Raw genomic sequence first — 57,671 nt, forward strand, 5'->3', positions numbered from 1 at the left:
AAATGGGGTTGGGTGGGCTGAGTCCGGTAGCGTACAGGACTCAGCATTACGCAGCGCTTTAACTAAACGGTCCAGGTTATGGGGTTCAGTTCATTGATGGCGACCTGCTATCACTTCTCGATCGGTAAATCGTCGCGGCTGCCCCATTCGCCCCACGAACCGTCGTACAGCGTCACATCCCGCACACCCAGCGAGGTGAGCGCCAGAATCACCACCACCGCCGTGACACCCGAACCGCAGCTGGCAATCACCGGCTGATCCAGTTTTACCCCCGCCTGAGCAAACAGATCGCGCAGTTCCGCTGCGGGTTTCAATTCACCATTGACCACTAAACTGTTCCACGGCACGTTCAGGCTGTTGGGAATATGCCCGCGCAGCAAGCCCGGACGCGGTTCATCCACTTCGGCGTTAAAACGGTTCGCCGCACGGGCATCGACAATCTGCGCGCCGCCTTCGTGGCTGATCAGCAGCACGTCGGTCAGACGTTTCACCTGTGCGCCATCATAAGTCGCTTCGAATTCACCTTCCGGCAAACTAACCGGGCCGGTTGCGACATCGAAACCGGCTGCCTTCCAGCCCTGTAATCCTCCGGCCAGAATCGACACGTTTTCGCAGCCAAAGGCGCGCAGCATCCACCACGCACGCGGAGCCGAAAACAGGTTGCCTTCGTCATACACCACCAGATGTTTGTCCTGGCTGACGCCCAATTCGCGCATTGCCACCGCAAAGGATTCGGCGCGGGGCATCATGTGTGGATAAGCACTGGTGTGATCGGACAAGGCTTCAATATTGAAGAACGGCGCATTCGGCAGATGACCAGCCAGATATTCAGCCTGCACATCACGTACGGCTTCCTGGCCAGGCGGTAACATGCGGGCATCAAGCACCTGCAATGTTTCCTCGGTGTAATGTTCTTTCAACCAATCAGCGGACACAAACATGGCTGTCATAGCAACCTCTTCTCAGCAAACGGGAAACGACCAGTCTCCGGGAATGTGAACGCTATCTCAAGGGTGTGATTGCTAAAGTTGGCGGGTTGATGTGAAATTGCGCGGAATGACGTTTTCTTAACTTCTGGGACTGGTGAGGGAATTACCATGGCAAAACGTTTTAACCGGCTGCTGCTCAGCGCGCTGTTCGGTGCTGGATTACTGGGCGGCGGGACCTTGACGATACACGCGGAGGAAGCGGCAACCGCAACAGCAACGCAGAAATCGCTGTCGGTTATCGATCTCTCCGAGCTGCAACTCGACGGCGCCGCCGCGCTGGTGTTGAGCTTCAACACGCCGCTTGAAGCGAAGCAGGATTTCGCTGCGCGCGTGCAGATTATCGATGAGAAAAGCGGCAAGGTTGATGGCGGCTGGGAGCTGGCGCCAAACGGTAAAGCGTTGCGTTTTCGTCATCCTGAACCGTCGCGCAAGTTGACGGTTAACGTCGATGCCGGTCTCAAAGCGGCCGATGGCAGCACCTTATCGAAATCGTTTAGCCAATCGCTCACCACGCGCGATATCCAGCCGATGGTGGGTTTTGCCAGTCGCGGATCGCTGCTGCCGCTGCGTCTGACGCAGGGATTGCCGGTGCTGGCGCTGAATGTGAATAACGTCGACGTCGATTTCTTCCGCGTGAAAAACGCCTCGCTGGCCGATTTTCTGGCGCAGTGGAATTACGGCAACAATATGTCGTACTGGGAATCACGCGAGCTGCTGAAAAACGCCGATCTGGTTTACGGCGCCCGCTTCGATCTTAATCCGGCACGCAACACGCGCGAGAAAATGCAGCTGCCGCTGGGCGATGTCGATGCGCTGAAGCAGCCGGGCGTTTATCTGGCGGTGATGAAACAGGCCGGAACCTACAACTACACGCAACCGGCGACACTGTTTACGTTGAGCGACATCGGTTTGTCGCTGCACCAATTCCCTGAACAGCTGGAACTGTTTGCCCAAAGCCTGACCAATGGCGCGCCACTTGATGACGTTAGCGTGCAGCTGCTGGATGAGAAAGGCAAACAACTCGCCAGTGGCACCAGCGACAGCTACGGTCATTTGCGCTTACCGGCGAATGCTAAAGGCAAGCTGCTGCTGGCGACACAAAAGGAGCAAACCTCGCTGATCGATCTTAATCGTCCGGCGCTGGATCTGGCGGAGTTCCCGATTGATGGTCCGCAAGGCTACGATAAACAGTTGTTCGTATTTGGTCCGCGCGATCTCTATCGTCCAGGTGAAACGGTGATCGTCAACGCGCTGCTGCGTGATGCTGATGGCAAACCGTTGCCGCCGCAGCCGGTGAAAGCCGACGTGGTGCAGCCGAATGGCGAAGTGTCGCAGACCTTTGTCTGGCAGCCGGAGAACGGCGTCTATCAACATCGCTTCGCGATACCGGCTGCGGCGATGACCGGCGAATGGACGCTGCGCATCAACAGTGGCGACAACCAGCCGCGCAGCTGGCCGTTCCACGTCGAAGACTTCCTGCCGGAGCGCATGGCGCTGGATTTGACCAACAGCGCGCAGCCGGTGGCGCCGGATGACGATATTACCTTTGCCGTTGAAGGCCGCTATCTGTACGGCGCGCCGGCAGCGGGAAACGAGCTGCAAGGGCAGCTGTTCCTGCGTCCCGCGCGTGATGCGGTTGCCGCGCTGCCTGGCTATCAATTTGGTGACATCACTGAAGAGCTGAAACGTTCGCTCGATGATGTGGATGAGAAGCTGGATGAGAGCGGCAAGCTGCAGCTTAACGTTGAGAGCAGCTGGAAAGAGAGCCATTCGCCGCTCAATCTGATTCTGCAAGCCAGCCTGCTGGAAACCGGCGGCCGTCCGGTGACGCGCCGCGCGACTCAGGCGATTTGGCCGGCAGCGGCGCTGCCCGGCATCCGTCCGCTGTTTAGCAGTGAATCGATATATGACTATCGCAGCGATCGTTATCACGATGAGCCGACCGTGGCAGAAAACAGCCTCGCGGAATTCGACGTGGTCTACGCCAATCCGCAGGGCGAAAAACTGGCGGCGTCAGATCTTGATGTGCGCCTGATCCACGAACGCCGCGACTATTACTGGAGCTTCTCTGACAGCGAAGGCTGGCAATCGCGCTTCGATCAAAAGGATCTGCAGGAGGAGCAGCAGCGCATCTCTATTGCGGCGGGCGGCAGCCAGAAAGTGAGTTTCCCGGTGGAGTGGGGCACCTATCGCCTGGAAGTGCATGCCGGCGACAACATCATTAGCAGCGTACGCTTCCAGGCCGGATATGGGTGGCAGGACAACACCAACGGCACCGGCGCGCTGCGTCCGGATCAGGTCAAACTGAAAATTGATAAAACCGCTTATCAGGCGGGCGACACCGCGCATGTGCAGGTGGAATCGCCTGCTGCCGGCAAAGGCTATCTGATGGTGGAATCCAGCAGCGGCACGCTGTGGTGGCAACCGCTGGAGGTTCCGGCGGGCGGCGCAACCATTGATGTACCGATTAGCGACAGCTGGAAGCGACACGATCTTTATCTCAGCGCCATCGTGGTGCGCGACGGCGACAAGGCCAGCGGCGTCACGCCGAAACGCGCGGTGGGGTTACTGCATCTGCCGATGGCGACCGAAGCGCGCCGCCTTAGCTTAGCGCTCGACGCGCCGGATAAGATCCGTCCTGAGCAGACGCTAAAAGTGCAGGTCAAAGCCAGCCGTGAAGGTGGCGCATTGCCTAAGCAGGTTCAGGTATTACTCTCGGCGGTGGACAGCGGCGTGCTTAACATCACTGACTACAAAACCCCGAATCCGTGGGAAGCGTTCTTTGGCCGCAAGCGTTATAACGCCGATCAATATGATGTGTTTGGTCAACTGATTGAAGGCGGTGGCAAACTGGCCGCGCTGCGCTTTGGTGGTGACGCCGACGATGCGGATGCGCTGTCGCGCGGCGGCAAAAAACCGGTCACAGACGTGCAGATCGTGGCGCAGCAGTTGCAGCCCGTAACGCTGGATGCCAATGGCGAAGGTACGCTGGAACTGCCGATTCCGGCGTTTAATGGCGAATTGCGTTTGATGGCGCAGGTGTGGAGTGACGACAGCTTCGGGTCGGCCGATCGTAAGCTGGTGGTTGCCGCGCCATTGATCAGTGAACTGGCGACGCCGCGCTTCCTGGCCAGCGGCGATCAATCTACGCTGGCGCTGGATCTCACTAACCTCACCGATCAACCGCAAACGCTGAAAATCAACATCAGCGCCAGCGGCCAGATCGCCCTGAACGGCAACATCCCTGCCAGCGTGCAGCTGGCGCAAGGCGCGCGCACCACCTTGCAAATTCCGGTCAGAGCGCTGGGCGGCTTCGGTGAAGGTGAGGTACAGGTCAGGGTTTCCGGCATGAGTTTGCCGGGTGAAACGCTGGCAGCGAGCGAGCGTAAATGGAAAATTGGTGTGCGACCGGCGTATCCGGCACAAACGCTGAGTTTCGATAACGTGATGCAAACCGGCCAGAACTGGCAGGTGATGGCCAGCGCCTTCAATGGCTTGCAGCAGGATACCTTGAGCGGACAGCTGTCGCTCAGTAACCGTCCGCCGCTGAATATCGCCAGCTATATCCGTTCGCTGTATGCCTATCCTTATGGTTGCCTTGAACAGACCGCCAGCGGTATTTGGCCGTCGGTGTTCACCAATCATGCGCAGCTGACGGCGATGGGCATCAAAACCAGTAACGATGAAGCACGTCGCGCCTCAATTGATACCGGCATCGCGCGTCTTGCCGGCATGCAGCGCGGCAACGGCAGCTTTGGTTTGTGGAACAAAGAGAGTCAGGAAGAGTTCTGGCTGACGGCTTACGTCACCGATTTTCTGCTGCGCGCCAGCGAAGCCGGTTACAGCGTGCCGGATGGCGTGATTACCCGTGCCGACGAACGTCTGCTGCGCTACCTGCAGGATCCCGCGCAGATCGAAACCAGCTGGAGCAGCGATGCCGATGGCTTGCGTTTCAGCGTGCAGGCTTATGCCGGATTGGTGCTGGCGCGTCAGCAGCAGGCGCCGCTCGGTGCGTTGCGTGCGCTGTATGATAAGCGCGATCGGGCTAAATCGGGCCTGGCGATGGTGCAACTTGGCGTGGCGTTGAAGCTGATGGGCGATCAACAGCGCGCGCAACTGGCGCTGGCGCAGGGCCTTGGCCTGGAACGTAAACCCAACAGCTGGCTCGGCGATTACGGCAGCCCGGTGCGCGATCGCGCGCTGATTCTGTCGCTGCTGACAGAAAACCAGCTGCTGCCGGAAATGCAAGGTCCGTTGTTGATCGAGCTGGCAAAAGCCGTGCACGGACAGCGCTGGTTCTCGACCCAGGAAAACAACGCGTTGTTCCTCGCCGCTCGCACCTTACAGCAGCACAAAGGCGAAAGCTTGCAGGCGACCCTGCAGGGTAAAGCGGAACCGCTCAGCAGTGATCAGCCGCTCAATATTGGCATGACGGAAGATCAGCTGCGTCAGGGCGTGTCGGTGAAAAGCGACAACGTGTCGCCGCTTTACGGCACGCTGAATGTGGTGGGGTATCCGCGCACCGCACCGTCGCCGATGAGCAACGTGCTGCAGATCAGTCGTGAGTACTTCACGCTGGAGGGTAAGCCGGCGGATCTCACCAACCTGAAAAGTGGCGAGCTGCTGGTGGTGCGGCTTAAAGTCGCGGCCAGCGAGCGCGTCAGTGATGCGCTGGTGGTGGATCTGCTGCCTGCCGGACTGGAGCTGGAAAACCAGAATCTGAGCGACAGCAGCGCCAGTTTAGGCGACAGTGCCGACGCGCTGAAAGAGAGCATGATGGATATGCAGCAAGCCAACATCAAGCACATCGAATTCCGTGACGACCGCTTTGTCGCTGCGCTGGCGCTCGATGGCTACACGCCGGGCACGCTGCTGTATTTGGCGCGAGCGGTGACGCCGGGCAGCTATCGCCTGCCGCCGCCGCAGGTGGAATCGATGTATGTGCCGGAATGGCGCGCGATTGGCAGCACGCCGGAAAAACTCAATGTGCGCTAAGCATTGATGTCTGGAAGTAAGCGACTAAAGCGGTGGCGCTGGCTGCCGCTTTTTTTACTGCTGCTGGCCGCGCTGTGGCTGCTGGATCGCCTTACACCGCTACCGCTGCATGAGTTGCAGCCGGCGCGCGTGGTGGTGGCTGAGGACGGTACGCCGCTGTGGCGCTTTGCTGACCCGCAAGGCATTTGGCGCTATCCGGTGACGCTGGAGGATGTCTCGCCTGCCTATATCGAGGCGCTGCTGACCTACGAAGATCGCTGGTTCTGGCATCATCCCGGCATCAATCCGATGGCGATTGTGCGTGCAGTCGGGCAGAACGTGCTGCATCACGGCGTGGTCTCCGGCGGTAGCACGCTCACCATGCAGGTGGCGCGACTTATCGATCCGCAACCGCGCACTCTGCGCGGCAAAGTGGTGCAGGCGTGGCGCGCGCTGCAGCTCGAATATCATCTCTCAAAACGCGACATCCTCACGCTGTATCTCAATCGCGCCCCTTTTGGCGGCACGGTGGAGGGCGTTGGCGCGGCGAGCTGGATGTGGCTGGGGAAACCGCCTTCGCAACTTACCCAAGGTGAAGCGGCGCTGCTGGCGGTGTTGCCACAGGCACCAAGCCGCCTGCGTCCGGACCGCTGGCCTCAGCGCGCCGAAGCAGCACGCAATAAAGTGCTGGATCGCCTCGCGCAATATCACGTCTGGTCAGCGCAGGTTGTCGCCGATATCAAACAAGAAGCGGTGTGGCTGCCGCCGCGCCAAATGCCGCAACGTGCGCCGCTGCTGGCCCGACGCCTATTGTCGCTGTCACCCGATACCAAAATCACCTCAACCATTGATGTGTCGCTGCAGCGCGAACTGGAGAATCTGGCGACGTCGCTGAAAAACAACTTACCGCCGCGCACCTCGCTGGCGCTGCTGGTGGTGGATCACCAAAACATGAAAGTGCGCGGCTATGTCGGATCGGTGGATTTCAATGACGACAGCCGTTTTGGTCATGTCGATATGATCTCGAGCGTGCGATCGCCAGGATCGGTGCTGAAGCCTTTTGTCTATGGCATGGCGCTGGATGATGGGCTGATTCATGGCGAATCACTGCTGCAGGATGTGCCGCGCCGCTTCGGTGACTATCGTCCCGGCAACTTTGACTCGGGCTTTCACGGGCCGGTGAGCGCCAGCGCTGCGCTGGAGCGGTCGCTCAATCTCCCGGCGGTGCAGTTGCTGGATGCGCTGGGGCCAAAAAGCGTCGCCGCGCGCTTGCGTAACGTGGGATTGAATCTGCGCTTTCCCGCTGGCGCAGAACCCAATCTGTCGCTGGTGCTGGGCGGCACCGGCGCGCGCATGGATGAGATTGTGGCGGCCTATAGCGCCTTTGCCCGTCACGGCAATGCGGCGCAGTTGCGCTGGCTGACGACACAGCCGCTGCAGGAGAGGACGCTGTTGTCGCCGGGCGCAGCATGGATTGTGCGGCGCATTCTGGCTGGTGCGGCGCAACCTCCGGCCAGCGGCGCGGTGGCGGAGATTGCACCTTTGGCGTGGAAAACCGGTACCAGCTACGGCTACCGTGATGCATGGACGATTGGCATCACGTCGCGCTATCTGATTGGCGTGTGGGTTGGGCGGCCGGATGCCACGCCGGTCGCCGGGCAATTTGGTTTTGCCTCGGCGGTGCCGGTGATGAATCAGGTCAATAATGTGCTGGCGGGACACATGCCGGTGAGCGGTGCGCCGCGCGATCCGCGTCCGCTTGCGGTCAGCGCCATGAGCATTTGCTGGCCTGGCGGTCAGCCATTGCCTCCCGGCGACGAAAACTGTCGCCAGCGTCGTCAGAGTTGGGTGTTGAATCAAACTGTGCCACCGACGCTGCTGGCGCCGGGGCAGGAAGGCGTCAATGGCTTGCGTCAGCGCTACTGGCAGAACAGCCGGGGATGGCGTGTGGCGGCAGATTGCCCGGATGCACAAAGTCGGGAGCGCCTGATGTGGCCGCTGCCGCTTGAACCCTGGCTGCCGGTTGCTGAACGCCGTGCGCAGCGCTTGCCGCCGATCGATCCCGCTTGTCCGCCGCGCAATCAGGGCAATGCGCCACCGATGGTGATTACTGGTGTGATCAACGGCCAGCGCGTACAGCCGCTGCCGGGTAAAGTAGTGCTGGTGATGCCGGTTGCGGTGCAGGGCGGGCAAGGTGAGCAGCGCTGGTGGTTTTTAAACGGGCAGCCGCTGGAGCGGGACGCGAGTAATAAGAGTGCGGCGCTGGTGCTGGATGAGCCGGGCAGTTATCAATTGGTGGTGATGGATGAAGCGGGGCAACTCTCATCGGTGTCATTTATCCGCGGTTAAGTGCATGGATATGGCATACTTTTTGCCTGCGCGCCCCGACAAAAATCAATTATTTTCAATAATTCCGCAAATCGCTAATAGGCAACGCGCTGCGATATCCCTATAATCGGCGCGTTTTCTTACCGGGAGGAGCTCCCGGATTCTTCAGGATGCTAACTAGAGGTCAACATGGCAATCGAACGTACTTTCTCAATCGTGAAACCAAACGCCGTCGCTAAGAACGTGATTGGTGCAATTTATAACCGTTTTGAAAGCGCGGGCTTCAAAATCGTTGGCGCAAAAATGCTGCACCTGACCAAAGAGCAGGCTGAAGGCTTCTACGCTGAGCACAAAGGCCGTCCATTCTTTGATGGTCTGGTTGAATTCATGACTTCTGGTCCGGTTGTGGTTTCTGTACTGGAAGGCGAAAACGCCGTTCAGCGTCACCGCGATTTGATGGGTGCAACTAACCCAGACAACGCGCTGGCAGGGACTCTGCGTGCAGATTACGCGGACAGCTTCACCGAGAACGCGACCCACGGTTCTGACTCTGCTGAATCTGCAGCACGCGAAATCGCGTACTTCTTCGCAGAAAACGAAGTCTGCCCACGCACTCGCTAAGTGCGTTGGTGGCCTGAGCGGACACCCGTCTTTACAGCTGTTCAACCTCTGTGAAACGGTTCCCCTGGCATCATGCAGCAGATGTAGTACAATTATGCGCCCTTGTTGAGCCAGCCTCAGCGAGGGCGCTGTTTTTTTCCTACTATTAACCAGAGCCGTAACGTGTAACAACGAGGCCAGAGAACATTATGTCCGAACAGATTGTGACGCCGTCGTCCGCTTCCCCCATGGTTGTTTCCCCAAAAAACGAAAAAATTAACCTGCTGGATCTTAACCGTCAGCAGATGCGCGAATTCTTTCTTGAGATGGGCGAAAAGCCGTTCCGTGCCGATCAGGTCATGAAGTGGATGTACCACTACTGCTGCGATGATTTCGAGCAGATGACCGACATCAACAAAGTGCTGCGCGGTAAGCTGATGCAGCGCGCTGAAATCCGTGCGCCGGAAGTGGCGGAAGAGATGCGTTCCACCGATGGCACCATTAAATGGGCGATTCGCGTGGGCGACCAGCTGGTTGAAACCGTCTACATCCCGGAAGCGGATCGCGCAACCCTGTGCGTTTCTTCACAGGTAGGCTGTGCGCTGGAGTGCAAATTCTGTTCGACGGCGCAGCAGGGCTTTAACCGCAACCTGCGCGTATCAGAAATTATCGGCCAGGTATGGCGCGCCGCGAAAATCATCGGTGCCGCGAAAATTACCGGTCAGCGCCCGATCACCAACGTGGTGATGATGGGCATGGGCGAACCGCTGCTGAATCTGAACAACGTGGTGCCGGCGATGGATATCATGCTGGACGACTTCGGTTTCGGCCTGTCAAAACGTCGCGTTACGCTGTCAACCTCAGGCGTGGTGCCGGCGCTGGATAAGCTGGGCGACATGATCGACGTAGCGCTGGCGATTTCACTGCACGCGCCGAACGATGCGATTCGTGATGAGATCGTGCCGATCAACAAAAAGTACAACATCGAGACTTTCCTTGCGGCGGTCAAACGCTACATCGGCAAGTCCAACGCCAATCAGGGCCGTGTGACCATTGAGTATGTGATGTTGGATCACGTCAATGACAGCACCGACAACGCGCATGAACTGGCGGCACTGCTGAAAGATACGCCGTGCAAAATCAACCTGATTCCGTGGAACCCCTTCCCGGGCGCGCCGTATGGTCGTAGCTCCAATAGCCGTATTGACCGCTTCTCCAAAGTGCTGATGGATTATGGTTTCACCACCATCGTGCGTAAGACCCGTGGTGATGATATCGACGCCGCTTGTGGTCAGCTGGCGGGCGATGTGATTGACCGTACCAAGCGTACGCTGCGTAAGAAAATGGCAGGCGAAGCCATCTCTGTGAAGGCGCTCTGAAAGCCAGCGCCTGCTGATATTCAGCGGGCGTAACTCATGTCAGTCTCTCCGCATATTTTTCATGGAGAGACTGAAATGCGTAAAGGATTACCCGCCGCGATTCTGGCTGGCTTTGTTGTAACCGGTTGTGTCAATCATCCTGCAAAGCAGAGTGCAGCGGATATCCGTCTGCAGCTCGGATTGCATTATCTAGCGGTGAAGGATTATGCCGCTGCACAGCGCAATTTATTGCGTGCTCAGCAGGCAGCGCCGAAAGATTATCGCGTGCCGTTGGCCCTGGCCCGTGTGGCGCAGGCGCAGCAGAACAGCGCACAAACCCGCTGGCACTATCAGCGGGCGCAGCAGTTAGCGCCACTGAATGGTTATGTGGCTAACAATTACGGTGCGTTTCTCTGCGGTTTAAGGCAGTATGACGAAGCGCATCAACAGTTTAAGCTGGCAATTGAGGCGCAGGAAATCGATGCTCGTCAGGATGCATTCCTGTTTTCGGGCTATTGTTACCTGCAGGCTGATGAGAGTGCCGCAGCGCGCGAGCAGTTAGGTTACGCGCTGGATGCCGCACCGGAGCAGGGCAGTCAACTGCTGAGGGAAGTGGAAAGGCGGCTTGAACAGCAGGAACAGCAGTCGGTTCCGCTGCTTTTAGAAGTGTACCACCAGCGTTTGCCCGCAACGGCAGAGAGCCTGTGGTTACAGATACGTTTCGCCGCGCAACAGGGAAACGCTGCTGACGTTACACGTTATGGCGACCGGTTGGCGCGAAGTTTTCCACAATCGATACAGTACCAGCGTTATTTAGCTAATGAATACTGAAGCCACTCAAGAGAATTCTGCAGTACATTCCACAGGTGAACGCCTGCGTCTGGCCCGTGAGCAGATGGGGCTGACCCAGCAAAACGTCGCTGAACGCCTGTGCCTGAAACTTACTACCGTGCGTGATATTGAAGAGGATAAGTCACCTGCTGATTTGGCTTCGACATTCCTGCGCGGTTACATTCGCTCCTATGCCCGTCTGGTGCATGTGCCGGAAGATGACCTGCTGCCGATGATGGCAAAACAGGCTCCGGTGCGCGCTGCCAGGATCGAGCCGATGCAGAGCTTCTCATTGGGTAAGCGTCGTAAAAAGCGCGATGGCTGGCTGATGATCTTCACCTGGTTGGTGGTTTTCGTCGTAGTCGGTTTGACCGGTGCGTGGTGGTGGCAGAACCATAAAGCGTCACAGGCTGATTTGGTGTCGATGGCCGATCAAAACGGCAGCGGCGACAATAGCCAGTCCATTCCATTGGGCGACAACAGCACCGACAGCAATACCGATGCGGACACTAACGCTGCCGGTACGCCAGTCGATAACGGTGCTGGCGCAGCGGCCACGCCTGAAAGCAACGCCGGCGCACCTGCGTCGAGCATGAGCAACAATGCGCAAACCACCGGCAGCGACAACGCCGTGGTTTCGCCAAGCCAGGCTCCGATTGATACAGCGCCGCCAGCGGCGACCTCTCCGGCGCCAGCAAACAGTGTTCCTGCTGGTCAAATGCCTACCGCGAATGCGGCAGTTAGCCAACCGGCAGGCGATCCGAATGCCATCGTAATGAACTTCAAAGCCGACTGCTGGCTGGAAGTCAGCGATGCGACCGGCAAGAAGTTGTTCAGCGGTTTGCAACGTAGCGGCGGTAAGCTGAGTTTGTCCGGAACGGCTCCGTATCGTCTGAAAATTGGCGCACCGGGTGCGGTTGACGTGCAATATCAGAATCAGCCCGTTGATTTAAGTCGTTTTATCCGTAATAACCAGGTTGCCCGTCTGACGCTGGGTGCGCAATAACGCGCAGCGCGCTTTCCGGGTAATTGTGGAGAGAGAATATGCATAACGAAGCACCCATCATCCGTCGCAAATCAACACGGATTTACGTCGGCAAGGTGCCAGTTGGCGATGGTGCGCCCATCGCCGTTCAGTCAATGACCAACACCCGCACCACTGACGTGGACGCCACCGTTAACCAGATTCGCCAGCTTGAGCGCGTCGGGGTTGATATCGTGCGCGTCTCCGTCCCCACTATGGATGCGGCTGAAGCCTTCAAACTGATTAAGCAACAGGTCAACGTGCCGCTGGTCGCGGACATTCACTTTGACTATCGCATCGCACTGAAAGTCGCTGAATATGGCGTGGATTGTTTACGTATCAATCCAGGCAACATCGGTAACAATGAGCGTATTCGCCAGGTGGTGGATTGTGCGCGTCATTACAATATTCCGATCCGTATCGGCGTTAATGCCGGTTCGCTGGAAAAAGATCTGCAGGAAAAATATGGCGAGCCAACGCCGCAGGCGCTGCTCGAATCCGCGATGCGCCATGTGGATCACCTCGATCGCCTCAACTTTGATCAGTTCAAAGTGAGCGTCAAAGCCTCTGACGTCTTCCTTGCCGTTGAATCTTATCGTTTGCTGGCGAAAGCCATCGATCAGCCGCTGCACCTCGGTATCACCGAAGCGGGCGGCGCGCGTGCGGGTTCCGTGAAATCGGCGATCGGTTTAGGTTTATTGCTGGCCGAAGGCATCGGCGATACGCTGCGTATTTCGCTGGCGGCCGATCCGGTTGAAGAAGTGAAAGTCGGCTACGATATCCTCAAATCTCTGCGCATCCGCTCCCGCGGCATCAACTTTATTGCCTGCCCGACCTGTTCGCGTCAGGAGTTTGATGTCATCGGTACGGTCAATGCGCTGGAAGAGCGGCTGGAAGACATCATTACGCCGATGGATATTTCCATTATCGGTTGCGTGGTGAACGGTCCGGGTGAAGCGACAGTTTCTACCCTCGGCGTGACCGGCGGAGCCAAGAAAAGCGGCTTCTACGAAGATGGTGTGCGCCAGCGCGATCGTCTCGATAACAACGACATGATCGACCAGCTGGAAGCGCGTATTCGCGCTAAAGCCAGCATGCTGGATGAAAGCCGCCGTATCAACGTGCAGCAGCTGGAAAAATAATCGTGGTGCGCGCCTGTCGCGTGCCAGTTTGTGATTGAACCTGTGCGGTTTCATCCTCATAAGGTATGATGCCGCTCAGGTTTTTTTGTCTTAAGAGATTCTAACGTGGCGAAGAATATTCAAGCGATTCGCGGGATGAACGATTACCTGCCGGCGGATACCGCGATTTGGCAGCGTATTGAAGGCACCCTTAAGCAGGTGCTGGCCAGTTATGGTTACAGTGAAATCCGTCTGCCAATCGTTGAGCACACCCCGTTGTTCAGCCGCGCGATCGGTGAAGTCACCGACGTGGTTGAGAAAGAGATGTACACCTTTGAAGACCGCAACGGCGAAAGCCTGACGCTGCGTCCGGAAGGCACAGCAGGTTGCGTGCGCGCCGGTATCGAGCACGGTCTGCTGTACAATCAGGAACAGCGTCTTTGGTACACCGGCCCGATGTTCCGCTACGAGCGCCCGCAGAAAGGCCGTTATCGCCAGTTCCACCAGATGGGTGTCGAAGTCTTCGGCCTGCAAGGCCCGGACGTAGATGCTGAGCTGATCATGATGACCGCGCGCTGGTGGAAAGCGTTAGGTATTGCCGAGCACGTTGAGCTGGAGCTGAACTCTATCGGTTCGCTGGACGCGCGTGCCAACTATCGCAGCGCGCTGGTGGCATTCCTAGAGCAACATCAGGACGTACTCGACGAAGATTGCAAACGCCGCATGTACACCAATCCACTGCGCGTGCTCGACAGCAAAAATCCTGACATCCAGAAACTGTTAAACGATGCGCCAACGCTGGGTGAATTCCTCGATGAGGAGTCACGCGATCACTTCAGCGGACTGTGCGGCTTGCTGGACGATGCGGGCATTAACTATCGCATTAACCAGCGTCTGGTGCGCGGCCTCGATTACTATAACCGTACCGTGTTTGAATGGGTGACCAGCAGCCTCGGTTCGCAGGGCACCGTGTGCGGCGGCGGACGTTACGATGGTTTAGTTGAACAGCTGGGTGGACGTGCCACGCCAGCGGTTGGTTTTGCCATGGGTATGGAGCGTCTGGTGTTGCTGGTGCAAGCAGTTAATCCAGAATTTGAACCGACGCGCATTGTTGATGTCTATGTTATCGCTTCGGGGCAGGGCGTTCAGTCCGCCGCGATGCAACTGGCGGAAAAACTGCGTGATGCTGATCCGGCACTGAAGATGATGACCAACTTTGGTGGCGGTAACTTCAAGAAGCAGTTTGCCCGTGCAGACAAGTGGGGCGCACGCATTGCGCTGGTGCTGGGTGAAGATGAAGTGAAAGCGGGCCAGGTTGTGGTGAAAGACCTGCGTACCGGCGATCAACAGACGCTGGCTCAGAGCGACGCCGCAGCGACGTTGCGCACGCTGCTGCAGTAAGCGCAGCACTGCAACAGCCATTTTAAAGAGAGGGATTGCGTGGAAGTTTACAGCAACGAAAACGAACAAGTTGACGCGCTGCGTCAGTTCTTTGCCAACAATGGCAAATTTCTGGCCGTTGGCGTAATCATCGGTATCGCTGCGCTGGGTGGCTGGCGTTTCTGGGCCAGTCATCAGGAAGGCACCGATAAAGCGGCATCAGCCGAATATCAACAGCTGACCAGTGCGATGCAGGCGGACAAGCCTGATTCGCTGGAAGCGGTCGCCACTTTCGCCAGCGAAAACAACAACACCTATGGTGCGTTGGCTTCGTTGGATCTGGCTAAGCAGTATGTTGAAACCAATCAGCTCGATAAAGCTATCACTCTGTTACAGAGTGGGCTGAAAGATACCAAAGATGCCAACCTGCAGGCGGTGATTAACCTGCGTCTGGCTCGCATTCAGTTGCAGCAAAGTCAGGCCGATGCCGCACTTTCTACCCTTAACAATGTTAAAGGTGATGGCTGGACAGCCATTGTGGCGGACATTCGTGGCGAAGCACTGCTGAGCAAAGGCGATAAGCAGGGCGCGCGTGATGCCTGGAGCAAAGGTGCTGAATCGCAGGCCTCTCCTGCGCTGAAGCAAATGCTGCAGATGAAGATGAATAACTTAAGTTAAGCCAGTCAAGAGAGCGCACATGGAATTACGTAAATACCTGCTGCCAGGGCTGATTTCAGTCACTCTGCTCAGCGGTTGCTCGCTGTTCAGCGGCGAAGAAGATGTAGTGAAAATGGCCCCGCTGCCTAAAGTGGAAAACCAGTTTACGCCGCAGACCGCGTGGAGCACCTCGGTTGGCGATGGCGTTGGTGATTTCTATTCCAATCTGCATCCAGCCTGGCTGGACGGTACCGTGTATGCTGCGGATCGTTTTGGTGTGGTTAAAGCGCTTGATGCCAGCAATGGTAAAGAGAAATGGAAAGTCGATCTCTCTGAGAAAACCGGCTTCTTCTCGAAAAACATCTCGGCACTGCTCTCTGGCGGCGTCACCGCCAGCGGCGATCGCATCTACATCGGTAGCGAACGTGGTCAGGTATTTGCGTTGAATACCAGCGATGGTGGCATTGCCTGGCAGACCAAGGTCGCCGGTGAAGCGCTGTCGCGTCCGGTGGTGAGCGACGGTTTAGTGCTGGTTCACACCAGCAACGGTATGTTGCAAGGCCTTGATCAGAGCACTGGCGTGATCAAATGGACCGTTAATCTTGATATGCCTGCGCTGTCACTGCGCGGTGAATCAGCCCCGACCGTGGCCTTTGGTGGCGCAATTGTGGGTGGCGATAATGGCCGCGTGAGCGCAGTCATCGTCAATCAAGGTCAGCTGATTTGGCAGCAGCGTATTTCGCAGCCAAGCGGCGCCACGGAAATCGATCGCCTGAGCGACGTCGATACTACGCCAGTCGTGGTAAACGGTGTGGTTTATGCGCTGGCGTATAACGGTAACCTCACCGCGCTGGAACTGCGTTCTGGTCAGGTGCTGTGGAAACGTGAGATTGGCGGCGTGAAAGACATGGTGGTGGATGCGGGTCGTATCTATCTGGTCGATCAGGATGACCGCGTAATTGCCCTGAATGCTGACGGTGGCGTAGCCATCTGGCGTCAAAGCGATCTGCTGCATCGTAATCTGACCTCGCCGGTGCTGTTCAACGGTTATCTGGTTGTCGGTGATAGCGAAGGTTATCTGCACTGGATTAACACCCTTGACGGCCGCTTCGTGGCGCAGCAGAAACTGGACAGCGATGGCTTCCAGACTGAACCGGTGGTTGCCGGTGACAAGCTGCTGATCCAGGCGAAAGGCGGAGAAGTTTACGCCATCACCCGTTAAGGATTTGGCTCTGCGGGAACCCGTTTCCCGCTCGCTTACACGGCTCCTGATTCGTCAGGGGCCGTTTCGTTTTTAGTCAGGCATGGTATTCTTTGCGCCTTCAGCCTGACGCCTGGCGTCAAATGTCGTTATAATCACGCCATTCGGGCGAATTATTTTAAAAACTGAGGCAAGTGTTATGGTACCTGTGGTCGCGCTGGTTGGGCGTCCCAATGTGGGAAAATCTACGCTATTTAACCGTTTAACACGCACACGTGATGCGCTGGTGGCGGATTTTCCTGGACTGACTCGCGATCGCAAATATGGTCGCGCCGAAGTGGAAGGGCGCGAATTCATTGTTATTGATACCGGCGGTATTGATGGCACCGAAGAGGGCGTAGAAAACCGCATGGCGGAGCAGTCGCTGCTGGCGATTGAAGAAGCCGATGTGGTGCTGTTTATGGTGGATGCGCGCGCGGGCGTGATGCCGGCGGATCAGCAAATCGCCAATCATCTGCGTGCCCGTGAGAAAGCCACCTTTGTTGTCGCCAACAAAACTGACGGTATCGACCCGGAAGCGGCGGTGCTCGATTTCTATGCGCTGGGCTTAGGCGAGATTCACGCCATTGCAGCTTCGCATGGCCGCGGCGTTAACAGCCTGTTGGAAACCGCACTGTTGCCGTGGATGGAAGAAATCGTTCCAGAAGTCGAGCTCACTGAAGAAGAAGAGAACGCCGCCTATTGGGCCGATTTAGAAGAAGAGAGTGAGAAGGCGCTGGAGGAAGAGGAAGAAGAAGATTTCGACCCAACCACACTGCCAATCAAACTCGCTATCGTTGGCCGCCCGAACGTGGGTAAGTCAACGCTAACTAACCGCATTCTTGGCGAAGACCGTGTCGTGGTCTTCGACATGCCGGGCACCACGCGCGACAGCATCTATATTCCGATGGAACGTGACGGACGTGAGTATGTCCTGATTGATACCGCTGGCGTACGTAAGCGCGGTAAAATCACCGAAACCGTCGAAAAATTCTCAGTTATCAAAACGTTGCAAGCTATCGAAGATGCTAACGTGGTGATGCTGGTGATTGATGCGCGTGCCGGAATCTCCGATCAGGATCTCTCGCTGCTCGGCTTTATCCTGAACAGTGGGCGCTCACTGGTGATCGTGGTCAACAAGTGGGATGGCATGACGCAGGAAGCCAGAGATGAAGTCAAAGAGATGTTGGACTTCCGCCTGGGCTTTATCGATTTCGCGCGCATCCACTTTATTTCCGCCCTGCACGGTAGCGGCGTCGGCAACCTGTTCGAATCGGTGACCGAAGCGTACGACTGCTCCACCAAGCGTGTGGGCACCGCAATGCTGACGCGCATCATGACCATGGCCGCCGACGATCACCAACCGCCGTTGGTGCGGGGTCGCCGCGTGAAGCTGAAGTATGCGCACGCCGGTGGTTATAACCCGCCAATTGTGGTGATTCACGGCAACCAGGTGAAAGATCTGGCTGATTCCTATAAGCGTTACCTGATGAACTACTTCCGTCGTTCACTCAACGTTATGGGTACGCCGATTCGCATTCAGTTCAAAGAAGGCGATAACCCGTACGCGGGCAAACGCAACCTGTTGACGCCAACGCAGCAGCGTAAACGTCAGCGTCTGATGTCGCATCTGAAGAAGAACAAGCGTTAAGATGAGAAGGGCCCAGCAGGGCCCTTTTTTTTCACCTGTAACTTGTAGTGGCGCCATTTATGGCGACCGCCATCCAAAGCGCAGAGGATAATGGATGAACTTTTCCTGCCCAACCTGTCAGCAACCACTCACTCTCAGTGAAACCGGTTTTGACTGCCCCAATTGTGAACGTCATTTCGATCGTATCGCCTTATGCCCGGATTGCCATCGGCCGTTACAAGTGCTGAAAGCCTGTGGCGCTGTCGACTACTTTTGTCAGCACGGCGACGGTCTCATCTCGAAAAAGCGCGTCGAATTTACGCCTGCCTTCATCGCAGATTAAAAACTCCGGATTCCACGCCTAGAGTTATTAACCAGTTACGCCTGGATTTGTAGCAAAAATGCTATTAACCAGTGACTGCCGCGTTATGGATATTCACTTTTTATTGTACCAGGTGGTACAATCCTGCCGCCTTGTCGCGAGAATCACTCTCACCTACGTTGTGTCCTCGCTCACAAGCGCCGAATCACGGGCATTGCACCCGTATCAATAGATATAAAATAAAGCGTAACGGAATAGTTCCTGTCTCCCGCTGCGGCTGGGGCCTTGTCATCGGCTGCCACAGATTTATCGGCGCCAGCGCTTTATTTTTTCAGGAGAGTTTTTGTTATGGCAGAAAATTCCGCTCGTCCCGGCAAAGGGCTGAGCATCTGGTCCGTACTGTTTGGCCTGGTCTTGCTGGCAATCGGCTTGTTCTTCGCAATCGGCGGCGGCAAGCTGGTCGCGCTGGGCGGCAGCTGGTACTTCCTCATCGCCGGTATCGTTATGTTGCTGTCGGCCATTCAGTTCTTCCGTCGCAAATCATCCGCCGTCACCCTGTTTATTCTGGTGTTTGCTGGCACGCTGATTTGGTCACTGTTTGATGCAGGCCTGCATTTCTGGCCGCTGGTCTCGCGCTTGATGGTGCCGGCCGGCTTGATGCTGTTTGCATTCCTCACCTGGCCAGCCCTGCGTAAAAGCGAAGGCAAAAGCTCCCTGGCGAAAGCCTCTTATGTGCTGTCTGCGGTGATCGTGGTGGGCATGGTGGCGACTTTCGTGCAGATGTTCCAGCCGCATCCTACCGTGGCATTTGACGGTAAACAGCTGCCGCTGATTCCGGTCGATAAATCAAAACCTCAGCAAGACTGGAGCAGCTACGGCCGTACGCCGGGTGGCGACCGCTTCGCTGCCATCGATCAGATTACCCGCGACAACGTGAAAGATCTGCAGGTTGCCTGGACTTTCCACACTGGCGATACGCCAATCAGCCCAACCGGTAACGGTGCGGAAGATCAGCAAACCCCGCTGCAGGTAGGCAACACGCTGTTCCTGTGCACCCCGCATAACAATGTGATTGCGGTTGCCGCAGACAGCGGTAAGGAAATCTGGAAACGCGAAATCAACGCGCAGGCAGAAGTGTGGAACCGCTGCCGTGGCTTAGCCTATTTCGATGCGACTAAACCGCTGCAGCAGCCAACCGAGCCGGGTTCAACGCCGGTTACTGCCGCTGTGCTGCCTGCTGGCGACACCTGTCAGCGTCGTATTCTGATGAACACCATTGATGCGCGTCTGATTGCTATCAACGCCGACAACGGTGAGCTGTGCGACACCTTCGGTACGCACGGTGTGGTTGACCTGAAAACCGGTCTGGGCAGTGCGCCAGATCCGCAATATCAGCTGACGTCACCGCCAGCGATGGCCGGTACCACTGTTGTTGTGGGTGGTCGTGTCGCCGATAACGTACAGACCGACATGCCTGGCGGCGTGCTGCGTGGTTTTGACGTCATCACCGGTCAGATGCGTTGGGCGTTTGACCCAGGCAATGACGACCCAAATGCGGTGCTGATGCCGGGTAAAAATTACACCCGCAGTACGCCAAACTCGTGGGCGCCAATGTCTTACGATCCGGCAATGAACACCGTGTTCCTGCCGATGGGTAGCTCGTCAGTGGATCTGTGGGGTGCGAACCGTACCAAACTGGATCACACTTACGGCGCATCAATTCTGGCGTTGGATGCCACCACCGGTAAGCAGAAGTGGGTTTATCAGACCGTGCATAACGATCTGTGGGACTTCGACCTGCCAATGCAGCCGAGCCTGGTCGACTTCCCGATGAAGGATGGCACCAACAAGCCAGCCGTCGTTATCGGCGCGAAAACCGGCATGATCTGGGTGCTGGACCGCCTGACTGGCAAGCCTTTGACCAAAGTTGAAGAGCTGCCGATGCCGCAGGGTCACATCCCGAACGAGCAGTACACCAAAACTCAGCCGCACTCTGTGGAAATGCCAAATATCGGCAACCAGAAAATGACTGAGTCGGATATGTGGGGTGCAACACCGTTTGATCAGCTGGCGTGTCGTATTGCCTTTAAAGGTATGCGTTACGATGGTCTGTTCACCGTGCCGGATACCGATAAATCCCTCAGCTTCCCAGGTTCACTGGGCGGTATGAACTGGGGCGGTATCTCGTTTGACCCGAACAACCAGTACATGTTCGTTAACGACATGCGTCTGGGTCTGTGGGTACAGATGATCCCACAAGACACCAGCAAAACGGCGGCCAGCAACGGCGGTGAAGCCATCAACACCGGTATGGGTGCGGTTCCGCTGAAAGGCACACCGTACGCGGTGAACAAAAACCGCTTCATGTCGCCGCTGGGCATTCCGTGCCAGGCTCCGCCGTTCGGTACGCTGTCAGCGATTGACATGAAAACCCGTCAGATCGTGTGGCAGGTGCCAGTGGGTACGGTAGAAGATACCGGTCCGTTTGGTATCAAAATGCGCGCGAAAATGCCAATTGGTATGCCGACCTTAGGCGGCACGCTGGCAACGCAGGGTGGCCTGGTGTTCATCGCGGGTACGCAGGATTACTATCTGCGCGCTTTCGATAGCTCAACCGGTAAAGAAGTGTGGAAAGCACGTCTGCCAGTCGGCAGCCAGGGCGGTCCAATCAGCTACGTTTCGCCGAAAACCGGCAAACAGTACATCCTGATCTCCGCAGGCGGTGCACGTCAGTCGCCAGACCGTGGTGATTACGTGATTGCTTACGCGCTGCCAGACAGCAAGTAAGTTAAAAAAGGAGAAAGGCCGACATCATGATGTCGGCCTTTTTTTTATCACCCTCCGTGGCACATCTCTTCCTTTAAGGCACCTTAATTACTGCTGCTTAGAAGGGCGACGGCTTTTTTGACCTCCTTTTCTTCCAGCTTCCCTGGCTCTTTCAGGATCGTTTCTGAAATTACCCCCACTGACTTTGCCGCCAGCGCTACCGGCTTCCCTGGCGCGCTCCGGGTCCTCTGCAAAGTTCCCGGCACCACCTCGTTGCTTTTTTTGTGTCATAGCAGAGACCTCATCTAAGGGTGTTTTCTTCGACGTGGACTAGCTAGCCACATAATGAGTATAGTCAATCAGTTACGCTCTGCCTTGAGAGATCTCCGATAACCTATTCACCGTCTCGCCACAGCGATTGCAGCTCGGGGGGCGCCAGTTGTTCGGGAATTAAAATCACGAAACTTCCCGCTTCGCGATGGGTGGCGTAGGTGATTTGAATGCGGAAGTAGCGCTGATCGCCACGCCCGACATTTGCCGCCTGATCTTCCGTTTCCCCCAAGGGCATTGCCTGTTCCAGCACCTCGCAGACGCGCTGCTTTTGCGGTTCCGGCAGTTCCGCCAGCGTAAAGCGCCGCTCTCCGCGCAGTTTAGGGATAAAAGCGATTCCGCCTTCCCGCGCCAGTTCGATGATTGCGTCATCGGTCAGTTGGATGTCCATGTTACGCCTACCTGCTGCCAGGCGGATTGGATCTTTTCCGCCACTGAGCTGTTGAATCGTTGATTGGCGTGCTGCACGGTAAAGCGCGCAAAGGTGCTGAAATCGGCATCCTGCGGCAGCGTTTTGTCGCACAGCGTGTCGTACCACGCTTGACCGGCCTGTTCCCACGCAAAGCCGCCCAGCGCTTTAGCGGCGAGGTAAAAGGCGCGATTGGGAATGCCGGAATTGAGGTGCACGCCGCCGTTGTCGTCACGCGTTTCGATGTAGTGCGCCATATCGGCCGGTTGCGGATCTTTACCCAGCACCGGATCATCGTAAGCCGTTCCCGGTGACGACATCGAGCGCAATCCGCGCCCGTTGATGCCCTGCGCCAGTAAACCTTCGCCGATAATCCAGTCGGCCTGATCGGCGCTCTGCTTGAGGTGAAATTGCTTCACCAGCGAACCAAACACGTCAGACATCGATTCATTCAGCGCGCCTGCCTGTTGGAAATAGATTAATCCCGCTTCGGTTTCTGTCACGCCGTGCGTCAGCTCGTGCGCCACCACATCCAGCGCGATAGTGAAGCGATTGAAAATCTCGCCGTCACCGTCACCAAACACCATCTGCTGCCCGTTCCAGAAGGCGTTCTGATACTCCTTGCCGTAATGCACGGTGCCATCGAGCTTGAGGCCTTTATTGTCCAGCGAGTTGCGTTGGTAGATTTGCCAGAAGAAATCGTAGGTAATGCCGAGATAGTTCCAGGCTTCTTCGGCTGCAACATCACCATTTCCCGGCTGGCCTTCTTCGCGCACCAACGTGCCGGGCAGATTTTGCGTCCCTTCGGCGTCATAGATAGCACGCAGCACTGTGCCTGACTGAGCGGTGGTGGTGCTTGCTGGTTTAGCGTTATGTTCGCCCATCAAGTGCTGGACGTGGGTGAGGGTGCGGCGCGCGTAGTCTTGCTGCGCGCCGGAGCAGTTATCAATGATATTGCGCAGAATGTAGGGAGGAATAACGCTGTAAGACATAAAAAACTCCTGGCCATTGAGGTACATGCCAGAAGTATAGTTTTCCCGCTATGAACGCGCTTTGCGGCTCCGGGATTTCTGCGGTTCGAGTGCGGTAACCTGGCTTTCCACCCAACCATCGTCCAGCCGGGTGCGCAGCAAGTCGCCTTTGCTCAGCTGTTGAGTTTTCTTCACCACCTGACCTTGGGTGTCGGTGGTTACGCTGAAGCCACGCGCCAGCGTTGCCAGCGGGCTCACGCCTTCCAGCTGTGCCGCCAGCGTGCCAAAGCGCTGACGATTGTGATTGAGCTGCTTCTCCATGCCCTGCTGTAAGCGATAGTGCCATTGCTGGAGCTGCTGCTGAGCGCGCAGAATACGTCCCTGCGGCTGCTGGGCGTTAAGGCGTTGCAGCAGGCGATCCTGCTGACGATTGGCCACACGCATGCGCTGGTCCATCGCTTCACCGAGACGGCGCTGCAGCTGGAAGAGCGCGGTTTGCTGGCGTGCCAGACGCAGCTGCGGATGCTGCTGCTGCAAGCGGTGCTGAATGCGCGTGAAGCGACGCTGCTGCTGAGCCAGATAGAAATCCATCGCCATCTCCATGCGCTGCTGCTGCGACTGCAAACGGCGCAACAGTTCAAGCTGATTACGGCTCACCAATTCTGCCGCAGCAGACGGCGTCGGCGCACGTAAATCCGCTACGAAGTCAGCGATAGTGACATCGGTTTCATGCCCAACGGCGCTGACAATCGGCAGGCGGCTGGCAAAAATCGCCCGCGCCACGCGCTCGTCATTGAAGCTCCACAAATCTTCCAGCGAACCGCCGCCACGACCGACAATCAGCACGTCACACTCATCGCGCTGGTTAGCCAGCTCAATGGCACGCACAATGCCAGCCGGCGCATCCACGCCTTGCACCGCGGTGGGATAGATAATCACCGGCAGTGAAGGATCGCGTCGATGCAGCACGCGCAGCACGTCGTGCAGCGCCGCGCCGGTGGCGGAGGTAATCACGCCCACCTGACGCGCCGGATCCGGCAGCGGCTGTTTGAACTGTTGATCGAATAAGCCTTCCGCGGCTAAACGCGCTTTCAGCTGCTCGAATTGCTGCTGCAGCAAGCCTTCACCGGCCGGATGCATGCTTTCGATAATCAGCTGATAATCGCCGCGCGGCTCATACAGCGTGATGCTGGCGCGCACTAACACTTGCTGGCCATGTTGAGGACGGAAGGTGACGCGACGGTTGCTGTTGCGAAACATCGCGCAGCGCACTTGTGCGCCATCATCCTTCAACGTGAAGTACCAATGACCGGAAGAGGGCTGAGTGAAATTTGAAATTTCAGCGCTGAGCCACACCAGGCCCATCTCATTTTCCAGCAGTTGGCGCACCGTAGTGTTCAGGCGGCTGACGGTAAAAATATTGGCGGTTGGCGGTAGCGACATGTGATGTAGATCAAATTTCAAATCAGAGGGTTAATCAACTGATACTACATTGCTTGCCCCGAGGATCAAGACATTTTCTGAAAAAACACTGGAGGCAATCGGTTTCGGCCTGTATAATGCCGCGGCAATATTTTATCTGTTTTAATCGCCCCCAGGTGGAGATATTGCAATGTTAAGAATCGCTAAAGAAGCCCTCACATTTGACGACGTTCTGCTCGTTCCCGCTCATTCCACTGTCTTACCGAACACCGCTGATCTCAGCACTCAACTGACGAAAAACATCCGTCTGAACATCCCCATGCTCTCCGCTGCAATGGACACCGTGACCGAAGCCGGTCTGGCGATTGCGCTGGCGCAGGAAGGTGGTTTGGGCTTTATTCACAAAAACATGTCAATTGAGCGCCAGGCGGATGAAGTTCGTAAGGTGAAAAAACACGAAAGCGGCGTCGTTACCGATCCGCAAACCGTGCTGCCAACCACCGCGCTGGCGGCGGTGAAAGAGCTGACCGAACGTAACGGCTTCGCCGGCTACCCGGTCGTGAACACCGACAACGAGCTAGTGGGCATCATCACGGGGCGTGACGTGCGTTTTGTTACCGACCTGACCTTGCCGGTTTCCGCGGTGATGACCCCGAAAGAGCGCCTGGTAACGGTGAAAGAGGGTGAAGCACGTGAAGTTGTGCTGCACAAAATGCATGAAAAACGTGTTGAGAAAGCGCTGGTTGTTGATGACAGCTTCCACCTGCTGGGCATGATCACCGTTAAAGACTTCCAAAAAGCCGAACGTAAACCTAACGCGTGTAAAGATGCGGAAGGCCGTCTGCGCGTAGGCGCTGCGGTTGGTGCCGGTGCGGGCAATGAAGAGCGCGTTGATGCGCTGGTTGCTGCCGGTGTTGACGTGCTGCTGATTGACTCATCACACGGTCACTCTGAAGGCGTGCTGCAGCGTATTCGTGAAACCCGTGCAAAATACCCGAACCTGGAAATCATCGGCGGCAACGTTGCCACCGGCGCAGGCGCATTGGCGCTGGCGCAGGCCGGCGTGAGCGCGGTGAAAGTGGGGATCGGTCCTGGCTCAATCTGTACCACGCGTATCGTCACTGGTGTTGGCGTGCCACAGATCACCGCGGTTTCTGATGCGGTTGCCGCGCTGGAAGGCACCGGCATTCCGGTTATCGCTGATGGCGGCATCCGCTTCTCTGGCGACATCGCTAAAGCGATTGCAGCAGGCGCAGCGGCCGTCATGGTCGGTTCTATGCTAGCTGGTACCGAAGAGTCTCCGGGCGAAATCGAGCTGTATCAAGGCCGTTCGTTCAAGTCTTATCGCGGTATGGGTTCACTGGGCGCGATGTCCAAAGGCTCTTCAGATCGTTACTTCCAGAGCGATAACGCCGCTGACAAACTGGTACCGGAAGGTATCGAAGGCCGCGTGGCCTATAAAGGCCGCCTGAAAGAGATCGTGCACCAGCAGATGGGCGGCTTACGCTCTTGCATGGGCCTGACGGGTTGCCAGACCATTGACGATCTGCGCACCAAAGCGGAGTTCGTGCGTAACAGCGGCGCGGGCATCAATGAAAGCCACGTGCATGACGTGACCATCACCAAAGAGTCACCAAACTACCGCATGGGTTCATAATCCCGTAAAATTTAGCGCCCGGCACCCGCCGGGCGCTTTTATTATTAAGTCCATCCCAATGGAAACGCCTCAATGACGACTGAAAATATTCATAAACATCGCATTTTGATCCTCGATTTTGGTTCTCAGTATACGCAGCTGGTTGCGCGCCGCGTGCGCGAGCTGGGTGTCTACTGCGAACTCTGGGCGTGGGATGTCACCGAAGAGCAAATTCGCCAGTTTAACCCGAACGGCATCATTCTCTCTGGCGGTCCGGAGAGCACCACCGAGCTGAACAGCCCGCGTGCGCCGGAATACGTGTTTAACGCGGGTGTGCCAGTGTTGGGCGTCTGCTACGGCATGCAGACCATGGCGATGCAGTTGGGCGGCAAGGTTGAAGGCTCTAACGAGCGCGAATTTGGTTATGCGCAGGTTGAAGTGCTGACTCAGAGCGCGCTGGTGCGTGACATCGAAGATGCGATTAGCGCAGCAGGTAAACCGCTGCTGGACGTTTGGATGAGCCACGGCGACAAAGTCACCGCCATCCCAGCCGGTTTCGAAACCGTTGCCAGCACCGAAACCTGTCCGTTTGCCATCATGGCTAACGAAGAGAAGAAATTCTACGGCGTGCAGTTCCACCCGGAAGTGACGCACACGCGTCAGGGCCTGCGCATGCTTGAGCGTTTCATTCGTGACATCTGCGGCTGTGAAGCGCTGTGGACGCCAGCCAAAATCATCGAAGATGCGGTTGAGCGTATTCGTCAGCAGGTTGGCGATGACAAAGTGATTCTCGGTCTGTCTGGCGGCGTGGACTCTTCTGTGACCGCGATGCTGCTGCATCGCGCCATCGGCGAGCGTCTGACCTGCGTGTTCGTGGATAACGGCCTGCTGCGTCTGAATGAAGCTGAGCAGGTGCTGGAAATGTTCGGTGACCACTTCGGTCTGAACATCGTGCACGTTGCGGCAGAAGCGCGCTTCCTTGATGCGCTGGCGGGCGAGAACGATCCCGAAGCCAAACGTAAAATCATCGGCCGCGTATTCGTAGAGGTGTTTGACGAGCAGGCGCTGCGTCTGGAAGACGTGAAGTGGCTGGCACAAGGCACCATCTATCCTGACGTGATCGAATCGGCGGCTTCTGCCACCGGTAAAGCGCACGTGATCAAATCGCACCACAACGTGGGCGGTTTGCCGAAAGAGATGAAGATGGGCCTGGTTGAGCCGCTGAAAGAGCTGTTCAAAGACGAAGTGCGTAAAATCGGTCTGGAACTCGGCCTGCCGTACGACATGCTGTATCGTCATCCGTTCCCAGGTCCAGGTTTGGGCGTGCGCGTGCTGGGCGAAGTGAAGAAAGAGTACTGCGACCTGCTGCGCCGTGCAGACGCTATCTTCATCGAAGAGCTGCATAAAGCTGACCTGTACAACAAAGTCAGCCAGGCGTTCACCGTGTTCCTGCCAGTACGTTCTGTTGGCGTGATGGGCGATGGTCGTAAATATGATTGGGTTGTTTCACTGCGTGCGGTGGAAACCATCGACTTTATGACAGCGCACTGGGCGCACCTGCCGTACGATTTCCTCGGCCGCGTCTCTAACCGCATCATCAACGAAGTCAACGGCATTTCCCGCGTGGTTTATGATATTTCAGGTAAACCACCTGCGACGATCGAGTGGGAATAAATCCTGCTTTGAATGCATAAAAAAACTAAGCTCGCTTGATTGCGGGCTTAGTTTTTAGTATAAGATAAAAATGATTTTTTCTTATAGTTAGATATTAATGATGTAATTATAATCGTAGATTTATACTCTATATCTTTCTAATATTGAATGTATAGTATACTTGTCACCTCTTCTATGTAGATTAAATGAATTTCTCTTAAATAAATATATTGTAGGCAAAAATGGAATTGATACCAAGTTTCGCGAAGTTAAAAGATATAATTATAGATCCCTATAATCCGCGATTTATTAATCAAGGTGCTAAGGATCAAAATCTATTGCTGCAAGATTTACTTGGGAAGAAATATGTCAAAGATCTTCTTAGATCTATGCAGGTAGATATTAAATGGGTCAATAGGATAGTCGTCCAAAGAATAACTACACATGAACATTCCGATTCATTAATAGGAATGGGAGAGTATGTTGTTGTTGAGGGAAATACAAGGACGGTGTGTCTAAAGTCAGGTAAAATTGAAGGTATAAATGAAGACTCTGAAATCCCGATATTATTAGCCGAAAAAGAAAGCGATGAAACTGACGACGATTTTCATAAAGAAATCAGGGTTACACAAGGAATAGCAAATGTAACCGTTGTTAAGGAGTGGGAGCCTATTTCTAAAGCTAGACATCTTAGGAAAATGTATGATGGATTTAGGGATGCAAACCCAGAATCAAAGCCAAGTCATATTCATAAGTTAATTGCAGATGAGTTAGGCAAGACAGTTAATGAGGTAAGACAGGCTGTAATAAGGTTTACAATTTATAAAAAAATTAGTGATTTGTCAGATACTATACCGGAAGATAAATTTGGCTATATTGAAGCAATTGATAAAAATAAAGAAACTCGAGAAATATTTGGAATGGATCCAGTAACTAATGAGATCGTTTTTGAGGAAGGAAACGAAACACATGAGATTAAGCAAGAGTTGCTTGAAAAAATACCTGATCTAATCAAGATGGCATCTAATCAGGGAATAAACACCAAGCAGTTCAGAGATGTAATTACAAATAATTTAACAGCTGATTTAGATAAAAATAATAGTTTGTTAAATGATATTGTAGATATTGAAAGCCCAATTACTTTCCATTCCTTGATTGATGGTGATAGAGCGATAGATTTAGAAGAGCAGTGGCAACTTATCCTTGATCGCATATTTGAAGATGTTTCCAGCTACCCATTAATGGAGGATTGGGCTATTGAAGATTTGGACAAACTTAAGAGTATAAAAGCTAAAATTGATAAAATTGTTACAGTATTAAATGAAATATAAAGATATAAGATTTTTGATCAACATTCTTTTTTCCTATCACTGGGAGGGGAGAGTTCGTTCTGATTATCTATTTATGGAATTAATAGATAGTATGGATGACATTTCCCTCTCGAACAAAGAAGAATATATTGATGCCCTTACTGATCCCAACTCATCGCATCATGAGAGATTTTTAAAAGATATATTAAAAAAAATAAAACAAAATGAAGACTGCCCTATAATTTCTCTTCATGACGAAGCAGATGGTATCTATCTGTCAAAAAAAATAAATGATAGAGATAGTTTGTTTATATCTGTAATTAAAAAAATAGAATCTTTTGAATTGCATGGGAAACGAAAAGGATTTTGGTTTGAGCTTTTTTGTATAGCTTTTTTAAGGGATTTTGGTATCGAGTGCAAATCCACTCAGAATAGTAATGATAAAGGTATAGATATTTTTGGTAGTTATAAGACCAATTTAAATAACTTTATTGGTAAGCTTATTGTTAACGAGGATATTTATATTCTGGGTCAGGCTAAATATTTTTTAGAAAAGGTTGACACTCCAGTTATTAGGAAATTGGTTGGTGATACTATATTTATTAGGTTTGATGAGGTTGAATATATTGAAATAAAACATAATGCTGTTCATTTAATGGTTTTTAGTCGAAATGGTTTTACTGACCCAGCCATTGAGTTTGCAAAAAAGAACAAAATTGAATTGTTTGACCAGTCAAGAATTGCCCATCTAATAGCCAATAATCCTGATGCTACATGGAGTTGCCTAAGTGTGGGAAACTAAAAATTCGCCTTATCAATATTGTTTTTTAGAGTCATATCAGGTTTGATGTATAATTAAGCTCACAAAGATATCAGGTAGGCTATTCGATTATTCATTTTATTCTTCTTGGGACGAGTTTATCAAAAAGCTATTGCAAGCGCGATTTTAAAGGGGGTTGTGGAATGTTTGGCGATAATTAAAGATGTGAGTTTGATTTAAGTTTATATTTAATGGTTTTATTTTTTAAACATAATAATATGGTCGATAAAATTAAGCGACCAATATCAAATCGATTATGCGGAAGAGTGACTGCTTGTAGATTATGTAAATCACTATTAGATAGGTATTACAAACTCACCCATTTCGATGCAAGATAGCGAGTGATTTTTACTCATCAGGATGCCGTCGATGTTGCCTTTCAAAGCCGTACTGATCTCTTTTCTTTGCATCATCTTGCTTTCATTAGGCGCGAGCTTGGCGCAGGCAACGCGAAGCGGTGAGCTCACCTCTGAACGCGGTGGCTGGGCATCCGCAAGGCGCGATTCGGCCGGTATCGCACCGGATCCGCAGCGTTATGCGGCAGAAGCTATCGTGCAGGTTTATGCTGCGCCGACTTATGGCTGGAAGGGCGCGGTGGCGGTACATCCGTGGATTATCTTCAAGCGCGCCGGTGAAACCCGCTATAACCGTTACGAAGTGATTAGCTGGGGCAGCGGCGATAAAGTGCGTCGTAACAGCAATCTTCCCGATGGTTATTGGTACGGTGCGAAGCCGCGTCTGCTGGTTGACCATCGCGGCAGTAGCGCAGAAGCGATGATTCCGCAGATCGAAGCGGCCATTAAATCCTATCCCTGGCCGACCACGTATCACGCCTGGCCGGGACCCAACAGCAATACTTTTATGGCGCATATCGGCCGCGAGGTTCCGGCATTGAAGCTCGACCTGCCGGCTAACGCGCTCGGCAAAGATTATCGCTCGCTGCTTAATCCGGTAGGTTTACCGCCGTCAGGTCGCGGCGTGCAGCTTTCCCTGCTGGGCGTGTTGGGTGTGACGGTTGGCGCGGAAGAGGGGCTGGAAGTGAACTTGCTGGGATTAAACATGGGGCTGGATTTCACACCATTTAGGCTGCGTCTGCCGTTTATCGGCGGCATCGGTCAGAATAATGTGCAGCGAGACAATCCCTAAAAATGGCCCCGATTTGGGGCCATTTTTTTAACAGACGCCGAAATCGCCGTCTTCGTGATACAGATTCACGCTATCGGCTCTGACTTCAATTTCACGCTTGATGTGATCGTCAACGCGAGCGCACCACAGCATATCGCCTTCCACGCGCAGCACCTGCATCTTTGGGCCACCGGTCTTAGACTGCACAAAATCATCCACGTTAAACATGCTTCTTCTCCGTCAGGTCAGTGATAACAACAGAGTCTATATGCACTTCAGGCGCTGTGCGCTTGATTTTGTGCGCTGTCTTCCAGCACAAAACTGAATCAAAGCGCGTTGAGACCGTTCTGGTTATTTTCTGCAGCATTCGCCGCTGAAATAGTATCGAAACACTTCGCGGTTGTCAGTTGACAACTTATTGCGGTGAGCATAAGGTAGCCAGCGATGTCAGAGAGGAAGCGGCATCCGCATAAAGCGGTCGAAGGAGCTTTGCGATATGCAGAAGCGAGAGGTTGGAAGATTGCAGTTGGCGGTCACCATGCGTGGGGCAAGATGTACTGCCCAGATAATTCGACAGAGTGTCGATGTGGGGATTACTGCATTACCTGCATCTGGAGTACGCCAAAAAATCCTGAAACGCATGCCAAACTGTTACGGCGCGTGGTGGATAACTGCAGTGAAAACCCTATGCGGGTTAAGTGACGAGGAGTGAAACATGGAATTTGAGTTTACGCTGCGTTTTCAGCTCAATGATGAGATCGACATCGATGAAGTGATCGAACGGCTCGGTTCGCAAGGCTGCACTGATGCGTTAATTGGCGCGGGGGTGGCGGGAAAATTAAGCATGACGTTCTGCCGCGAAGCCAGCACTGCACAGGACGCGGTGCGCAGCGCGTTGGAGGATGTTTTTCAGGCATTGCCAGATGCGGAACTGATTGAAGCCGCGCCAGATTTAGTCGGGCTGACGGATATCGCAGAGTTGATAGGAGTTTCGCGGCAGAACATGCGCAAGCTGATGCTCAGCCATAGCCCGCAGTTTCCGCGTCCGATTCATGATGGAAAAACAGCCATATGGCATTTAATCGATGTGCTGGAGTGGTTAAATCAGCGTGGTTCAACGCGGGTCAATCCAGCAATGAGTGAACTGGCGCGCGCAACGTTGCAACTCAATTTACAGCAGATGCTGCAACGTTACGCACACTGTTTAAAGCCTTAATGATGCAGCAAAAATATCGTCGCCAGACCAAGGAAGATAAAGAATCCGCCGGTATCGGTGATCGCGGTGATCAGCACGCTAGAGCCAACGGCGGGATCGCGTTTCATTTTGGTCATGATTAACGGAATCAGCACGCCCATCAGCGCGGCCAGCAGCAGGTTCAGCACCATCGCCAGCATCATCACGCCGCCGAGTTGCAGGTTGTCGTACATCAGCCAGGTGACGCCGCCCATAATGCCGCCCCAGAACAGGCCGTTAATCAATGCCACGCCGAGTTCACGCATGATCAGGAACGAGAAGTTACCCGGTTCAACCTGATGCAGCGCCAGCGCACGCACAATCATGGTAATGGTTTGATTGCCGGTGTTGCCGCCGATGCCGGCGACGATTGGCATCAGCGCCGCCAGCGCAACCAGCTGCGATATGGTGGCTTCAAACAGGCCAATCACGCGCGAAGCGACAAATGCGGTACACAGGTTAACCGCCAGCCAGGCCCAGCGTTTACCCACCGCTTTGCGCACCGGCGCAAACACGTCTTCGCCCTGGCTGATACCCCCCATTTTACGGATGTTGCTTTCGTTCTCTTCGTTCACCAAATCGACCACGTCTTCAATGGTGATACGGCCAATCAGTTTGCCTTGAGCATCGGTGACCGCAGCGGAGATCAGGTTATAACGTTCAAACGCGCTGGCGGCGTCTTCCGCTTTATCGTTGAGCTGAAACGTGGTGGGATGCGAATTCATCACTTCTGCGACCAGCATCTTCGGTTTGTTGAGCAGAATATCAGTGAGCGTTAACTCACCTACCAGTTGATTCTGTTCGTCGGTGATAAAGATCTTATCGGTGCCGTCAGGCATTTTTTTGCCTTTACGCAGATAGCGCTGCACCGTGGCTAAGGTCACGTCAGAGCGCACCGTCAGGATATTGAAATCCATGATCTGCCCGACGCGATCGCGATCCAGCTCGATCACGCTCATCAGTCGCGCGCGCAGGCTAGGTTCAAGGGTGGTGAGCAGACGTCCGGTTAAATCGCGCGGCAGGTAGCGCGCCAGATATACCTGATCGTCGATATCCAGCGGCTCGATGGCGTGCAGAATATCGCGATCAGACATTTCTTCCGTCAGGCTGGCCCAAACGGTTTCTGAAGCCTCAACCAGAACGTGACCGCGCTGTGCCGTCGGCACTAAACGCCACAGCGCCTGACGCTCTTCTTCCGGCAAGGCTTCGAGGATGTCGGCTAAATCCGCGGCGTGCAATTGCTGCAGCTCAAGCTCTAATTCATGACGCCAGTCGGTGATATCACGCAGTTCGGCGGCATTCAGATCGACGGATTTATCCAGCAGAACATCAACCAGATCATGCTCGTTGAGCAGCAGGTTGAGAATGTGATGACGGGTTTCAGCTAATTTTTGTGAATGCGAAGCAGACATAACGCGTTCCTTGTGTCTGTAAAGTCAGCTCACAGTGTAGCGCGTTGCGGGTAACAGGACGTAAAAAGCAGCATTGTCTCAAAGGACAATGTTTAGCAGCGACAGCCGACCCGCAGATTATTTAGCGCGAATCACTGGTGCTCAGCGTGACCGGTTCAGGGATGGCTTTCTTTTGCTGATGATGCTCGATGGCACCGGGAATGATGAAAAGCAGGCGGCCGAACAAAATTAAGAAGCTGACCAGTAAAACAATGCGGGTCATGGTGCCAGTTTTGGGACGTCTTCGTGCAGAGATAGCGCTGTTCACGCGGGGTGGTTCCTGTAAATGCCCGATGGGCGGAGGCAATATTTAGTCACACTTAGATCGCTAAAGCAATCACTGTGTGAAAAATGAGCGAAAAAGGTTCAGCGCACTGATCGACATCAGACAATCGAATGGCCGCACAAAGCGGCCGTTAATTCAGTAACTGGCTTTCTGCGCCAGCAGCGTGGCGAAACGGGTTTTAATGCGGTTACCGTTTTCATCACGACGATGCAGTTCACCGACCTCTTCGTTGTACTTCACAATATGCCAGTTGCGGTAATAGTGGCTGAGTTCACCGGATTTAAACGCAAACGGGAAGTTTTGCGTATTGGGATAATCATCGGTATCCATCGCCGCCACAATCAGGTTGTAGCCATATTTACGCGTGCTGGCCTGCATATCGGCAATCAGCTGCGGAATGGTTGCCGGCTGCAGGAACATCATCACCACGGTCGACAGCACAAACTGATAACTGCCGTTGAAGCGCACGCTATTCAGATCGCACAGCTCGGTGTGAATGTTCTGTAGATTCTCTTCCGCAATGATGCTGTTCAGGCGCTCCAGACTGGCGGGATTGCTGTCCCAGGCCGTCACGTCAAAGCCATGCTGATTGAGAAACAGACTATTGCGGCCCTGGCCGCAGCCCAAATCCAGTGCTTTCCCTACTTCAAGATGAGGCAGGGCCGCCAGCACTTCAGAATGGGTCGGCGTGAGGCCGTATTGTTCAGCGTAATAATTATCGGGGCGTGTCGTCATAACCAGATTGCGGGCCAGTTGCCCGCATTACTCCTCTTCTTCCAGCATCAGTTTCCAGCCGGTGACATCATTCCAGTAAGCTTGCTCGCGCTCCAGATCCAGCTGCACCAGCGTATTCTGGCTCAGGAAGCCGGCAGGGAAGGTCAGCGTCCAGTGGCCGTCGTCGGTGCTGAGCTTGAGAGAATCCGGTTTGGTGGTCGCCTGGCGCTGATTATTCAGCAGCGTGCCAAGACGCAGCAGGAATACCATCGGCAGAAACTGTTTCTTTTTAAACAAGGTGAAACGCGGCATCTCATCCTGCTTCACCGCTTTGCGGTGATAACGTACCAGCGTGGCCAACAGCATCTGTTGATCCTGATTAAAGCCCGGCATGTTGGAGTTCTGCAGGATGTAAGCCGAATGGCGCTGCATGCCGCTGTGATTGATTGTCAATCCCACTTCATGCAGCAGCGCGGCCCATTTCAGCAGCGCCGACAGTTGCGGATTGGCTTGCTTGGGATTCTGCTCCTGCCACTGCAAATAGAGCTTCTCGGTGGTTTCCAGCACACGGCGCGCCTGATCGCTATCAATCGCATAGTGATTTGCCAGACTTTGCGCGGTGCGGCTGCGAATGTCCTGATGACGGAAACGGCCTTCCATCTCATACAGCACGCCTTCACGCAGTGCGCCGTCAGAGAGACGCAGCTCGCGAATCGCTAACGCATCAAACACGCCACACAAAATTGCTAAGCCCGGTACAAATACCGCCTTACGCTCTTCCGACAAGCCCGGCAGGCTCAGCGCATTAAACGACTTATGCTTCAGCACTTCGCTGGTCAGCAATTCCAGCGTTTCTGGCGTAATCAGCTTCTCTTTTTCGCCCATCGCCAGCAGCACTTCGCAGGCCGCTTTAATGGAACCCGACGCGCCTAGCGCATATTGCCAGCCGTGCAGACGATATTGCCACGCCATGGTTTCCAGCTTTTGCGCAGCGGAGAGGCGCGCGCGGCGGAAGTTTTCTGACGTGATTTCGCCTTTGGGGAAGAAGAGATTGGCGAAGCTGACGCAGCCCATGCGGCGGCTCTCTACCAGCTGCGGCTCAAAGTCTTCCCCAATCACCAGTTCGGTGGAGCCGCCGCCGATATCGATCACCAGCTTGCGGCCTTTTTCCGGCTGCGTGTGCTCCACGCCCATAAAAATCAGACGCGCTTCTTCGTTGCCGGAGATCACCTCGATCGGATAGGGAATCACCTCGGCCGCGCGCTGCAGAAACTCTTCCGCATTGCTGGCGATACGCAGCGTGTGCGTGCCGACGATCGTCACGTTGGCGGAACTGAAGCCCTGCAAACGTTCGGCGAACAACGCCAGACAGCTCAGCCCGCGCTCAATCGCTTCTTCGCTCAGGCGATTGTGCGCATCCAGCCCATCGGCCAGATGCACGCGCTGTTTCAGGCGTCCCAGCACTTGCAAAGCGCCATCCACCACGCGGGCAATGACCATATGGAAGCTGTTCGAGCCGAGGTCGATTGCCGCGAATTCCTGAGGTTTCGGCGTACTTTTATGTGAGATTGGCATAGGCGTTATTCGGGTTGTTCCAGTTTCTTGATGTAGTCATAAATGGCCAGTTGCGAACGCACCTTTTTACGGTTGCCGCGCGGCACATAACGATTACTCAGCTCTTTATCGACGATGCGGGCTTTCACCGTATCACTAAACAGAATGGCGATGATGTCCAATATGCGCTGCTTCACGCGGGGATCAAGAATCGCCACGGCTACTTCAATGCGGTGGTCTATGTTACGCGTCATCCAGTCCGCGGAAGAGAGGAACACCTTTTTCTCGCCGCCGTTCTCAAAAATATAGACGCGGTCGTGTTCGAGATAGCGGTCAACGATGCTGGTAATGCGAATATTTTCACTGATGCCCGGTAAATCAGGAATCAGCGAACACATGCCGCGCACCAGCAGATTCACTTTCACGCCTGCCGACGAGGCGGCGTAAAGTCGATCAACTAAACCATTATCCACCAGGTTGTTGATCTTCAACGTAATGCCAGCAGGATTGCCTTGCTGCGCGTTGGCGATCTCGGCATCAATGAACTTATACAGCACGTCACGCGAGTTCTGCGGTGACACCAGCAAATGCTCGAAAGTGACCGGACGATACGGATTCTCAATGAAGTTGAACACGCGACGCACTTCATTGGTGATGCGCGCATCGGCGGTCAGCAATGAATAGTCAGTATAAATGCGCGCGGTTTTTTCGTTGAAGTTCCCGGTACCGATATGCGCATAACGCACCACTTCTTCGCCTTCACGGCGCGAAATCAGGAACAGCTTGGCGTGAATTTTCAGACCCGGCGCGGAGAAGATCACATGCACGCCCGCTTCGGTCAGGCGTTTCGCCCAGCGGATGTTGGCCTCTTCATCGAAGCGCGCCTGCAGTTCCACCACCACCGTGACTTTCTTACCGTTATAGGCGGCGTGAATCATCGCATCCATGATGCGCGAGTTTTTCGCTACGCGGTAAATATTGATCTTAATCGCCAGCACGTTCGGGTCGAACGAGGCCTGACGCAGCAGCTCCAGCACATGCTCAAAGGTGTGATACGGATAGTAGAGCAGCACATCGCGATTGCGGATGGCGTCGAAGCCGTTGCGGAAGCCGTCAAAGCCGATGTGGCGAATCTGCGGCAGCGGACGGTTTTCCAGATTGCTTTTACCAACGTTCGGGAAGCCGATGAAATCTTTAAAGTTATGGTAGCGGCCGCCGGGCACAATCGAATCGTAGTTCGAAATCGACAGCTTATGGCGCAGCATTTCCACCATCGCATCCGGCATATCGCGCTGATAAACAAAACGAACCGGCTCGGCATTGAGACGCTGCTTCAGGCTCGACGACATCAGCTCCAGCAGGCTCGATTCCATCTCTGTAACCAGATCGTATTCGGCGTCGCGCGTCATCTTCATCGAATAGGCGTTCAGCGTATCGTAATCGAAGAAGCCTTTGAAAATTTCATCGAGGCAATAGCGCAGGATGTTATCCAGCAGAATCATTGGCTTGCGCCGGCGTGGCGACTCAGCCGGCAAGTTTATAAAGCGCGGCACTTTATCCGACGGGATCTCCAGCAGCGCATAACGAATATCGTCGCCGCGAATGATCTCCACCGCCAGATAGGTGTAATCGTCTTTCAGGAATTCGATCAGATCGGTGTCATGGTTAATCAGAATCGGCGTAACGTGCTGGCGTAATTGATGTTTGAAGTAGTAGCGCAGCCACTCTTGCTGATTCGGTGACAGTTGACGTTCGTTAATCAGGAAGATCTGATTACGCGCCATTTCCAGCAGCAGATCGTTGTAGAGCGCATCAAACTCCTGATCCGATTTCTGCACCCGCAGCTGAATTTTCTTTAACAGATGCCGCAAAGAGGTCGGTTTGCCTTGCTCTTCGCTGATCAGAATTCGCCGCTTGAGATCGGCAAAGCGCACTTTATAGAACTCTTCGAGGTTATTGGAGTAAATCCCGAGGAAGCGCATGCGTTCAATCAGCGGATTACTTTTATCCGAGGCTTCCTGTAACACACGTTCATTGAAGCTTAACCAGCTTAATTCTTTTTCTATATACAGCTTATCCTGACCCATTCTGACTCCGAGATGCTGATGCTGGACGGAATGTCCGGCGGAAAAGACGCAAAAATGCGTTACCGCTCAGTGTCCGTCACCATTATGGCGAGAGTATGGCAGGCTTGTCCAACGTCAAAGGTTGTCTTATCAATCAGCTACGGGCAACATAGCGACTTGTTTCCACCGGTAACCTGGCCTGCATGAGCATAAATCGTATTCCCGTCCACTTTAGCGACCGTCGTCGACGCGCCACTGATAATTTAGTGCGCCGCGTCGTCACAGCTTGCGGCGTGGGAATTTTGCTGCTGATGTTACTGCTGTTCTTCTGGTTGATCTGGGTGGTGTTGCCGCTGTTTAGCGCGCCGGGAATGCATGCCACCACCAATATTCAGCTGTGGGACAAAGCCCCAATGCTGGCGATGGGCAGCGACGGCCATTTAGGCTGGCGCATCAGCCGCAACGAAGCGCGCTTTATTCCGCTTGATGGTCAACCTGCCGCTCCCGCACTGGCGCTGAATGGCAAACCCGATGCGGCGATCGCAAGCTTTGATAACCGCAGCGTGCTGCTCAATATGCAGGGCGAACTGCTGTTAATGCAACCGGTTATCCGCAACGGCAGCGGCGAATGGGGCTTCCCGCTCGGCGATCGTCCGCTGCGCTTACCGCAAGGCCCGGTCAGTAACATGGCGCTGACCGCTCTCAACGACCATCAATGGTTGATCGCGGCGCAAACCGCAGCCGGCATCAGCCTGCTGACGCTGGAAAATCAGCAAAAAGTGAATCAGATCCTGTTGCCCCAGCAGCAGGCCGATCATCTGCTGCTGTCGCCGGATGGCACCTTGCTCTACGCCAGCAGCGGGCGCTTACTGCGCGTGTGGCAAATCACATCTGATGGCGCACAGTTACGTGAAACGCAAACCCTCAATCTACCGCCGCAAAGCCTGCATATGCTGGCCGGTGGACGCACCTTGCTGATTCAGGATGCGCAAGGCGTACAGCAATGGTTCGCTATCGCCAGTAATAATGGGCCGCGCTTACAACAGATTCACACCTTCAACGGTAGCCAGCAGGTACGCGGAATAACGCCGGAGCCGCAGCGCCGCGTGTTTGCCACTTACGATGCGCAGGGCAAGGTACAGCTGTTCGCCAGCAAGCAGCAGGGCGCGATTTTAACGCGTCAGCTGGCACCGGGCATTCAGGCACTGGCCTTCGCGCCGCACGGTGATGCCTTGATCATTGAACGCGCCGGGGAGTGGCAACAGTTTGCGCTGGATAACCCGTGGCCGGACTTCACCTGGCGCAACCTGTGGCAAAAAATCTGGTACGAAAACTATCCGCAGGCCGATTGGGTATGGCAATCCACCGCGGCGGGCGACAGCTATCAAGCCAAGTTCAGCCTGATGCCGCTGGTACTGGGCACGCTAAAAGCCGCCAGTCTGGCGCTGCTGTTTGCCACGCCGCTGGCGCTGGCCGCCGCGATGTATACCGCCTGGTTTATGTCGCCGGGTTTACGTCGCTGGGTGAAACCGGCGATCGAAATGATGGGCGCGCTGCCCAGCGTGGTAATTGGTTTAATCGCTGGCGTGTGGCTGGCACCGCACATCAGCACCGCGCTGGTTGGTGTGCTGCTACTGCCGCCGGTGTTGGCCGCGACCTTATTATTGTGCGGCGTGCTGAGTCCGCGTTTGCCGGCCAGCTGGCGACGTCCCGGTTTTGAAGTGATTCTGCTGCTGCCGCTAATGTTAGTGGTGACGTTGCTGACGCTGTGGCTGCCAACGCTGTTCTGGCCGGAGATTGGCGAGCGTTTAGCGCATTACGAACAGCGCAACTTATTAGTTGCTGCGCTGGCGATGGGTTTTGCACTGGTGCCGCTGATTTTCACCCTATCGGAAGATGCGCTGTTCAGCGTGCCGGGCGCGCTCGGGCAGGGCTCGCTGGCGCTGGGCGCCACGCCGTGGCAAACCCTGACGCGTGTAGTGCTGCCGGGTGCCTCCGCGGGCATCTTCGCCGCCTTAATGATTGGCTTTGGCCGCGCCGTCGGCGAGACGATGATTGTGCTGATGGCCACCGGCAACACGCCGGTTAGCGAAGGCGGCTTATTTGCTGGCCTGCGTGCGCTCTCCGCCAACATTGCCATTGAGATGCCCGAAGCCGCAGCGGGCAGCGCGCATTATCGCATTCTGTTCCTCAGTGCGTTGTTGCTGTTGATCTTCACCTTGGTGATCAACACCATCGCCGAGTTGATTCGTCAGCGCTTGCGCCAACGCTACAGCCAGCATGAGGGCCACGGATGACGGCGATGAAACAAAACGATCGCTGGCGCTGGCTCACCGCTGGCGCCGTCGCGGTTTGCCTGCTGGCGTTTACCTTGCTGATTGGTTTGCTCGGCTGGCAGGGCGTGCGTGCCTTCTGGCCGCAGCCGGTCGATCAATATCAGTTCCAGCCGCCGCAAGGCAGCCCGGTGATGGTGCTGGGTGAAACCTTGCAAAAGCAGCAGCAGGGCGAACAGTGGCGCTATGTGGTGAAAACCGGCAACCGTGACTTTGCCGCGCCGGATTTCCGCGTGCTCTACAGTCAGGGCGAGGCGAAAACCCGTCGTCCTGCTGATGTGTTGGTGCTGCAGCGCCGCAACGGCGGTAACGCCTATGGCTGGCTGGTGGAGCTGCGCCAGGATAACGAAGTCATGACCGCTCAAAGCCGCGATGCCTTGCTGCATCAGCGTTTGCAGCAGGTACATGAGCAGCTGCGCCAGGCGAGTAACATCCGCCGCATTGAGATGGCGCGCCTTAATGCACAGCTGGAAAGCCTACAGCAGCAGGCCGATGAGCAGCAGCGTAACGGCCGCTTCAGCCTGGAAGTGCAGTCTGAGTTTGATGCCAATCGCACGGCGTTACAGCGCCGCTTTAACGCGCTGGCGCAGCAGTTAACCCATCTGCAGCACGAAAGTCAGCGCGATACGCTGGTGCTGCGCGATGTGAACGGCGTGGATCACACCATCCCATTGGCGCAGGTGGTGGATGCGTGGTATCCGAATGCCATGACCTTAACCAACAAAACGCTGCACTTCTTCGGTCAGATTTGGCAATTCGTCAGCGATTCACCGACTTCCGGTGGCGGCGAGAGCGGGGCGTTTCCGGCGATTTTTGGCACCGTGCTGATGGTGCTGTTGATGTCGATTATCGTCATGCCGCTCGGCGTCATCGCGGCGGTATGGCTACACGAATACGCCGGACGCAATGCACTGACGCGGCTGGTGCGCATCGCGGTGGTTAATCTTGCGGGCGTGCCGTCAATTGTCTACGGCGTGTTTGGCCTCGGTTTCTTTGTCTGGCTGATTGGCGGCACCCTCGACCAGCTGTTTTTCTCCAGCGCCTTACCCAATCCGACTTTTGGTACGCCGGGCTTGCTGTGGGCCGCGCTGACGCTGGCGCTGCTGACGCTGCCGGTGGTGATCGTTGCCACCGAAGAGGGATTGTCGCGCATTCCGGATAATCTGCGTCAGGGATCGCTTGCGCTGGGCGCAACGCAGGCGGAAACGCTGTGGCGCGTGGTGCTGCCGCTGGCGGTACCGGCCATGCTTACCGGCTTGATTCTGGCGGTGGCGCGTGCGGCTGGAGAAACCGCGCCGCTGATGCTGGTGGGCGTGGTGAAGATGGTGCCGGAGCTGCCGGTTGATGCGGTGTTCCCTTATCTGCACCTCGATCGCAAATTCATGCACCTCGGTTTTCAGATCTACGATTTGGCGTTCCAGAGCCCTAACATCGATGCTGATCGACCGCTGGTTTACGCCACCGCTTTGCTGCTGGTGGTGATCATCCTGTCGCTCAATCTGCTGGCGATGGCGTTGCGCCATCGGCTGCGTGAGCGTTACCGGATTATGACGCACTAAAAAGGTTTCTGATGACGCCCGATTACGATATTGCCCTTAGCGTTAATCAGCTGTCGCTGTGGTATGGCGAACGCCAGGCGCTGAATAACATTGATCTGCAGATTCCGAAGAACCGCATCACGGCGTTGATTGGTCCTTCCGGCTGTGGCAAATCGACGCTGCTGCGCTGTTTCAATCGCATGAATGATGTGATCGATCGCTGCCGCATTGAAGGCGAGATTCTGCTCGGTGATTACGCGGTGATGCAGGCGAATCAGGATCTTCCCGCGCTGCGTCGCCGCATTGGCATGGTGTTCCAGCGGCCGAATCCGTTTCCTAAATCGATCTACGAAAACGTTGTTTACGGCCTGCGCTTGCAGGGCGTGCGCGATCGTCGCGTGCTGAATGAAGCCTGTGAGCGTGCGCTGCGCGCGGCGGCGTTGTGGGGCGAAGTGAAAGATCAGCTGGGGCAGAACGCGTTAACGCTCTCTAACGGCCAGCAGCAGCGTTTGGTGATTGCGCGCGCCATTGCCATCGAGCCGGAAGTGTTACTGCTGGATGAGCCCACTTCGGCACTTGATCCGATCTCAACGCTGGTGATCGAGGAGTTGATGACCACGCTGAAGCAGCATTTCACACTGGTGCTGGTGACGCACAATATGCAGCAGGCGGCACGCGTGTCGGATTACACCGCGTTTATGCACAACGGTCAGTTGGTAGAGTTTGACGAAACCGACAGAATCTTCACCTCACCGAAAGCGCGGCGAACCGAAGATTATATTACGGGAAGATTTGGTTAAAAAAGTCTGCGATTTGTAGCGGCGCAATTTATTGCGCAATGCCCGGATGGGCACGATGTTGCCATCGAAATGCGCGATAAATCGCGCCGCTTCGGAATATGCATAACATTCAATCGTGAGCATAGCCTTGCGTCGGTAATAACTGACCATCCAGCCATGCTTTACCTTCACGCATCTGCAAACGCCCATCAACAAACCAGCTGATCACCAGCGGATAGATCGCGTGTTCCTGATGCTGCACGCGCGCGCTGATCTCGTCTTCGCTGTCGCCAGCAAACACCGGCACACGCGCTTGCAAAATAATGGGTCCGCCATCCAGCTCGTCAGTGACAAAATGCACTGAGGTGCCATGCTCCTCGTCGCCGTTTTCCAGCGCCTGACGATGTGTGTGTAAGCCCGGATATTTCGGCAACAGCGACGGATGAATATTCACCAGACGATCGTGATAGTGCGCGACAAAAGCGCTGCTGAGGATGCGCATATAACCGGCCAGCACCACCAGATCTGGCGCGTAAGCATCAATCTCCTGCATCAGCTGGCGATCAAAGGCTTCGCGGTCGGCAAAATCACTGGCGGCTAACGCATGTGACGGGACATTGGCTTCCCGCGCGCGCGTTAAACCAAACGCGCTGGCTTTATTACTGAAAACGGCAGCGACGCTGCCGTTGATACGCCCGCTTGCGCAGGCGTCGAGGATGGACTGAAGATTGCTTCCGTTGCCGGAGATCAGTACAACCAGTTTTTTCATGGATTGATAACCACACGCTCTTCTGAATCAGACGCTTTAATCACACCGATTTTCCACGCTTTTTCGCCCGCGTCGGTCATCAGCTGTACCGCTTTATCGGCTTCTGCCGGGCTCAGCGCAATCACCATGCCCACGCCGCAGTTAAAGGTGCGGTACATTTCGTGACGGCTGACGTTGCCCGCCTGCTGCAACCAGCTGAACACGGACGGCCACTGCCAGCTGCTCTCTTCCAGCACCGCCTGGGTGTTTTCTGGCAGCACGCGCGGGATATTTTCCCAGAAGCCGCCGCCGGTCAGATGCGAAATCGCATGCACATCAACCTGTTCGATCAGGCTAAGGATGTTTTTCACATAGATGCGGGTTGGCGCCAGCAGATGATCGGCCAGTGATTTGCCATCCAGCTGTTTGGTGGCCGGATCGGTCTGACTGACTTCAAGAATCTTGCGCACCAGTGAATAACCGTTCGAGTGTGGGCCGCTGGAACCCAGCGCGATCAGCACGTCGCCGTCCTGCACTTTCGAACCGTCAATGATCTCTGATTTTTCCACCACGCCAACGCAGAAACCCGCCACGTCGTAATCTTCGCCGTGGTACATGCCTGGCATTTCAGCAGTTTCACCGCCGACCAGCGCACAACCCGACTGCAAGCAACCTTCGGCGATGCCGGTGATCACCGATGACGCGGTATCCACATCCAGCTTGCCGGTCGCGTAATAATCGAGGAAGAACAGCGGCTCAGCACCCTGAACAATCAGGTCGTTAACACACATCGCGACCAGATCAATGCCGATGCTGTCGTGGCGTTTGAGATCCATCGCCAGACGCAGCTTGGTGCCGACGCCATCGGTTCCGGAGACCAGCACCGGCTCGCGGTACTTCTGCGGCAGCGCACAGAGCGCGCCGAATCCGCCCAATCCACCCATGACTTCCGGGCGGCGGGTTTTTTTCACTACGCCTTTAATACGGTCAACCAGATCGTTACCAGCATCGATATCAACACCGGCGTCTTTGTAGCTGAGAGAGGTTTTGTCGGTCACTGCGGAATCCCCACGCGAGTTGCGGTTGGTGGCAAAAATTAAGCGCGGCAATTCTAACAGCGCAGGCAAACGTTTGCGAGTCCCATCTCATGCTGCCTTTGCATCGCCTCAGATTTTCGCCAATCCTTAGATGACGCAAGCTATTGACCGATGACAAGTGGCGCAGCAGCGAAAAGGCGGTATAATCCGGCGATTTTTTTTAGCTCAACTCAATTCCGGGAGAACAATCATGAAGATCGTGGAAGTCAAACACCCGCTGGTCAAACATAAACTGGGCCTGATGCGTGAGCATGATATCAGCACCAAGCGTTTCCGCGAGCTGGCCTCGGAAGTGGGCAGCTTGCTGACCTATGAAGCCACCGCCGATCTGGAAACCGAGCGCGTCACCATCGAAGGCTGGAATGGTCCGGTTGAAATCGATCAGATCAAAGGTAAAAAAATCACCGTGGTTCCGATTCTGCGTGCGGGTCTTGGCATGATGGAAGGCGTGCTCGAGCACGTTCCCAGCGCGCGCATCAGCGTGGTTGGCGTGTATCGTGATGAAGAGACGCTGGAGCCGGTTCCTTATTTCCAGAAGCTGGTTTCGAACATCGAAGAGCGCCTGGCGCTGGTGGTCGACCCGATGCTGGCAACCGGCGGTTCGATGATCGCCACCATCGATCTGCTGAAAAAAGCCGGTTGTACCAGCATTAAAGTGCTGGTGCTGGTGGCCGCACCTGAAGGTATTGCCGCGCTGGAGAAAGCGCATCCGGATGTGGAGCTCTACACCGCATCTATCGATCAGGGATTGAACGAGAAAGGCTACATCATTCCTGGACTCGGTGATGCCGGGGACAAGATTTTCGGAACCAAATAAAAGAAACCAGCCGGCCAGAGAGTCGGCTTTTTTTTGGCAAAAACACAACATTGTCATCCTCGAGTTATTCGAGCCAACGCAACCATGGCTCGAAGAACGAAGAGGATAGGGGATAATAATGACTCGTCGTGCAATCGGCGTTAGCGAACGCCCACCGCTCTTACAAACCATCCCACTCAGCTTACAGCATCTGTTCGCCATGTTCGGCGCAACCGTGCTGGTGCCGATTCTGTTCCACATCAACCCGGCCACGGTGTTGCTGTTTAACGGCGTCGGAACGCTGCTCTATCTGTTTATCTGTAAAGGCAAAATCCCCGCTTATCTCGGATCGAGCTTTGCCTTTATTTCGCCGGTGCTGCTGCTGTTGCCGCTGGGTTATGAAGTGGCGCTGGGCGGTTTTATTCTCTGCGGTTTGCTGTTTTGTATTGTGGCGCTGATCGTCAAGAAAGCCGGTACCGGCTGGCTTGATGTGATGTTCCCACCGGCAGCGATGGGCGCGATTGTCGCGGTTATCGGTCTGGAACTGGCGGGCGTGGCGGCGAATATGGCCGGCCTGCTGCCTGCTGACGGCACATCGCCAGACAGCAAAACCGTGATCATCTCGATGGTGACGCTGGCGGTGACCGTGTTTGGTTCGGTGCTGTTCCGTGGTTTCCTCGCCATCATCCCGATTTTAGTCGGCGTGTTGGTCGGCTATGCGCTCTCTTACGCGATGGGCATTGTGGACTGGACCGCGGTGGAAAATGCGCCGTGGTTTGCGCTGCCAACCTTCTACACGCCGCGCTTTGAATGGGTGGCGATGCTGACTATTCTGCCAGCCGCGCTGGTGGTGATTGCCGAGCACGTGGGTCACTTGGTGGTCACCGCGAATATCGTGAAGAAAGATCTGATCCGCGATCCGGGTCTGCACCGCTCGATGTTCGCTAACGGTTTATCCACCATGATCTCCGGTTTCTTCGGCTCCACGCCGAACACCACTTACGGCGAGAACATCGGTGTAATGGCGATTACCCGCGTGTACAGCACCTGGGTAATTGGCGGCGCGGCGATCTTTGCCATTCTGCTCTCGTGCGTCGGCAAGCTTGCGGCGGCGATTCAGGCGGTTCCTGTACCGGTGATGGGCGGCGTATCGCTGCTGCTGTACGGCGTAATTGGCGCGTCCGGTATTCGTGTGCTGATCGAGTCTAAAGTGGATTACAACAAAGCGCAGAACCTGATCCTGACCTCGGTGATCCTGATCATCGGCGTGAGCGGTGCCAAAGTGCATATCGGCGCGGCCGAGCTGAAAGGTATGGCGCTGGCGACTATTGTTGGCGTGGGTCTGGCGCTTATCTTCCGTTTAATCAGCGTGTTGCGCCCGGAAGAGGTGGTGCTGGACGCTGAAGAGAAGCGCGAAAGTTAAGGCTGCAAGCCGGGCAGGGAAGCCCGGTTCATCTCCGGCAAAGATCGTGATAAACTTGCGCGGTTTTCTGCCCGCTCATCCGTTGAGGTACTTCTGAACACGCCGGCACAGCTCTCATTGCCACTCTATTTACCCGATGATGAAACCTTCGCCAGTTTCTGGCCGGGGGAAAACACGTCTCTGCTGGCGGCGCTGCAAGGCGCACTCTCTCAGCAACACGGTAGCTATCTCTATTTCTGGTCGCGCGAAGGCGGTGGCCGCAGTCATCTGCTGCATGCCGCCTGTGCGGAGCTCTCGGCGCGCGGCGAAGCGGTGGGCTATGTGCCGCTGGATAAGCGCACCTGGTTTGTGCCGGAAGTTCTGGAAGGCATGGAGAATCTGGCGCTGGTGTGCATTGATAATATCGAGTGCATCGCGGGCGATCCGGAGTGGGAAATGGCGATCTTTGATCTCTACAATCGTATTCTGGAAATCGGTAAAACGCGTTTGCTGATTACCGGCGATCGACCGCCGCGCCAGCTCAATCTCGGCTTACCGGATCTGGCTTCACGTCTCGACTGGGGACAGATTTACCGTTTGCAGCCGCTCTCGGATGACGACAAATTACAGGCGATGCAGCTGCGTGCCGGATTGCGTGGTTTTGAGTTGCCGGAAGATGTCGGGCGCTTCCTGTTGAAACGCCTCGACCGTGAGATGCGCACGCTGTTTGATACGCTGGATCGTCTCGATCGCGCCTCCATCAGCGCCCAGCGCAAACTCACCATTCCTTTTGTTAAAGAAGCGCTGGAGCTTTAGATAATCTCCAGCACCGCTTCGGGTGGACGACCAATACGCGCCTTTTCGCCCTTGATCACAATCGGGCGTTCGATCAGTTTCGGATGATCCACCATCGCTTGCAGCAGCTGAGCCTCGCTTAACGCGCTATCCGCTAAAGCCAACTCTTGATACAAATCCTCTTTACGACGCATCAGTTCGCGCGCGCTGTGCATGCCGAGCTGTTTCAACAGACGTTTTAGCGTGGGGACATCGGGCGGCGTCTCAAGATAAAGCACCACATCGGGCTTGATACCTCGCTCCTGCAACAGCGCCAGCGTTTCGCGGCTCTTGCTGCAGCGCGGGTTGTGATAAATGCTGACCATCTTCTTATCCTTTTTGATAAACCTTAAAACGCTTCTGCAGTTCACGGAACTGGTCGATACGTGCGTCATAGCGCGCTTGTTTCAGGCTGCCGAGCGGCACTTGCGCGCTGGCGCTGCTCAAGGTGGAGATCGCCTGATCGAGCTGGCCGTTGAGCGCCAAACCTTCCGCGCGCGCCGAAAGTTCTTCATCGCGCAAACCCTGCGCCGCAGAGGCCTGCGCCAGCAGATCAAAGGCGTTAACATCGTCTGGATGGGCAAAGGTGTAGCGATTGAGGATGCGGCTGGCGTTGGCGGGCTGCTTCGCTTCGACATAGGCATTAGCCAGATTCAACTGCAACACCGGATTGCTGTTGCTGCCTTTGGCGCTGCTGAGCATGGCGATCGCCTGCTGCGGCTGATTCAGGCCGATGTCGATGTCGGTCATGATATCAAGGAACCAGACGTTATCCGGCTGCTTCGCCAGCAGCGGGGCGATCACCCGTTTGGCGCTATCAAAGCTTTTGGCCTGCAGGAACTGTATCGCTTTGCCGTACTGTGCCGCCTGCTGCTCGCGCACGTTGCCTTTGGCGTATTCGTTCAGCAGGTCATCGGTCAGCTGATTGCGGCCAGTGGCGTACATGCCGAGCGAGCGCACTTTCGCCATGTAGAAATCCTGCGACGACTGCACCACCACCGGACGCATTTGGTTGGCGCGGTTACGCGCATCGGCAAGTCGGCTGTCGGGTAACGGGTGCGTCAGCAAAATTTCCGGCGGCTTGGAGGAGAAGCGGCTCTGATCCGCCAGCTTCTGCAGAAAAGTCGGCATCGCTTGCGGATCGAATCCAGCGCGTTGCAGAACCTGAATACCGATGCGGTCAGCTTCCTGCTCGTTGCCCTGGGTAAAGCTGATAATGCCTTGCTGCGCACCCGCCAGCGTACCGGTCAACGCCGCCATGCCGGCTTGCGGGCTGGCCATTGCCAGCAGAATCGATCCCAATGCGCCGACCCAGGTCAGCGGCGCATTGCGTCGCTGCTCTTCCATGGCGCGCGCCAGATGGCGCTGCGTGACGTGCGAGATTTCGTGCGCCATCACCGACGCCAGCTGGCTTTCGTTATCGGTATAGCGGAACAGCGATGAATGCAGCACCACGTTGCCGCCAAAGAAGGCGAAGGCGTTGAGTTCGTCGTTCTGGATCAAAAAGAAGTGGAACGGCGTCCGCACCGAGTTGGCATGCGCCACCAGTCGCTGACCAAGCTCGTTAATGTATTGATTCAACAGCGGATCGTTAATCAGAGGCGCACTGGCGCGCAGCTGGCGCACGTAGAAGTCGCCCATCTGCAGTTCCTGATTAATCGAAAGCGTTGAACCTGCTGTGGTGCCCATGTCGGGCAGCGTATCACTAACGTCAGCGCGCGCACTCAGCGCAGGCGTCAGCAGCAGCGTAGGAATAAGGGCCGCCAGCACTGATTTTTTCAACCGGTTAAACATGCCTTGATCCTGTAAAAGTCACCCGAAATTGGACAGGTAAGTGGTTCAAATGTTCTGCACTATTTTTCCCTTTGCGGAACGCGCTCTATCTTAACCAGACTGCGGCGACAAGCAAACGATGAAGATTCATGCGCTTTAAATGAAAAAAGGGTTACAGCATGACGAAATTGCAGCAAAAAATTGAATAGCACGCCGCGATTTAAACAGGCTTCTTTATCCGCAGAAGTTAAAGTTACGTAAAGTTGCTCAAAATTATTGAATTTGGCATGAACTTTTCCAGGTTTACTCTGAAAAGCGGCGGTAAATCAGCGGTGTTGGCCCGCTTTATCCATCAGTGTTTTTAATCGTGAAGACGACGCGCAGAGCATTCTACACAGTTATCATCGGACGGATTTTAAACGCACGTAAACTTATTCCCTCTGTATTAGGATCACAATTTCACGGCCACGCATTTCTCAACTGCTGCCAAAGCGACAATCGAAACCCTTTTTCAATTAACCTTGCTAATTATTTTTCACGCAATGAAAACGCCGGACAGCCCGTCACTACAGGACTTTTGCCTTGCTCACGCTGTGGTATAGATAAGGCACTTTATTCAAACGGACTGTGAATTGACGCGCAGTGTAAGCCGGAGAGTTTTTATGCGTTCTGTAGTTTCGTACGCCCTTATCGCAATTGTCGGTGGCTTTGTTGGCGCCACCGTGAGTAAAGGTGATGACCTGTATCAGCGTGTTGTCAGCCATTTTTCCTCTGCACCCGCCGATCCCGACGGCTTCTGGAGCACGCCCGCCGTCGACGGCTACGGCAAAATCCATTACGAACCGGATGCGGCTTTCAAACCGGTGGTCGGTTTAAGCAACAAAGTGGTGTTTCAAATTACCCGCAGTGAAGGGGAGATGACGCGCCCAAATCTTGGACTGGAGCGCGTAGCGCGCGTGGTCAATCTCTATATCGCTTCGGGCGTGCCCGCTGACGACCTGCACTTTGTGGTATCGGTCACCGGTGATGCCACGCCAGCGATGCTGGATAACGCGCATTTCCAGCAGTTCTACCAGGCGGACAACCCCAATCTGGCGCTGATCGGCGCACTGAATAAGTTGGGCGTGAAGGTTTCCGTATGCGATCAGTCGGTGGCGTTCCATCACTTCCCGAGAGAGTGGATTGACCCATCGGTGATTCATGCACTCTCCAGCCCGACTACCGTGTCGACGCTGGAAAATCAGGGTTATGCACTCTTACAGATGTAAATTTCAGGCACAGGAGAAGTGAAATGCATCCAGCATCCTATATCGTTATTGCGGCTCTGGCAGGGTTTGTCGGCGGCAATGTATTACAGCTCCCCGATTTGGTCGACAAGGTCAGCGACAAATTTGCTGATAAGAAAAGTGAACCGGCGGATTTCTGGAGCACGCCGGCGATCGACGGTTACGGCAAAATCCACTTTGTGAATGTGCCGGACTACAATCCGGCCACCACGCCAGGGTTGAGCAATAAAATCGTCTTCCAGATCAACCGTAATGAAGGCGATGTGCGTCAGCCTAACCTTGGGCTGGAGCGCGTGGCACGCGTCACCAACCTCTATTACGCGGCGGGCGTACCGCTCGATCAGCTGAAATTTGTGGTGTCGATTAACAGCGATGCGGTTCCTGCGGCGTTGAATAATGAGCAGTTCCGCAAAACCTATGGCACCGATAACCCCAATCTCAAGCTGATTGATGAGCTGAAAAAAGCCGGCGTGAAGGTGACCATTTGCGATCAGTCGGTGGCTTTCCATCAGCTGGAGCGCAACTGGATCGATACGCGCGTCACCCACACGCTGTCGAGCGGCACCACCGTGGCGTCGCTGCAGAACGAAGGTTACGCCTTCCTGATGCTCTGATTCCTGCCTGACGGCAGTTCGCGCTGCTGTCATCTCGCTGTCATTTATCCGCGATGTTGCTGTCACAGTTCGCCGCTACTTTAAGCGCCAATGAGATCGATCTCATTGGCACTTTACGAGGCGAACATGTCCGATTTAATCAGCGTGGCCAAACTGGCTGGCGTTTCTCGCGCTACCGCCGCCCGCGCATTCTCTGATCCGCATCTGCTGCGGGCTGACACGCTGGAAAAGGTGTTGAGCGCCTCTGAGCAGCTCGGCTTTCGCCCCAATCACATTGCCCGCCAACTGCGTACCCAAAGTTCAACCACCTTCGGTGTGCTGCTGCCGTCGCTGCTGAATCCGATTTTCGCCCGTCAACTGCAAGCGATGGAGCGTCAGGCGCGTGCCGCCGGTTACGGTCTGCTGGTGGCAACCAGCGATTATCAGCCCGAGCGGGAAGCGGCGATGGTGGAGCACATGCTGAACCAGCGCGTTGCCGGTTTGGTTCTTACCGTCGCCGACGCCGACAACAGCGCCATCCTGCATACGCTGCATCAAGCCAGCATGCCGTTTGTCCTGACGCATAACGTGCCGCAGGCCACGCACTGGCCCGCGATTTGCGTCGATAATCGCCAGGCGATGCAGCAAGCCACCGAACACCTGCTGCAGCTCGGCCATCGCCACATCGGTATGGTGGCCGGTCCCATGCTGCAATCGGATCGCGCCCGTCTGCGCTATCAGGGCTATTGCGATGCCATGCAGCAGGCCGGACTGCGCGCGCTGCCGGTACTCGAAATGCCCAGCCATACCCAATCTGATTTCGCGCTGCTGCAGCCGCAGCTGAGTGGCGACACGCCGCTCAGCGCGGTGATCTGCACCAACGATCTGCTCGCCATCAGCCTGATTGGTGCGGCGGCGCGCGCCGGAGTGCGCATTCCGCAGCAGCTGTCGGTGATGGGTTTTGATGGCATCGATATCGGCGAGCACATCGCGCCGTCGCTGGCGAGCGTAAGCCAGCCAGCTGACATGCTCGGCGCCGGGGCGATCGACATGCTGTTACAACAAGCCAGCCACGGCACGCGCGTGCTGCCGCATCGATTAAGGCTCGGCGCCAGTATCGCCGCGCCAGCAACCTCTTTTTCTTCCATTGCCACTATCAGGGAACCATCATGAAAAAAGTCACAATGATTGCCGGGGCGCTCGCACTGACCGCCGGTTCGCTGTTCAGTTCGCTGGCGCAGGCCGCCGATACGGCGATTTGCTACAACTGTCCTCCCGAATGGGCGGACTGGGGAACCGAGCTTAACGCCATTTCTAAAGACACTGGCATTCAGGTGCCGCAGGACAATAAAAACTCCGGCCAGGCGCTGGCGCAGCTGGTGGCGGAGCAGGGCAATCCGGTGGCAGATGTGGTGTATTACGGCGTCAGTTTTGGCATCCAGGCGGATAGCGCCGGTGTCATCAGCGCCTATAAGCCCGCGCATTGGGACGAGATCCCAGCGGGAATGAAAGATCCCGACGGCAAATGGGTGGCGCTGCACTCCGGCACCATGGGCTTTATGGTTAACCTTGATGCGCTGGGCGGCGCGCCGGTGCCGCAATCCTGGGACGATCTGCTGAAGCCTGAATACAAAGGCATGATCGGCTACCTCGATCCGGCTAGCGCCTTTGTCGGTTACGTGGCGGCCGTGGCGGTCAACCAGGCGAAGGGCGGCAACATGCAGGACTTCACACCCGCGCTGACATGGTTCAAAAAACTCCAGGCTAACCAGCCGATCGTACCGAAGCAGACCGCCTACGCGCGCCTGATCTCCGGTGAGATTCCGATCCTGCTCGACTACGACTTCAACGCCTACCGCGCCAAATATAAAGATCACGCCAATGTCGCCTTTGTGATCCCGAAAGAGGGCACGGTTACGGTGCCGTATGTCATCAGCCTGGTGAAGAACGCGCCGCACGCAGACAACGGCAAGAAAGTGATCGACTACGTGTTGTCGGATAAAGGTCAGGCGATTTGGGCGAATGCCTTCCTGCGTCCGGTACGCACCTCGGCGATGTCCGCTGACGCTAAGAAATTCTTCCTGCCAGACAGCGATTATGCGCGTGCGCAAACCGTGAACTATCAGCAGATGGCCGATGCGCAGAAGGCCTTCTCGGCGACATACCTGAGCGAGATGCGTTAATGTCGATGGCTGACACGCTGGCGGCCTCGCGCCGCCAGATACCTACGCAACCGGGCAGCCGCTGGTTGTGGCTGACGCTGCCCGCGCTGCTGTTCTTCTGCGCTTTCTGGCTGCTGCCGTTTGCCCGCCTGCTGCAAATCGGCATGCAGGACGATCGCAGCACCCAGCACAGCGGTTACTGGACGGTGATCATGCAACCGCACTATCTGCTGAGCCTGCTGAACACCGTGCTGCTGTCGCTGGCGGTGACGCTGGTGACGTTACTCATCGCCGCTATCGTCGGCTGCTTTCTGGCGCGCCAGCGCTTTGCCGGGCGCGGCACCTTGCTGGCGTTGCTGACCTTTCCGCTGGCGTTTCCCGGCGTGGTGGTGGGTTTTCTAGTGGTGATGCTGGCTGGACGTCAGGGATTGCTGGCGCAAATCAGCATGAGTTTGCTGCATGAACGCTGGACGCTGGCCTATTCGCTGGCGGGTCTGTTTATCGGTTACCTCTATTTCTCGCTGCCGCGCGCCATCGTCACGCTGGTAGCAGCCAGTGAAAAACTCGATCGCTCGCTGGAAGAAGCGGCGCGTTCGCTCGGTGCCAGCCAGTGGCGCATCACCTGGGACGTGATTATGCCCGGCCTGCAACCGGCGCTGCTCTCTACCGGCGCGCTGTGCTTCGCTACCAGCATGGGCGCTTTTGGCACCGCCTTTACGCTCGGCACCGATTTGGCGGTGCTACCGCTGACCATTTACGGCGAGTTCACCAACTACGCCAACTTCGCCACCGCCGCCGCGCTGTCAGTGTTGATGGGCGGATTCGCCTGGCTGGCGCTGATGCTGGCGCGCCGTCTGGCGCAGGCTAAGGAGGCGCAATCATGAAACGTCGTGGACTGTTTAGCCTGCAACTGCTGATCACCGCCATTATCGCGCTGTTTATGATCGTGCCGGTGGTGCTGTCGATGCTGGCGGGCGTCACCAATAACTATTTCATCGGCCTGCGCAGCGGCTTCACGCTGAAGTGGGTGGAGCAAGTGTGGCAGATGTACGCCGATACTTTCTGGCTGTCGCTGCTGATCGCGCTGTTCTGCCTGCTGGTTACCTTGGTGATTGGCGTTCCCGCTGCGTGGGGATTGCTGAAAGCGCCGGGCCGCTGGGCGGCGCGTATTGAAGAGTGCTTGATGCTGCCGGTGGCGCTGCCCGGTCTGGCAACCGCGCTTGGCATCATTCTGCTCTACGGCCAGTTTTCCGGCCTGCGTGATAGCTGGCTGTTCATCCTGATTGGTCACGTGCTGTTTACCTTGCCGTTTATGATGCGGCCGGTGCTGGCGGTGATGCAGGCGGTGGATATGCCGCGCCTGGAAGAAGCATCGGCCAGCCTCGGCGCCAGCTTGTGGCAGCGCTTCTTCACCGTGGTGGTGCCGAACTGTCGCAACGGCATTCTTGCTGGCGCGTTTATGGTGATCACGCTGTCGGTGGGTGAATTCAACATTACATGGATGCTGCACACGCCGCTGACCAAAACCTTGCCGGTTGGCCTTGCTGACAGCTATGCCTCAATGCGGCTGGAAGTGGGTTCCGCCTACACGCTGATTTTCATTCTGATGATTCTGCCGCTGCTGCTGATGCTCAATGCCGTGAATCACTGGCTTAACCGCGCGGTTTCGCGCCAACACAAGGAGGCAGCATGAACCCTGCGGCCGTTACCGTGACGCTGCGCGGCTGCGCACGTCATTTTAATCATCATCAGGCGCTGCAACCGCTTGATCTCACGGTGCATGCCGGCGAAACGCTGGTGCTGCTGGGGCCGTCCGGCTGCGGCAAAACTACCACGCTGCGCATAATCAGCGGGCTGGAAAGCTGCGATGTCGGCGGCGAAGTGTGGTTTGACGATCGCAACGTTACCGCTTTACCGATTGAAAAACGCAACGTCGGCATGGTGTTCCAGAACTACGCGCTGTTCCCGAATCTCAATGTGGCCGGGAACGTAGCGTACGGCCTGAAAGTGCAGGGCGTGGCGCGTGCCGAACGGGAAGCGCGCGTACAGGAGATGCTGGCGCTGGTGGATCTCACCGCGCTGGCGCAGCGTAGCATCGACAAACTCTCCGGCGGCCAGAAGCAGCGTGTGGCGCTGGCGCGCGCGTTAGCCGCGCGGCCCAAAGTGCTGCTGTTTGATGAGCCGCTGGCGGCGCTGGATGCGCGCCTGCGCGATCGTCTGCGTCTGGAGATCGGCGCGCTACTGAAGAAGCTGGCGATCACCGCCGTTTACGTGACGCACGATCAGCAGGAAGCGATGGCGCTCGGCGACCGTATTGCGGTGATGGAGCAGGGACGTTTGGTGCAGATCGATACGCCGCAGAAAATTTATCAGCATCCGGCGTCAAAATTTGTCGCCGATTTTGTGGGTGCGATTAACTGCGTAGATGTGGATACGCGCGGCCATCCGCAGCGCTTTTGCCGCCCGGAAGATGTGCTGCTGGCCAGCGATGAGCGTTATCCGCGCCAGGGTTTTATTGTTGCCAGCACTTTTCTGGGCGCGTCGCAGCGGTTGATGATCGACATCGGACTGGCGACGCCCATTCAGGTGGATCGCCACGCGCGTGAAGCCTGGCATGCCGGACAAGCGGTGAGCTGGACGCTGGCGCAGGACGCCGCGCTGCAGTTTTCTTGATGTCATTGACTCAGCGCTGGAATTGATTGCCGCACAATTCGTAGCGGCGCGATTCATCGCGCAATAAATTGCGCCGCTACGAACCGTAAGCATTGTGATAGCCGTGGTTGACAAATATTACGCTGCAATTTTTGCAGCCGGAGAAACTTTATTGTGTCTGAAGCAATGACGCTCATCGCGCAAATCAGCGATTTACACATCAAGGCCAACGGCCGTTTATCCTACAAAAAAGTCGACACTCAAGCCGCGCTACTGCGGGTGATTGAGGCGCTAAACCGCCTTGCGCCGCGCCCCGACATGGTGGTGATTACCGGCGATCTGGTCGATTTCGGCACCGCGGCAGAGTATCAAACGTTAAAGCAGGCGCTGCGCCAACTGCAGCTGCCGTTTCTGCTGATGCCGGGCAACCACGACGATCGCCAGGCGCTGCGTGCGGCGTTTCCGGATCATCACTATCTGCAGCACGGAGCAACCCTGAACTGGCAGATACAGGTGAAAGGCGTGCAGCTGCTGGCGCTCGATTCCAGCGTGCCACAGCAGCCGTGGGGCTATGTGGATGAAGCGCAGTTGCGCTGGCTTGATGAGCAGTTGCAGCGCCAGCCGCAGTTGCCGACGCTGGTGATGCTGCATCATCCGCCGTTTCTTTGCGGCATCGAACATATGGATAACCAGCCGCTGCGCAATCCGGCGGCGCTGGCGGCGATTATTCAGCGCCATCCACAGGTGGAACGCGTGATGAGCGGTCATCTGCACCGCTCGGTGCAGGCGCGTTTTGCCGGTACGCTGGCGTGCGTGGCGCCGGGCGTATCGCATCAGGTGGCGTTTGATCTCGCGGAAAATGCACCGGCGAATTTTATGCTGGAGCCGCCCGGCTTTCTGCTGCATCGCTGGCATGCGCAGCAGGGCATGAGCACGCATTTGTGTGCTATCGGCGATTATCCCGGTCCGTGGCCGTTTTACGATGCCAACGGTTTGATCGATTAGCACCAGCGCAGAGAAAGAATTGTGTGTGGCTGACAGGATGCTTCGTGCTCAATTTGCGTTGTGGGTGTACAATCGCCCGTTAGCTCACCAGGGCAAGTGCATCCAACTATAACAAGACTGTCAGGCACACATATCGATGAATCTATTCACTAAGGTCGGTGCGCTATGCTAACGCGCCTGCGGCCAAAAACTGACCTGCGCACGCTGATCGCGCTGTTGGCGATCACCAGCATCGTCATCACACTTGCCAACACGCTGTACGCCACCTGGCGCGTGCAACGTATGGTCCTGATCGAAAGCACCCTCGAAGCCAATCGCGCTTACGCCACTAAACTGGCGGCGACGACGGAGGTCTTCTTTCAGCTGGCTCAGTCGCAGCTGCACTACAGCGCGACGCAGCTGGGCAATGATTTTGATGATGCCGATTTGGCGCAGCAGGAAGTCAATCGCCTGCGTGAGCAAACTAATAGCT

General features: G+C 55.6%; 50 protein-coding genes (1 of these 50 running past the window's edge). 35 read left to right on the forward strand and 15 right to left on the reverse strand.

The window, feature by feature from the left end; all coding sequences use genetic code 11:
- Window positions 1-110 precede the first annotated feature (110 nt).
- Window positions 111-950, reverse strand: a complete 840-nt coding sequence (sseA, locus tag DEU53_RS06615) for a 3-mercaptopyruvate sulfurtransferase (protein ID WP_101763482.1) — start codon at window positions 948-950, stop codon at window positions 111-113.
- Window positions 951-1,097: 147 nt separating this feature from the next.
- On the opposite strand from sseA, the gene DEU53_RS06620 reads away from it, so the two are divergent.
- From DEU53_RS06620 to DEU53_RS06680, 13 genes are all read left to right on the forward strand, one after another.
- Window positions 1,098-5,984 carry an alpha-2-macroglobulin gene (locus DEU53_RS06620; RefSeq protein WP_110866459.1) on the forward strand — a complete coding sequence of 1,629 codons (4,887 nt, stop codon included), beginning with the start codon at window positions 1,098-1,100 and terminating at the stop codon, window positions 5,982-5,984.
- A 6-nt stretch (window positions 5,985-5,990) separates the two neighbouring features.
- A complete protein-coding gene (gene pbpC / locus DEU53_RS06625) occupies window positions 5,991-8,312 on the forward strand; it encodes a peptidoglycan glycosyltransferase PbpC (RefSeq protein WP_110866460.1) in 2,322 nt (773 codons plus the stop codon).
- Window positions 8,313-8,480: 168 nt separating this feature from the next.
- Complete coding sequence (ndk, locus tag DEU53_RS06630) at window positions 8,481-8,912, forward strand: nucleoside-diphosphate kinase (RefSeq protein ID WP_007884899.1); 432 nt, start codon at window positions 8,481-8,483, stop codon at window positions 8,910-8,912.
- 188 nt (window positions 8,913-9,100) lie between these two features.
- The gene (locus DEU53_RS06635) at window positions 9,101-10,270 is read left to right on the forward strand and encodes a bifunctional tRNA (adenosine(37)-C2)-methyltransferase TrmG/ribosomal RNA large subunit methyltransferase RlmN (RefSeq protein WP_110866461.1); all 1,170 of its coding nucleotides are present in this window, start codon (window positions 9,101-9,103) and stop codon (window positions 10,268-10,270) included.
- Between the two features lie 75 nt (window positions 10,271-10,345).
- Window positions 10,346-11,080: a type IV pilus biogenesis/stability protein PilW gene (gene pilW / locus DEU53_RS06640; protein WP_110866462.1), complete on the forward strand. Its 735-nt coding sequence runs from the start codon at window positions 10,346-10,348 to the stop codon at window positions 11,078-11,080.
- Window positions 11,070-12,086 carry a cytoskeleton protein RodZ gene (gene rodZ / locus DEU53_RS06645; RefSeq protein WP_110866463.1) on the forward strand — a complete coding sequence of 339 codons (1,017 nt, stop codon included), beginning with the start codon at window positions 11,070-11,072 and terminating at the stop codon, window positions 12,084-12,086. The genes pilW and rodZ overlap by 11 nt, the downstream gene beginning before the upstream one ends.
- A 38-nt stretch (window positions 12,087-12,124) precedes the next feature.
- Window positions 12,125-13,246 (forward strand): flavodoxin-dependent (E)-4-hydroxy-3-methylbut-2-enyl-diphosphate synthase, encoded by a 1,122-nt coding sequence (gene ispG / locus DEU53_RS06650; RefSeq protein ID WP_101763487.1) that lies wholly within the window; start codon window positions 12,125-12,127, stop codon window positions 13,244-13,246.
- 105 nt (window positions 13,247-13,351) lie between these two features.
- Window positions 13,352-14,626: a histidine--tRNA ligase gene (gene hisS, locus DEU53_RS06655; protein WP_110866464.1), complete on the forward strand. Its 1,275-nt coding sequence runs from the start codon at window positions 13,352-13,354 to the stop codon at window positions 14,624-14,626.
- Between the two features lie 39 nt (window positions 14,627-14,665).
- The gene (locus DEU53_RS06660) at window positions 14,666-15,283 is read left to right on the forward strand and encodes a YfgM family protein (protein ID WP_110866465.1); all 618 of its coding nucleotides are present in this window, start codon (window positions 14,666-14,668) and stop codon (window positions 15,281-15,283) included.
- A gap of 19 nt (window positions 15,284-15,302) precedes the next feature.
- A complete protein-coding gene (gene bamB, locus DEU53_RS06665; protein WP_110866466.1) occupies window positions 15,303-16,484 on the forward strand; it encodes an outer membrane protein assembly factor BamB in 1,182 nt (393 codons plus the stop codon).
- 178 nt (window positions 16,485-16,662) lie between these two features.
- Window positions 16,663-18,153 carry a ribosome biogenesis GTPase Der gene (gene der / locus DEU53_RS06670; protein WP_101763491.1) on the forward strand — a complete coding sequence of 497 codons (1,491 nt, stop codon included), beginning with the start codon at window positions 16,663-16,665 and terminating at the stop codon, window positions 18,151-18,153.
- 94 nt (window positions 18,154-18,247) lie between these two features.
- Entirely contained in the window at window positions 18,248-18,475 is a 228-nt protein-coding gene (locus DEU53_RS06675; protein WP_110866467.1) for a zinc ribbon domain-containing protein, read from the forward strand.
- A 327-nt stretch (window positions 18,476-18,802) separates the two neighbouring features.
- Complete coding sequence (locus DEU53_RS06680) at window positions 18,803-21,241, forward strand: glucose/quinate/shikimate family membrane-bound PQQ-dependent dehydrogenase (protein ID WP_110866468.1); 2,439 nt, start codon at window positions 18,803-18,805, stop codon at window positions 21,239-21,241.
- Between the two features lie 87 nt (window positions 21,242-21,328).
- Here DEU53_RS06680 and DEU53_RS06685 read toward each other — a convergent pair whose 3' ends face one another.
- The 4 genes from DEU53_RS06685 to xseA all read right to left on the reverse strand — a co-directional run bounded on the left by DEU53_RS06685 (window position 21,329) and on the right by xseA (window position 24,373).
- Window positions 21,329-21,511: a general stress protein gene (locus tag DEU53_RS06685; protein WP_045814915.1), complete on the reverse strand. Its 183-nt coding sequence runs from the start codon at window positions 21,509-21,511 to the stop codon at window positions 21,329-21,331.
- 103 nt (window positions 21,512-21,614) lie between these two features.
- The gene (locus DEU53_RS06690) at window positions 21,615-21,941 is read right to left on the reverse strand and encodes a protealysin inhibitor emfourin (protein WP_110866469.1); all 327 of its coding nucleotides are present in this window, start codon (window positions 21,939-21,941) and stop codon (window positions 21,615-21,617) included.
- Window positions 21,926-22,951, reverse strand: coding sequence for a M4 family metallopeptidase (locus DEU53_RS06695; RefSeq protein WP_110866470.1), 1,026 nt, complete (start codon window positions 22,949-22,951; stop codon window positions 21,926-21,928). Before DEU53_RS06695 ends, DEU53_RS06690 begins: the two co-directional genes overlap by 16 nt.
- Before the next feature lie 48 nt (window positions 22,952-22,999).
- Window positions 23,000-24,373 carry an exodeoxyribonuclease VII large subunit gene (gene xseA / locus DEU53_RS06700; protein WP_110866471.1) on the reverse strand — a complete coding sequence of 458 codons (1,374 nt, stop codon included), beginning with the start codon at window positions 24,371-24,373 and terminating at the stop codon, window positions 23,000-23,002.
- Between the two features lie 169 nt (window positions 24,374-24,542).
- Between xseA and guaB the strand changes: the two genes are divergently transcribed.
- The 5 genes from guaB to DEU53_RS06725 all read left to right on the forward strand — a co-directional run bounded on the left by guaB (window position 24,543) and on the right by DEU53_RS06725 (window position 30,917).
- Entirely contained in the window at window positions 24,543-26,009 is a 1,467-nt protein-coding gene (gene guaB, locus DEU53_RS06705) for an IMP dehydrogenase (RefSeq protein ID WP_110866472.1), read from the forward strand.
- Between the two features lie 72 nt (window positions 26,010-26,081).
- Window positions 26,082-27,662 (forward strand): glutamine-hydrolyzing GMP synthase, encoded by a 1,581-nt coding sequence (gene guaA, locus DEU53_RS06710; protein WP_101763498.1) that lies wholly within the window; start codon window positions 26,082-26,084, stop codon window positions 27,660-27,662.
- Window positions 27,663-27,883: 221 nt separating this feature from the next.
- Window positions 27,884-28,972, forward strand: coding sequence for a hypothetical protein (locus DEU53_RS06715; protein WP_110866473.1), 1,089 nt, complete (start codon window positions 27,884-27,886; stop codon window positions 28,970-28,972).
- Window positions 28,962-29,753, forward strand: coding sequence for a restriction endonuclease (locus DEU53_RS06720; RefSeq protein WP_110866474.1), 792 nt, complete (start codon window positions 28,962-28,964; stop codon window positions 29,751-29,753). Before DEU53_RS06715 ends, DEU53_RS06720 begins: the two co-directional genes overlap by 11 nt.
- A gap of 387 nt (window positions 29,754-30,140) precedes the next feature.
- Complete coding sequence (locus DEU53_RS06725; protein ID WP_008108318.1) at window positions 30,141-30,917, forward strand: DUF3750 domain-containing protein; 777 nt, start codon at window positions 30,141-30,143, stop codon at window positions 30,915-30,917.
- A gap of 27 nt (window positions 30,918-30,944) precedes the next feature.
- Here the strand turns inward: DEU53_RS06725 and DEU53_RS06730 are convergent, their stop codons facing one another.
- Window positions 30,945-31,124 carry a DUF2158 domain-containing protein gene (locus DEU53_RS06730; protein ID WP_101763499.1) on the reverse strand — a complete coding sequence of 60 codons (180 nt, stop codon included), beginning with the start codon at window positions 31,122-31,124 and terminating at the stop codon, window positions 30,945-30,947.
- Window positions 31,125-31,340: 216 nt separating this feature from the next.
- Here DEU53_RS06730 and DEU53_RS23125 point away from each other — a divergent pair, with 216 nt between their 5' ends.
- Both DEU53_RS23125 and DEU53_RS06740 read left to right on the forward strand, forming a co-directional pair.
- On the forward strand, window positions 31,341-31,598 hold the full coding sequence (locus DEU53_RS23125) for a hypothetical protein (protein ID WP_110866475.1): 258 nt from the start codon (window positions 31,341-31,343) through the stop codon (window positions 31,596-31,598).
- 13 nt (window positions 31,599-31,611) lie between these two features.
- Window positions 31,612-32,112, forward strand: a complete 501-nt coding sequence (locus DEU53_RS06740) for an AlpA family transcriptional regulator (protein ID WP_110866476.1) — start codon at window positions 31,612-31,614, stop codon at window positions 32,110-32,112.
- Here DEU53_RS06740 and mgtE read toward each other — a convergent pair.
- The 5 genes from mgtE to ppk1 all read right to left on the reverse strand — a co-directional run bounded on the left by mgtE (window position 32,109) and on the right by ppk1 (window position 38,222).
- On the reverse strand, window positions 32,109-33,542 hold the full coding sequence (gene mgtE / locus DEU53_RS06745) for a magnesium transporter (RefSeq protein WP_110866477.1): 1,434 nt from the start codon (window positions 33,540-33,542) through the stop codon (window positions 32,109-32,111). The two genes, DEU53_RS06740 and mgtE, sit on opposite strands and share 4 nt — an antisense overlap.
- 121 nt (window positions 33,543-33,663) lie before the next feature.
- The gene (locus DEU53_RS06750; protein WP_110866478.1) at window positions 33,664-33,849 is read right to left on the reverse strand and encodes a YfgG family protein; all 186 of its coding nucleotides are present in this window, start codon (window positions 33,847-33,849) and stop codon (window positions 33,664-33,666) included.
- 153 nt (window positions 33,850-34,002) lie between these two features.
- Window positions 34,003-34,608: a tellurite resistance methyltransferase TehB gene (gene tehB, locus DEU53_RS06755; protein ID WP_110866479.1), complete on the reverse strand. Its 606-nt coding sequence runs from the start codon at window positions 34,606-34,608 to the stop codon at window positions 34,003-34,005.
- A 21-nt stretch (window positions 34,609-34,629) separates the two neighbouring features.
- Window positions 34,630-36,156 (reverse strand): exopolyphosphatase, encoded by a 1,527-nt coding sequence (gene ppx / locus DEU53_RS06760; RefSeq protein WP_110866480.1) that lies wholly within the window; start codon window positions 36,154-36,156, stop codon window positions 34,630-34,632.
- 5 nt (window positions 36,157-36,161) lie between these two features.
- Window positions 36,162-38,222, reverse strand: a complete 2,061-nt coding sequence (ppk1, locus tag DEU53_RS06765) for a polyphosphate kinase 1 (protein WP_101763506.1) — start codon at window positions 38,220-38,222, stop codon at window positions 36,162-36,164.
- A 182-nt stretch (window positions 38,223-38,404) separates the two neighbouring features.
- Here ppk1 and DEU53_RS06770 point away from each other — a divergent pair, with 182 nt between their 5' ends.
- The 3 genes from DEU53_RS06770 to pstB are packed head-to-tail and all read left to right on the forward strand — an operon-like array spanning window position 38,405 to window position 42,872.
- The gene (locus tag DEU53_RS06770; protein WP_110866481.1) at window positions 38,405-40,498 is read left to right on the forward strand and encodes an ABC transporter permease subunit; all 2,094 of its coding nucleotides are present in this window, start codon (window positions 38,405-38,407) and stop codon (window positions 40,496-40,498) included.
- Entirely contained in the window at window positions 40,495-42,093 is a 1,599-nt protein-coding gene (pstA, locus tag DEU53_RS06775; RefSeq protein WP_101763508.1) for a phosphate ABC transporter permease PstA, read from the forward strand. The genes DEU53_RS06770 and pstA overlap by 4 nt, the downstream gene beginning before the upstream one ends.
- Before the next feature lie 11 nt (window positions 42,094-42,104).
- Complete coding sequence (gene pstB, locus DEU53_RS06780; RefSeq protein ID WP_101763509.1) at window positions 42,105-42,872, forward strand: phosphate ABC transporter ATP-binding protein PstB; 768 nt, start codon at window positions 42,105-42,107, stop codon at window positions 42,870-42,872.
- Between the two features lie 109 nt (window positions 42,873-42,981).
- Here the strand turns inward: pstB and purN are convergent, their stop codons facing one another.
- Both purN and purM read right to left on the reverse strand, forming a co-directional pair.
- Entirely contained in the window at window positions 42,982-43,620 is a 639-nt protein-coding gene (gene purN / locus DEU53_RS06785) for a phosphoribosylglycinamide formyltransferase (protein ID WP_110866482.1), read from the reverse strand.
- Window positions 43,617-44,657: a phosphoribosylformylglycinamidine cyclo-ligase gene (gene purM / locus DEU53_RS06790; RefSeq protein WP_110866692.1), complete on the reverse strand. Its 1,041-nt coding sequence runs from the start codon at window positions 44,655-44,657 to the stop codon at window positions 43,617-43,619. The genes purN and purM overlap by 4 nt, the downstream gene beginning before the upstream one ends.
- Window positions 44,658-44,886: 229 nt before the next feature.
- Between purM and upp the strand changes: the two genes are divergently transcribed.
- The 3 genes from upp (at window position 44,887) to hda (ending at window position 47,710) form a co-directional block, all read left to right on the forward strand.
- A complete protein-coding gene (gene upp, locus DEU53_RS06795) occupies window positions 44,887-45,513 on the forward strand; it encodes a uracil phosphoribosyltransferase (RefSeq protein ID WP_008108331.1) in 627 nt (208 codons plus the stop codon).
- A gap of 118 nt (window positions 45,514-45,631) precedes the next feature.
- The gene (gene uraA / locus DEU53_RS06800) at window positions 45,632-46,915 is read left to right on the forward strand and encodes a uracil permease (RefSeq protein WP_110866483.1); all 1,284 of its coding nucleotides are present in this window, start codon (window positions 45,632-45,634) and stop codon (window positions 46,913-46,915) included.
- Between the two features lie 93 nt (window positions 46,916-47,008).
- Window positions 47,009-47,710 carry a DnaA inactivator Hda gene (gene hda, locus DEU53_RS06805; protein WP_036649513.1) on the forward strand — a complete coding sequence of 234 codons (702 nt, stop codon included), beginning with the start codon at window positions 47,009-47,011 and terminating at the stop codon, window positions 47,708-47,710.
- On the opposite strand, the gene arsC is transcribed toward hda, so the two are convergent.
- Window positions 47,707-48,054, reverse strand: a complete 348-nt coding sequence (arsC, locus tag DEU53_RS06810) for an arsenate reductase (glutaredoxin) (protein WP_110866484.1) — start codon at window positions 48,052-48,054, stop codon at window positions 47,707-47,709. The genes hda and arsC overlap by 4 nt on opposite strands.
- A 4-nt stretch (window positions 48,055-48,058) precedes the next feature.
- Entirely contained in the window at window positions 48,059-49,522 is a 1,464-nt protein-coding gene (locus DEU53_RS06815; RefSeq protein ID WP_110866485.1) for a M48 family metallopeptidase, read from the reverse strand.
- Between the two features lie 641 nt (window positions 49,523-50,163).
- On the opposite strand from DEU53_RS06815, the gene DEU53_RS06820 reads away from it, so the two are divergent.
- From DEU53_RS06820 to DEU53_RS06860, 9 genes are all read left to right on the forward strand, one after another.
- Window positions 50,164-50,769: a DsrE family protein gene (locus tag DEU53_RS06820; protein ID WP_101763514.1), complete on the forward strand. Its 606-nt coding sequence runs from the start codon at window positions 50,164-50,166 to the stop codon at window positions 50,767-50,769.
- A 23-nt stretch (window positions 50,770-50,792) separates the two neighbouring features.
- Window positions 50,793-51,401, forward strand: a complete 609-nt coding sequence (locus DEU53_RS06825; protein WP_110866486.1) for a DsrE family protein — start codon at window positions 50,793-50,795, stop codon at window positions 51,399-51,401.
- Between the two features lie 126 nt (window positions 51,402-51,527).
- Complete coding sequence (locus DEU53_RS06830; RefSeq protein WP_110866487.1) at window positions 51,528-52,553, forward strand: substrate-binding domain-containing protein; 1,026 nt, start codon at window positions 51,528-51,530, stop codon at window positions 52,551-52,553.
- Window positions 52,550-53,563 carry an ABC transporter substrate-binding protein gene (locus DEU53_RS06835; protein ID WP_110866488.1) on the forward strand — a complete coding sequence of 338 codons (1,014 nt, stop codon included), beginning with the start codon at window positions 52,550-52,552 and terminating at the stop codon, window positions 53,561-53,563. Before DEU53_RS06830 ends, DEU53_RS06835 begins: the two co-directional genes overlap by 4 nt.
- Complete coding sequence (locus DEU53_RS06840) at window positions 53,563-54,426, forward strand: ABC transporter permease (RefSeq protein WP_110866489.1); 864 nt, start codon at window positions 53,563-53,565, stop codon at window positions 54,424-54,426. Before DEU53_RS06835 ends, DEU53_RS06840 begins: the two co-directional genes overlap by 1 nt.
- Complete coding sequence (locus DEU53_RS06845; protein WP_110866490.1) at window positions 54,423-55,235, forward strand: ABC transporter permease; 813 nt, start codon at window positions 54,423-54,425, stop codon at window positions 55,233-55,235. The genes DEU53_RS06840 and DEU53_RS06845 overlap by 4 nt, the downstream gene beginning before the upstream one ends.
- Complete coding sequence (locus tag DEU53_RS06850) at window positions 55,232-56,215, forward strand: ABC transporter ATP-binding protein (protein ID WP_110866491.1); 984 nt, start codon at window positions 55,232-55,234, stop codon at window positions 56,213-56,215. Before DEU53_RS06845 ends, DEU53_RS06850 begins: the two co-directional genes overlap by 4 nt.
- A gap of 165 nt (window positions 56,216-56,380) precedes the next feature.
- The gene (locus DEU53_RS06855; RefSeq protein WP_370445555.1) at window positions 56,381-57,199 is read left to right on the forward strand and encodes a phosphodiesterase; all 819 of its coding nucleotides are present in this window, start codon (window positions 56,381-56,383) and stop codon (window positions 57,197-57,199) included.
- Window positions 57,200-57,364: 165 nt separating this feature from the next.
- Window positions 57,365-57,671, forward strand: partial view of a sensor domain-containing diguanylate cyclase gene (locus DEU53_RS06860; protein ID WP_101763522.1) — the start only. The gene runs 1,286 nt beyond the window's last position; 307 of the gene's 1,593 nt are visible here — the first part of the coding sequence; it begins with the start codon at window positions 57,365-57,367; its stop codon lies off the right edge, out of view.

Source organism: Pantoea sp. AG1095 (genome assembly GCF_003208415.1).
Taxonomy (GTDB): domain Bacteria; phylum Pseudomonadota; class Gammaproteobacteria; order Enterobacterales; family Enterobacteriaceae; genus Pantoea; species Pantoea leporis.

Coding starts and splice junctions, on each gene's coding strand:
- sseA (WP_101763482.1), bottom strand. CDS start 950: ATGACAGCCATGTTTGTGTCCGCTGATTGGTTGAAAGAACATTACACC.
- DEU53_RS06620 (WP_110866459.1), top strand. CDS start 1,098: ATGGCAAAACGTTTTAACCGGCTGCTGCTCAGCGCGCTGTTCGGTGCT.
- pbpC (WP_110866460.1), top strand. CDS start 5,991: ATGTCTGGAAGTAAGCGACTAAAGCGGTGGCGCTGGCTGCCGCTTTTT.
- ndk (WP_007884899.1), top strand. CDS start 8,481: ATGGCAATCGAACGTACTTTCTCAATCGTGAAACCAAACGCCGTCGCT.
- DEU53_RS06635 (WP_110866461.1), top strand. CDS start 9,101: ATGTCCGAACAGATTGTGACGCCGTCGTCCGCTTCCCCCATGGTTGTT.
- pilW (WP_110866462.1), top strand. CDS start 10,346: ATGCGTAAAGGATTACCCGCCGCGATTCTGGCTGGCTTTGTTGTAACC.
- rodZ (WP_110866463.1), top strand. CDS start 11,070: ATGAATACTGAAGCCACTCAAGAGAATTCTGCAGTACATTCCACAGGT.
- ispG (WP_101763487.1), top strand. CDS start 12,125: ATGCATAACGAAGCACCCATCATCCGTCGCAAATCAACACGGATTTAC.
- bamB (WP_110866466.1), top strand. CDS start 15,303: ATGGAATTACGTAAATACCTGCTGCCAGGGCTGATTTCAGTCACTCTG.
- der (WP_101763491.1), top strand. CDS start 16,663: ATGGTACCTGTGGTCGCGCTGGTTGGGCGTCCCAATGTGGGAAAATCT.
- DEU53_RS06675 (WP_110866467.1), top strand. CDS start 18,248: ATGAACTTTTCCTGCCCAACCTGTCAGCAACCACTCACTCTCAGTGAA.
- DEU53_RS06680 (WP_110866468.1), top strand. CDS start 18,803: ATGGCAGAAAATTCCGCTCGTCCCGGCAAAGGGCTGAGCATCTGGTCC.
- DEU53_RS06685 (WP_045814915.1), bottom strand. CDS start 21,511: ATGACACAAAAAAAGCAACGAGGTGGTGCCGGGAACTTTGCAGAGGAC.
- DEU53_RS06690 (WP_110866469.1), bottom strand. CDS start 21,941: ATGGACATCCAACTGACCGATGACGCAATCATCGAACTGGCGCGGGAA.
- DEU53_RS06695 (WP_110866470.1), bottom strand. CDS start 22,951: ATGTCTTACAGCGTTATTCCTCCCTACATTCTGCGCAATATCATTGAT.
- xseA (WP_110866471.1), bottom strand. CDS start 24,373: ATGTCGCTACCGCCAACCGCCAATATTTTTACCGTCAGCCGCCTGAAC.
- guaB (WP_110866472.1), top strand. CDS start 24,543: ATGTTAAGAATCGCTAAAGAAGCCCTCACATTTGACGACGTTCTGCTC.
- guaA (WP_101763498.1), top strand. CDS start 26,082: ATGACGACTGAAAATATTCATAAACATCGCATTTTGATCCTCGATTTT.
- DEU53_RS06715 (WP_110866473.1), top strand. CDS start 27,884: ATGGAATTGATACCAAGTTTCGCGAAGTTAAAAGATATAATTATAGAT.
- DEU53_RS06720 (WP_110866474.1), top strand. CDS start 28,962: ATGAAATATAAAGATATAAGATTTTTGATCAACATTCTTTTTTCCTAT.
- DEU53_RS06725 (WP_008108318.1), top strand. CDS start 30,141: ATGTTGCCTTTCAAAGCCGTACTGATCTCTTTTCTTTGCATCATCTTG.
- DEU53_RS06730 (WP_101763499.1), bottom strand. CDS start 31,124: ATGTTTAACGTGGATGATTTTGTGCAGTCTAAGACCGGTGGCCCAAAG.
- DEU53_RS23125 (WP_110866475.1), top strand. CDS start 31,341: ATGTCAGAGAGGAAGCGGCATCCGCATAAAGCGGTCGAAGGAGCTTTG.
- DEU53_RS06740 (WP_110866476.1), top strand. CDS start 31,612: ATGGAATTTGAGTTTACGCTGCGTTTTCAGCTCAATGATGAGATCGAC.
- mgtE (WP_110866477.1), bottom strand. CDS start 33,542: ATGTCTGCTTCGCATTCACAAAAATTAGCTGAAACCCGTCATCACATT.
- ppx (WP_110866480.1), bottom strand. CDS start 36,156: ATGCCAATCTCACATAAAAGTACGCCGAAACCTCAGGAATTCGCGGCA.
- ppk1 (WP_101763506.1), bottom strand. CDS start 38,222: ATGGGTCAGGATAAGCTGTATATAGAAAAAGAATTAAGCTGGTTAAGC.
- DEU53_RS06770 (WP_110866481.1), top strand. CDS start 38,405: ATGAGCATAAATCGTATTCCCGTCCACTTTAGCGACCGTCGTCGACGC.
- pstA (WP_101763508.1), top strand. CDS start 40,495: ATGACGGCGATGAAACAAAACGATCGCTGGCGCTGGCTCACCGCTGGC.
- pstB (WP_101763509.1), top strand. CDS start 42,105: ATGACGCCCGATTACGATATTGCCCTTAGCGTTAATCAGCTGTCGCTG.
- purN (WP_110866482.1), bottom strand. CDS start 43,620: ATGAAAAAACTGGTTGTACTGATCTCCGGCAACGGAAGCAATCTTCAG.
- upp (WP_008108331.1), top strand. CDS start 44,887: ATGAAGATCGTGGAAGTCAAACACCCGCTGGTCAAACATAAACTGGGC.
- uraA (WP_110866483.1), top strand. CDS start 45,632: ATGACTCGTCGTGCAATCGGCGTTAGCGAACGCCCACCGCTCTTACAA.
- arsC (WP_110866484.1), bottom strand. CDS start 48,054: ATGGTCAGCATTTATCACAACCCGCGCTGCAGCAAGAGCCGCGAAACG.
- DEU53_RS06815 (WP_110866485.1), bottom strand. CDS start 49,522: ATGTTTAACCGGTTGAAAAAATCAGTGCTGGCGGCCCTTATTCCTACG.
- DEU53_RS06820 (WP_101763514.1), top strand. CDS start 50,164: ATGCGTTCTGTAGTTTCGTACGCCCTTATCGCAATTGTCGGTGGCTTT.
- DEU53_RS06825 (WP_110866486.1), top strand. CDS start 50,793: ATGCATCCAGCATCCTATATCGTTATTGCGGCTCTGGCAGGGTTTGTC.
- DEU53_RS06830 (WP_110866487.1), top strand. CDS start 51,528: ATGTCCGATTTAATCAGCGTGGCCAAACTGGCTGGCGTTTCTCGCGCT.
- DEU53_RS06835 (WP_110866488.1), top strand. CDS start 52,550: ATGAAAAAAGTCACAATGATTGCCGGGGCGCTCGCACTGACCGCCGGT.
- DEU53_RS06840 (WP_110866489.1), top strand. CDS start 53,563: ATGTCGATGGCTGACACGCTGGCGGCCTCGCGCCGCCAGATACCTACG.
- DEU53_RS06845 (WP_110866490.1), top strand. CDS start 54,423: ATGAAACGTCGTGGACTGTTTAGCCTGCAACTGCTGATCACCGCCATT.
- DEU53_RS06850 (WP_110866491.1), top strand. CDS start 55,232: ATGAACCCTGCGGCCGTTACCGTGACGCTGCGCGGCTGCGCACGTCAT.
- DEU53_RS06855 (WP_370445555.1), top strand. CDS start 56,381: ATGACGCTCATCGCGCAAATCAGCGATTTACACATCAAGGCCAACGGC.